The organism is Streptomyces sp. NPDC046859 (assembly GCF_040645135.1).
GTDB lineage: Bacteria > Actinomycetota > Actinomycetes > Streptomycetales > Streptomycetaceae > Streptomyces.
In genome coordinates, this window is sequence record NZ_JBEYXR010000015.1 from 1 (window position 1) to 56,526 (window position 56,526).

The 56,526-nt window shown below is 73.3% G+C and carries 49 protein-coding genes and 1 pseudogene (1 of these 50 only partly in view); 32 read left to right on the plus strand and 18 right to left on the minus strand.

What is annotated here, in order from left to right; translation table 11 throughout:
* Positions 1 to 247: 247 nt before the first annotated feature.
* Positions 248 to 1,546: an aldolase/citrate lyase family protein gene (locus tag ABZ899_RS22230; protein WP_361349236.1), complete on the plus strand. Its 1,299-nt coding sequence runs from the start codon at positions 248 to 250 to the stop codon at positions 1,544 to 1,546.
* Between the two features lie 147 nt (positions 1,547 to 1,693).
* Positions 1,694 to 3,499: a protein kinase gene (locus ABZ899_RS22235; protein ID WP_361348750.1), complete on the plus strand. Its 1,806-nt coding sequence runs from the start codon at positions 1,694 to 1,696 to the stop codon at positions 3,497 to 3,499.
* Positions 3,500 to 3,501: 2 nt separating this feature from the next.
* On the opposite strand, the gene ABZ899_RS22240 is transcribed toward ABZ899_RS22235, so the two are convergent.
* Positions 3,502 to 4,281 (minus strand): hypothetical protein, encoded by a 780-nt coding sequence (locus ABZ899_RS22240; protein ID WP_361348752.1) that lies wholly within the window; start codon positions 4,279 to 4,281, stop codon positions 3,502 to 3,504.
* A gap of 6 nt (positions 4,282 to 4,287) precedes the next feature.
* Positions 4,288 to 5,385, minus strand: coding sequence for a LacI family DNA-binding transcriptional regulator (locus ABZ899_RS22245; protein ID WP_361348755.1), 1,098 nt, complete (start codon positions 5,383 to 5,385; stop codon positions 4,288 to 4,290).
* Positions 5,386 to 5,553: 168 nt separating this feature from the next.
* Between ABZ899_RS22245 and ABZ899_RS22250 the strand changes: the two genes are divergently transcribed.
* Complete coding sequence (locus tag ABZ899_RS22250; protein WP_361348758.1) at positions 5,554 to 6,507, plus strand: ROK family protein; 954 nt, start codon at positions 5,554 to 5,556, stop codon at positions 6,505 to 6,507.
* A gap of 23 nt (positions 6,508 to 6,530) precedes the next feature.
* On the opposite strand, the gene ABZ899_RS22255 is transcribed toward ABZ899_RS22250, so the two are convergent.
* Positions 6,531 to 8,543, minus strand: coding sequence for an NPCBM/NEW2 domain-containing protein (locus ABZ899_RS22255; RefSeq protein WP_361348761.1), 2,013 nt, complete (start codon positions 8,541 to 8,543; stop codon positions 6,531 to 6,533).
* 185 nt (positions 8,544 to 8,728) lie between these two features.
* Here ABZ899_RS22255 and ABZ899_RS22260 point away from each other — a divergent pair, with 185 nt between their 5' ends.
* The 3 genes from ABZ899_RS22260 to ABZ899_RS22270 all read left to right on the plus strand — a co-directional run bounded on the left by ABZ899_RS22260 (position 8,729) and on the right by ABZ899_RS22270 (position 11,272).
* The gene (locus tag ABZ899_RS22260; RefSeq protein WP_361348764.1) at positions 8,729 to 9,721 is read left to right on the plus strand and encodes a DUF1731 domain-containing protein; all 993 of its coding nucleotides are present in this window, start codon (positions 8,729 to 8,731) and stop codon (positions 9,719 to 9,721) included.
* A 10-nt stretch (positions 9,722 to 9,731) separates the two neighbouring features.
* The gene (locus tag ABZ899_RS22265; RefSeq protein WP_361349252.1) at positions 9,732 to 10,082 is read left to right on the plus strand and encodes a hypothetical protein; all 351 of its coding nucleotides are present in this window, start codon (positions 9,732 to 9,734) and stop codon (positions 10,080 to 10,082) included.
* 146 nt (positions 10,083 to 10,228) lie between these two features.
* Positions 10,229 to 11,272, plus strand: a complete 1,044-nt coding sequence (locus ABZ899_RS22270; RefSeq protein WP_361348767.1) for an NUDIX domain-containing protein — start codon at positions 10,229 to 10,231, stop codon at positions 11,270 to 11,272.
* Between the two features lie 47 nt (positions 11,273 to 11,319).
* Here ABZ899_RS22270 and ABZ899_RS22275 read toward each other — a convergent pair whose 3' ends face one another.
* Positions 11,320 to 12,675: a dipeptidase gene (locus tag ABZ899_RS22275; protein ID WP_361348770.1), complete on the minus strand. Its 1,356-nt coding sequence runs from the start codon at positions 12,673 to 12,675 to the stop codon at positions 11,320 to 11,322.
* 133 nt (positions 12,676 to 12,808) lie between these two features.
* Between ABZ899_RS22275 and ABZ899_RS22280 the strand changes: the two genes are divergently transcribed.
* Positions 12,809 to 14,047 (plus strand): geranylgeranyl reductase family protein, encoded by a 1,239-nt coding sequence (locus ABZ899_RS22280; protein WP_361348773.1) that lies wholly within the window; start codon positions 12,809 to 12,811, stop codon positions 14,045 to 14,047.
* 21 nt (positions 14,048 to 14,068) lie between these two features.
* Here ABZ899_RS22280 and ABZ899_RS22285 read toward each other — a convergent pair whose 3' ends face one another.
* Positions 14,069 to 14,518 (minus strand): nitroreductase family deazaflavin-dependent oxidoreductase, encoded by a 450-nt coding sequence (locus tag ABZ899_RS22285; RefSeq protein WP_361348775.1) that lies wholly within the window; start codon positions 14,516 to 14,518, stop codon positions 14,069 to 14,071.
* A 145-nt stretch (positions 14,519 to 14,663) separates the two neighbouring features.
* Here ABZ899_RS22285 and ABZ899_RS22290 point away from each other — a divergent pair, with 145 nt between their 5' ends.
* From ABZ899_RS22290 to ABZ899_RS22300, 3 genes are all read left to right on the plus strand, one after another.
* A complete protein-coding gene (locus ABZ899_RS22290; protein WP_361348777.1) occupies positions 14,664 to 15,356 on the plus strand; it encodes a TetR/AcrR family transcriptional regulator in 693 nt (230 codons plus the stop codon).
* A 92-nt stretch (positions 15,357 to 15,448) separates the two neighbouring features.
* The gene (locus tag ABZ899_RS22295) at positions 15,449 to 16,714 is read left to right on the plus strand and encodes a sensor histidine kinase (RefSeq protein ID WP_361348780.1); all 1,266 of its coding nucleotides are present in this window, start codon (positions 15,449 to 15,451) and stop codon (positions 16,712 to 16,714) included.
* Positions 16,711 to 17,376: a response regulator transcription factor gene (locus ABZ899_RS22300; protein ID WP_361348783.1), complete on the plus strand. Its 666-nt coding sequence runs from the start codon at positions 16,711 to 16,713 to the stop codon at positions 17,374 to 17,376. The genes ABZ899_RS22295 and ABZ899_RS22300 overlap by 4 nt, the downstream gene beginning before the upstream one ends.
* Here the strand turns inward: ABZ899_RS22300 and ABZ899_RS22305 are convergent.
* Entirely contained in the window at positions 17,337 to 17,621 is a 285-nt protein-coding gene (locus tag ABZ899_RS22305) for a DUF6332 family protein (RefSeq protein ID WP_361348785.1), read from the minus strand. The genes ABZ899_RS22300 and ABZ899_RS22305 overlap by 40 nt on opposite strands.
* Before the next feature lie 48 nt (positions 17,622 to 17,669).
* On the minus strand, positions 17,670 to 18,887 hold the full coding sequence (locus tag ABZ899_RS22310) for an MFS transporter (RefSeq protein ID WP_361348787.1): 1,218 nt from the start codon (positions 18,885 to 18,887) through the stop codon (positions 17,670 to 17,672).
* A 397-nt stretch (positions 18,888 to 19,284) separates the two neighbouring features.
* On the opposite strand from ABZ899_RS22310, the gene ABZ899_RS22315 reads away from it, so the two are divergent.
* From ABZ899_RS22315 to lpdA, 3 genes are all read left to right on the plus strand, one after another.
* On the plus strand, positions 19,285 to 20,763 hold the full coding sequence (locus ABZ899_RS22315) for a glutamate--cysteine ligase (protein ID WP_361348789.1): 1,479 nt from the start codon (positions 19,285 to 19,287) through the stop codon (positions 20,761 to 20,763).
* A gap of 180 nt (positions 20,764 to 20,943) precedes the next feature.
* Positions 20,944 to 21,831, plus strand: coding sequence for a hypothetical protein (locus tag ABZ899_RS22320; RefSeq protein WP_361348792.1), 888 nt, complete (start codon positions 20,944 to 20,946; stop codon positions 21,829 to 21,831).
* 146 nt (positions 21,832 to 21,977) lie between these two features.
* Complete coding sequence (gene lpdA / locus ABZ899_RS22325; protein WP_361349238.1) at positions 21,978 to 23,390, plus strand: dihydrolipoyl dehydrogenase; 1,413 nt, start codon at positions 21,978 to 21,980, stop codon at positions 23,388 to 23,390.
* On the opposite strand, the gene ABZ899_RS22330 is transcribed toward lpdA, so the two are convergent.
* On the minus strand, positions 23,380 to 25,335 hold the full coding sequence (locus tag ABZ899_RS22330) for a cellulase family glycosylhydrolase (protein ID WP_361348795.1): 1,956 nt from the start codon (positions 25,333 to 25,335) through the stop codon (positions 23,380 to 23,382). The genes lpdA and ABZ899_RS22330 overlap by 11 nt on opposite strands.
* A gap of 185 nt (positions 25,336 to 25,520) precedes the next feature.
* On the opposite strand from ABZ899_RS22330, the gene ABZ899_RS22335 reads away from it, so the two are divergent.
* The 3 genes from ABZ899_RS22335 (at position 25,521) to ABZ899_RS22345 (ending at position 29,121) form a co-directional block, all read left to right on the plus strand.
* Entirely contained in the window at positions 25,521 to 26,297 is a 777-nt protein-coding gene (locus ABZ899_RS22335; RefSeq protein WP_361348797.1) for a class I SAM-dependent methyltransferase, read from the plus strand.
* Between the two features lie 144 nt (positions 26,298 to 26,441).
* Positions 26,442 to 28,505 (plus strand): discoidin domain-containing protein, encoded by a 2,064-nt coding sequence (locus ABZ899_RS22340; RefSeq protein ID WP_361348800.1) that lies wholly within the window; start codon positions 26,442 to 26,444, stop codon positions 28,503 to 28,505.
* 19 nt (positions 28,506 to 28,524) lie between these two features.
* Positions 28,525 to 29,121 carry a TetR/AcrR family transcriptional regulator gene (locus tag ABZ899_RS22345; protein WP_361348803.1) on the plus strand — a complete coding sequence of 199 codons (597 nt, stop codon included), beginning with the start codon at positions 28,525 to 28,527 and terminating at the stop codon, positions 29,119 to 29,121.
* Positions 29,122 to 29,133: 12 nt separating this feature from the next.
* Here ABZ899_RS22345 and ABZ899_RS22350 read toward each other — a convergent pair.
* Positions 29,134 to 29,933 (minus strand): annotated as a pseudogene (locus tag ABZ899_RS22350) (acyltransferase family protein).
* Between the two features lie 315 nt (positions 29,934 to 30,248).
* Between ABZ899_RS22350 and ABZ899_RS22355 the strand changes: the two are divergent.
* The 7 genes from ABZ899_RS22355 (at position 30,249) to ABZ899_RS22385 (ending at position 37,857) form a co-directional block, all read left to right on the plus strand.
* Positions 30,249 to 30,887, plus strand: coding sequence for a hypothetical protein (locus ABZ899_RS22355; protein WP_361348806.1), 639 nt, complete (start codon positions 30,249 to 30,251; stop codon positions 30,885 to 30,887).
* Positions 30,888 to 31,001: 114 nt separating this feature from the next.
* Entirely contained in the window at positions 31,002 to 31,715 is a 714-nt protein-coding gene (locus tag ABZ899_RS22360) for a class F sortase (RefSeq protein WP_361348808.1), read from the plus strand.
* Positions 31,716 to 31,818: 103 nt separating this feature from the next.
* Positions 31,819 to 33,717, plus strand: coding sequence for a molecular chaperone HtpG (gene htpG / locus ABZ899_RS22365; protein WP_361348811.1), 1,899 nt, complete (start codon positions 31,819 to 31,821; stop codon positions 33,715 to 33,717).
* Between the two features lie 94 nt (positions 33,718 to 33,811).
* Positions 33,812 to 34,222, plus strand: coding sequence for a VOC family protein (locus ABZ899_RS22370; RefSeq protein ID WP_361348814.1), 411 nt, complete (start codon positions 33,812 to 33,814; stop codon positions 34,220 to 34,222).
* Between the two features lie 192 nt (positions 34,223 to 34,414).
* On the plus strand, positions 34,415 to 35,542 hold the full coding sequence (locus ABZ899_RS22375) for a GNAT family N-acetyltransferase (protein ID WP_361348817.1): 1,128 nt from the start codon (positions 34,415 to 34,417) through the stop codon (positions 35,540 to 35,542).
* A gap of 170 nt (positions 35,543 to 35,712) precedes the next feature.
* Positions 35,713 to 36,954: a DegT/DnrJ/EryC1/StrS family aminotransferase gene (locus tag ABZ899_RS22380; protein ID WP_361348819.1), complete on the plus strand. Its 1,242-nt coding sequence runs from the start codon at positions 35,713 to 35,715 to the stop codon at positions 36,952 to 36,954.
* 450 nt (positions 36,955 to 37,404) lie between these two features.
* Positions 37,405 to 37,857, plus strand: a complete 453-nt coding sequence (locus ABZ899_RS22385) for a phospholipase (protein WP_361348822.1) — start codon at positions 37,405 to 37,407, stop codon at positions 37,855 to 37,857.
* A gap of 63 nt (positions 37,858 to 37,920) precedes the next feature.
* On the opposite strand, the gene ABZ899_RS22390 is transcribed toward ABZ899_RS22385, so the two are convergent.
* Together ABZ899_RS22390 and ABZ899_RS22395 are read right to left on the minus strand one after the other, a co-directional pair.
* Positions 37,921 to 40,182 carry a heavy metal translocating P-type ATPase gene (locus ABZ899_RS22390; protein WP_361348825.1) on the minus strand — a complete coding sequence of 754 codons (2,262 nt, stop codon included), beginning with the start codon at positions 40,180 to 40,182 and terminating at the stop codon, positions 37,921 to 37,923.
* A 63-nt stretch (positions 40,183 to 40,245) separates the two neighbouring features.
* On the minus strand, positions 40,246 to 40,461 hold the full coding sequence (locus tag ABZ899_RS22395) for a cation transporter (RefSeq protein ID WP_361348828.1): 216 nt from the start codon (positions 40,459 to 40,461) through the stop codon (positions 40,246 to 40,248).
* A gap of 196 nt (positions 40,462 to 40,657) precedes the next feature.
* On the opposite strand from ABZ899_RS22395, the gene ABZ899_RS22400 reads away from it, so the two are divergent.
* A complete protein-coding gene (locus ABZ899_RS22400) occupies positions 40,658 to 41,623 on the plus strand; it encodes a hypothetical protein (RefSeq protein ID WP_361348831.1) in 966 nt (321 codons plus the stop codon).
* A gap of 3 nt (positions 41,624 to 41,626) precedes the next feature.
* Here ABZ899_RS22400 and ABZ899_RS22405 read toward each other — a convergent pair whose 3' ends face one another.
* Complete coding sequence (locus tag ABZ899_RS22405) at positions 41,627 to 43,462, minus strand: glycoside hydrolase family 15 protein (RefSeq protein WP_361348834.1); 1,836 nt, start codon at positions 43,460 to 43,462, stop codon at positions 41,627 to 41,629.
* 82 nt (positions 43,463 to 43,544) lie between these two features.
* The gene (locus tag ABZ899_RS22410; RefSeq protein WP_361348837.1) at positions 43,545 to 44,324 is read right to left on the minus strand and encodes a DeoR/GlpR family DNA-binding transcription regulator; all 780 of its coding nucleotides are present in this window, start codon (positions 44,322 to 44,324) and stop codon (positions 43,545 to 43,547) included.
* 132 nt (positions 44,325 to 44,456) lie between these two features.
* Here ABZ899_RS22410 and ABZ899_RS22415 point away from each other — a divergent pair, with 132 nt between their 5' ends.
* Positions 44,457 to 45,338 carry an SIS domain-containing protein gene (locus tag ABZ899_RS22415; protein WP_361348840.1) on the plus strand — a complete coding sequence of 294 codons (882 nt, stop codon included), beginning with the start codon at positions 44,457 to 44,459 and terminating at the stop codon, positions 45,336 to 45,338.
* A gap of 49 nt (positions 45,339 to 45,387) precedes the next feature.
* Entirely contained in the window at positions 45,388 to 46,257 is an 870-nt protein-coding gene (locus ABZ899_RS22420; protein WP_361348843.1) for a class II fructose-bisphosphate aldolase, read from the plus strand.
* 6 nt (positions 46,258 to 46,263) lie between these two features.
* On the opposite strand, the gene ABZ899_RS22425 is transcribed toward ABZ899_RS22420, so the two are convergent.
* Complete coding sequence (locus tag ABZ899_RS22425; protein ID WP_361348846.1) at positions 46,264 to 47,397, minus strand: methyltransferase; 1,134 nt, start codon at positions 47,395 to 47,397, stop codon at positions 46,264 to 46,266.
* A gap of 89 nt (positions 47,398 to 47,486) precedes the next feature.
* On the opposite strand from ABZ899_RS22425, the gene ABZ899_RS22430 reads away from it, so the two are divergent.
* From ABZ899_RS22430 to ABZ899_RS22445, 4 genes are all read left to right on the plus strand, one after another.
* Positions 47,487 to 48,128 (plus strand): alpha-ketoglutarate-dependent dioxygenase AlkB, encoded by a 642-nt coding sequence (locus ABZ899_RS22430; RefSeq protein WP_361348848.1) that lies wholly within the window; start codon positions 47,487 to 47,489, stop codon positions 48,126 to 48,128.
* Positions 48,129 to 48,165: 37 nt separating this feature from the next.
* A complete protein-coding gene (locus ABZ899_RS22435) occupies positions 48,166 to 49,410 on the plus strand; it encodes an ROK family protein (RefSeq protein WP_361348851.1) in 1,245 nt (414 codons plus the stop codon).
* A 10-nt stretch (positions 49,411 to 49,420) separates the two neighbouring features.
* Positions 49,421 to 49,864: an RpiB/LacA/LacB family sugar-phosphate isomerase gene (locus ABZ899_RS22440; RefSeq protein WP_361348854.1), complete on the plus strand. Its 444-nt coding sequence runs from the start codon at positions 49,421 to 49,423 to the stop codon at positions 49,862 to 49,864.
* A 122-nt stretch (positions 49,865 to 49,986) separates the two neighbouring features.
* Positions 49,987 to 50,268, plus strand: coding sequence for an SHOCT domain-containing protein (locus ABZ899_RS22445; protein ID WP_361348857.1), 282 nt, complete (start codon positions 49,987 to 49,989; stop codon positions 50,266 to 50,268).
* A 50-nt stretch (positions 50,269 to 50,318) separates the two neighbouring features.
* Here ABZ899_RS22445 and ABZ899_RS22450 read toward each other — a convergent pair whose 3' ends face one another.
* Both ABZ899_RS22450 and ABZ899_RS22455 read right to left on the minus strand, forming a co-directional pair.
* Complete coding sequence (locus ABZ899_RS22450; RefSeq protein WP_361348860.1) at positions 50,319 to 50,861, minus strand: ATP-binding protein; 543 nt, start codon at positions 50,859 to 50,861, stop codon at positions 50,319 to 50,321.
* Between the two features lie 184 nt (positions 50,862 to 51,045).
* Positions 51,046 to 51,369 (minus strand): hypothetical protein, encoded by a 324-nt coding sequence (locus tag ABZ899_RS22455; protein ID WP_361348863.1) that lies wholly within the window; start codon positions 51,367 to 51,369, stop codon positions 51,046 to 51,048.
* A gap of 325 nt (positions 51,370 to 51,694) precedes the next feature.
* Between ABZ899_RS22455 and ABZ899_RS22460 the strand changes: the two genes are divergently transcribed.
* The gene (locus ABZ899_RS22460; RefSeq protein WP_361348866.1) at positions 51,695 to 52,819 is read left to right on the plus strand and encodes a PLP-dependent cysteine synthase family protein; all 1,125 of its coding nucleotides are present in this window, start codon (positions 51,695 to 51,697) and stop codon (positions 52,817 to 52,819) included.
* Positions 52,820 to 52,838: 19 nt separating this feature from the next.
* Here the strand turns inward: ABZ899_RS22460 and ABZ899_RS22465 are convergent, their stop codons facing one another.
* Positions 52,839 to 53,318: an SRPBCC family protein gene (locus ABZ899_RS22465; protein WP_361348869.1), complete on the minus strand. Its 480-nt coding sequence runs from the start codon at positions 53,316 to 53,318 to the stop codon at positions 52,839 to 52,841.
* A gap of 61 nt (positions 53,319 to 53,379) precedes the next feature.
* Positions 53,380 to 54,207: a DeoR/GlpR family DNA-binding transcription regulator gene (locus tag ABZ899_RS22470; RefSeq protein WP_361348872.1), complete on the minus strand. Its 828-nt coding sequence runs from the start codon at positions 54,205 to 54,207 to the stop codon at positions 53,380 to 53,382.
* Positions 54,208 to 54,496: 289 nt separating this feature from the next.
* Here ABZ899_RS22470 and ABZ899_RS22475 point away from each other — a divergent pair, with 289 nt between their 5' ends.
* On the plus strand, positions 54,497 to 56,526 hold the 5' portion of the coding sequence (locus tag ABZ899_RS22475; protein WP_361348875.1) for a hypothetical protein. Its footprint extends 310 nt past the window's final position; 2,030 of the gene's 2,340 nt are visible here — the first part of the coding sequence; it begins with the start codon at positions 54,497 to 54,499; the stop codon falls past the right edge of the window.

The window sequence follows — 56,526 nt, forward strand, 5'->3', positions numbered from 1 at the left end:
GGTCTTGCCGAGTGTCGACAGGGCGGTGAGCATCTTCGTCAGGTCCTTGCGCTGGTCGGCGAGGATCTTCAGGGCGGGCGGCAGGGTGACCGTTTTCCGACGGTCACGGGGGCCTCGGTGTGCCGGATGATGGACAGGAGCGTGCGATCCTGCCGCCGTGGACACGGTGTTGACCAGGGCGAAGCACTCCGGATACCGTCATTCAACAGATTGTTGAATGCGTAGGGCGGAGGCGGAGGGCGTGGGAATGGGCCGGCAGGAGAAGGTGACGACGAGCCTCGCGGGTGCCGTCGGCGAGGAGATCGACGCCTCCCTCGCCCCCGTCGACGCCGAACTGGAGCGCCGGTATCCCGGAGACCCCGGCACCCGTCAGCCCGTCCACACCGTCTACGTCCCCGGCGACGTCTTCGCCGCCGGCACCGTGCGCTCCTGGGGCGACCGGGCCCTCGCCGCCCTCGACGAACACGCCCCCGACGCCGCGTCCTTCGCCACCGTGCTCGGCCTCCCCGACGCACTCGCCGAGCCGGTGTACACACGGGTCCGCGCCAAGCTGGAGCGCGAGCCCGTCGAGGACCTGCGGGTCGACTTCGAGGACGGCTACGGCTCCCGCCCCGACGCCGAGGAGGACGAGGCCGCCGCCCGCGCGGCCCGGCTGATCGCCCAGGCGTACCGGGACGGGACGGCCGCCCCGTACATGGGCATCCGCATGAAGTGCATGGAGGCGCCCGTCCGCGCCCGGGGCATCCGCACCCTCGACATCTTCCTCACCGGCCTCATGGAGGCCGGCGGGCTGCCCGGCGGACTGGTTCTCACCCTGCCCAAGGTCACCTACCCCGAGCAGGTCACCGCCATGGTGCGGCTCCTGGAGGAGTTCGAGAAGGCACACGGCCTGGACGCCGGCCGGATCGGCTTCGAGATCCAGATCGAGACCAGCCAGGCCATCCTCGCCGCCGACGGCACCGCCACCGTCGCCCGCATGATCCAGGCCGCAGGGGGCCGCGCCACCGGACTGCACTACGGCACCTTCGACTACAGCGCCTGCCTCGGCGTCTCGGCGGCCCACCAGGCCAGTGACCACCCGGCCGCCGACCACGCCAAGGCGGTCATGCAGGTCGCCGCGGCCGGCACCGGCGTGCGCGTCTGCGACGGATCGACGAACGTCCTGCCCGTCGGTCCGACCGAGCAGGTGCACGCGGCATGGCGGCTCCACTACGGCCTCGCCCGCCGCGCCCTCGCCCGCGCCTACTACCAGGGCTGGGACATGCATCCCGGCCACATCCCCACCCGCTACGCGGCCGTCTTCGCCTTCTACCGCGAGGGGTTCGAGCAGGCCGCCGCCCGGCTCGCCCGGTACGCCAACCGGGCCGGCGGCGACGTCATGGACGAGCCGGCCACCGCCAAGGCACTCAGCGGCTATCTGCTGCGCGGCCTGGACTGCGGCGCCCTCGACATCGGCGAGGTGGCCCGGCTCACCGGTCTGACCCGCGCCGACCTGGAGGGCTACGCCTCCCCCCGACGCGGCGACCTGACGGCGTCCGGGAGCTGAGGCCCGCGCCCTGTCGTCCGCGGTCGCGTCGGCGCACGCACGCCGAACGCCGGGCCCCCGGGCGCCCGCCCACGGTGACCCCGCCGTCGCAGGCGCCCCGTAGGCTGTACGGCACGCGCAAGGACGGGCCACAGGAACGGGGTTGCGGTGTCTTCGGGGGAGAGCGGACAGACGGAGGGGCCCGGCCGGATGCTGGCCGGACGCTACCGGGTGGTGGCACAGCTCGGACGCGGCGGCATGGGCGTCGTCTGGCGGGCGGTCGACGAGGTCCTCGGCCGCGAGGTGGCCGTCAAGGAACTGCGCACCTATTCCGACGCCGCGGGTCCCGAACTCGCCGACCTCCGGCTGCGGATGCGGCGCGAGGCGCGCGCGGCCGCCCGGATCCGGCACTCCGGCGTCGTCGCCGTGCACGACATCGCCGAGGTCGACGGTCGGCCCCTCATCGTCATGGAACTGGTCGACGGCCCCTCCCTGGAGGCGGTGCTGCGGGAGCGCGGCACCCTCGACCCGTACGAGGCGGCGGGGATCGGCGCGAAAGTCATGGACGCGCTGGCCGCCGCCCACCGGGCCGGCGTCCTGCACCGGGACGTCAAGCCCGGCAACATCCTGCTGGAGACCTCCGGCCGCGTCGTCCTCACCGACTTCGGCATCGCGACGATGGACGACCCCGGCGACGGCTCCGCGACCCAGCTGACCCGCACCGGCCAACTCGTGGGCTCCCTCGACTACCTGGCGCCCGAGCGGGCCCAGGGCGCCGCACCGGGCCCCTCCTCCGACGTGTGGGCGCTCGGCGCCACGCTCTACGCCGCCGTCGAGGGCTCCGCGCCCTTCCGCCGCACCTCGACCTTCTCCACGCTCACCGCGATCGTCGGCGAGCCCCTGCCCGCACCCCGCCGGGCCGGGCCCCTCACCCCCGTCCTGGAGCGGCTGCTGGACAAACGGTCCGAGTCCCGTCCCGAGGCCGAGGAGGCACGCGACCTCCTCCGGGCGGTGGCGGACTCCGGTACGGACAGCCCGACGACCGCCCTGCGCGGCCCGTCCCCGTCCGGCACAGGGCCGGCGCGCGAGCGGACGGTGGCGGACGTGTCGGGGGCCGGCCCCGGCGTCCCCGCCTCGAATCCGCCCGGCGCCCCGGGCTTCGGGCCGGCCGCCCGGGGCCCCGACGGTCCCACGACCCCGGGAACTCCGGTGGCACAGGCGTTCGCCCCGGCCGGACAGCCGTACCCCGGACCGCCGCCGCACGACCCGGGCGCCACCGGCCCCGTGGCCGGCTCCTCCGGCACCCGGCCCCGGCGCCGGGGCCGCGCGCTGCTCGCCGCCGCGGCCGTCGCCGTCGTCCTCGCCGCGAGCGGCATCACCGCCGCCCTGCTGAACCACCACGACGACAGGGCCCCGGCCGCGGCGGGCGGCACGGCGTCCCCGACGGCGACCGGCCCGGCCGTCCGGGCGAACGGCAGCCCGGAGGCCGACCGCGCGGGCGACTCCGGGCTGACCGAACGGGACGCCTCCACGTCCCCCGCCACGACCGGCGACCCGAGCCGGCCGGCGGACCGGGACCCCGCCGAGCGGCCCGGCAGCGCGTCGCCGACCGGGACGGCGGGCGGCGGTGCCCCCGGCACGGGCGGCGGCGACGGCGGCTCGAAGCCGGGGGACACCCCCACCACGCCCGCCGCGGCCTGCCGGCCCATCGGTGGCGGCCGGTACAACTGCGAGGTCTGGAAGACGGCGGACTCCTACACCGCCTCCGGCGCCAGGGCCGGGGTCCTCAACGCGGGCACCAACTACTTCTACTGCCAGCAGAACCTCGGCCGCCGCGAGACGTCCGGCCGGTGGACCAACGTCTGGTGGGCGAAGACCGACGACGACAGCGGCAACACGGGGGTCTTCGTCAGCGACGTCTACATCAAGGGCGGCGACAACGACGCACCGGTCCCGGGCCTCCCCGTCTGCTGACCTCAGACCCCGACGTACGGCTCGAGCCCGGACGCCGTCACCAGCTTCTCCCGTGCGAACACCGCGGTGCCCAGCGCGCACAGGCGCACGTCCTCGCGGACCCGCGCGCTGAACTCCTCGGGGGTGGCGCCGAACAGCTCCCGCAACCGGGCCGACCCCGACAGCAGTTCGGTGAGGAGCGGTCGCTGGCCGGGGTGGGTGCGCGGGGCGCCGGTGCCGTCGTGCAGGACGCCGTGGCGGTTGACGTAGACGAAGGCGCCCGGCAGCGTCGTGCCGTCCGCCAGGCCGATCCGTACGTCCGGTGCGGGCAGCCACGCGCGGGCGTAGTTGCCGTCGGACCGGGGCACGCCCTCGCTGGCGTCCATCACCGCGAGCTGCTCCTCGTCCAGCCAGATCACGAACAGCTCGGCCACATGGCCGTGCGCGAGGAACGGCGCGGCGGACACGTACCCGGGGCGGCTCACATGGGCGGAGACGCCGACGGCGAGACCCGTCACCCGTGTCCTCACCAGGGGGACGGGGGAGTCGATCCCGAACGCCTCCATCTTGCGCCGCAGCTGGGCGGGGCAGGCGTTGGAGCCCACGGCGAGGACCGGGACCCGGTCGTCGTGCACCAGGCGCTCCAGCGGCAGCAGCCGATCGCCGTCGAGGAGCGCGGTGTCGCTCGGCCAGGCGCCCGGGTAGAGCAGCGGATGGTCGTGGGGCACCTCGGCCAGGCCCAGCGCCTCCAGCGAGCGGTCGTCCACCGCCTCCTGCGGACCTGCCCCGGACGTGCCGTCCATGCCCGGTCAGTCCTCGGGCGGCAGCTCGCCCGAGCCGCGGGTGACGAGCCTGGTCGGCAGCTCGATGCGCTCGGGGGCGACCAGCGTGCCGTCCAGCTGGCTGAACAGCCGCTCGGCGGCCGTACGGCCGAGGGCCGCCGCGTCCTGGGCGACCACGGTGACCCCGGGCTGCAGCAGGTCGGCGAGCTCGATGTCGTCGAAGCCCACGAGGGCGACCCGGCGGCTCTGCGCGGCGAGCACCCGGATCACGGTGACGGTCACCCGGTTGTTGCCCGTGAAGATCGCGGTGACGGGGGAGGGGCCCTTGAGCATGTCCTCGGCGGCCCGGCGCACCCGCTCCGGGTCGGTCACCCCGAGGGACATCCAGGCGTCCTCCACCGGTATCCCGGCGGCCTCCATGGCGGCCCGGTAACCGCGCAGCCGCTCGGCGGCCGTGTGGATGCGCGGCATGTCGCCGATGAAGCCGATGCGGCGGTGCCCGTGGGCGATCAGGTGGGCCACGCCGTCGCGGGCCCCGCCGAAGTTGTCCGACAGGACGCAGTCGGCGTCGATCTGCCCGGCCGGGCGGTCCACGAACACGGTGGCGACGCCGGCCTTCAGCTCGGGCTCCAGATAGCGGTGGTCGTCACCGGCCGGGATGACCACCAGCCCGTCCACGCGCCGTGCGCACAGGGCGAGCGCCAGCTCCTGCTCACGGTCGGGGTCCTCGGCGCTGGAGCCGTTGATGAGCAGGGCGCCGTGCGCCCGCGCCACCTCCTCCACCGCGCGGCTCAGCGGGCCGTAGAAGGGGTCCGCGAGGTCTTCCAGGACCAGGCCGATGCTCGCCGTGCGGCCCTTGCGCAGCACACGGGCGCTGTCGTTGCGGCGGAAGCCCAGGGCGTCGATGGCCTCCTGGACGCGGCGCTCCGTCTCCGGTGTGACCCCGGGCTCCCCGTTGACCACGCGCGAGACGGTCTTCAGACCGACTCCGGCACGCGCGGCGACGTCCTTCATGGTCGGACGGTTGCCGTAGCGGCTCTCGGGAAGTCGGTCGGAACGGCGGATGGTCTCGGGCACGATGCGGTGTCCTGTCCTGTTCTCGTCCACGGGGATGCGTCGGTCCATGGGCTTGTATGAGGATGTGGCGTCGAGCATAGAGCCTGGACAACGTTGTCAGATCCGGGAGACACTGTCCACCGCAATCTCCGGCCTGCGTCCCCACCGCCAGACCGGCGCGTCCGATTCCCGCCCTCGGCGGGAGTTCCGAATGGTTGACGGGGAGAACTGAATCAGATGCACAACGACCTCGTGGCTGCGCTCGACATCGGCGGCACCAAGATCGCCGGAGCGCTGGTGGACGGTCACGGCACGATCGCCGTACGGGCGCAGCGCCCGACTCCGGCGCGGGAGGACGGCGAGACCGTGATGCGGGCCGTCGAGGAGGTCGTCCGGGAACTCGCGGCCTCTCCACTGTGGGGGCGGGTCTCGGCGCTCGGGATCGGCAGCGCGGGACCGGTGGACGCCTCGGAGGGCACCGTGAGCCCCGTGAACGTCCCCGGCTGGCGCGGCTACCCACTGGTCCGGCGGGTCAGGGAGGCGACCGGTGGGCTGCCCGTCGAGCTGATCGGCGACGGCGTGGCCATCACCGCGGCCGAGCACTGGCAGGGGGCCGCCCAGGGGCACGACAACGCGCTGTGCATGGTCGTCTCCACCGGCGTCGGCGGCGGTCTGGTGCTGGGCGGGCGGCTGCACCCCGGGCCCACGGGCAACGCCGGCCACATCGGCCACATCAGCGTGGACCTCGACGGCGACCTGTGCCCGTGCGGCTCGCGCGGCTGCGTGGAGCGCATCGCGAGCGGTCCGAACATCGCCCGCCGGGCCCTGGACGCCGGCTGGCGGCCCGGACCGGACGGCGACACCTCCGCCGCCGCGGTCGCCGCCGCCGCGCGTGAGGGCGACCCGGTCGCCGTGGCCTCCTTCGAGCGGGCCGCACGGGCCCTGGCCGCCGGGATCGCGGCCACCGCGACCCTCGTGGAGATCGACGTGGCGGTGATCGGCGGCGGCGTCGGCAAGGCGGGCGACGTCCTGTTCACGCCGCTGCGCAAGGCGCTCGCCGACTACGCCACCCTGTCCTTCGTGCGGCGCCTGACCGTCACGCCCGCCCGGATGGGCACCGACGCCGGCCTGGTCGGTGCCGCCGCGGCCGCGCTCGCCGGTCGGACGGGCGTGACCGCGGCGGGGGTCTGAGTCCGCCTCGGGGGCGGGGCGCCTCAGCAGCTCAGCCGCGCCTGCGCCCAGTCCCCGTGGTCCGAGGTGATGCCGTCCCCGCCGTCGGTGACGACGAGCCGGACCACCTGCGCCCCGGTCACGTCGGCGGTGAGCGGCTGGGCCGGCATGGCATTGGTGAGGACGCCGGTCGAGGCGGCCTTCGTGCCGTCGGCCCAGACCTCGAAGGCGACGGTGCCGTCCGCGCCCTCCTCGTCGTCGACGCCGACGTGCGCCGTCACCGTCTCGCAGGCGCCGCCCGTGTAGTAGCCGACGGCGCTCTCGGCGTGGACCCCGAGGCCGGTGCCGTACACGACCCCGCCGATCGTGATCGGGTTCCCGTCGCCCGCGCCGCTCTCCCCGTTGCTGGTGTCGCGCTCGACCGGCCCCCATCCGTTGGTGGCCGACAGCCACGGCAGAGCGCCGAGTTCCGACGTCCCCGGAGGCGGCGCGCTCACCACGGTCGCGGTGAGCGGCAGCGCGGTCTCGACCCGGTCGCCGGCCGGTGAGCGGTACCGCACCGTGAGGGTGAGCGCGTACGGCCCCGTGGGCGTCCCCCGGGGCACGGTGACCTCCCATCCGGTGCGCAGGGCGCGGCCCGTGGACAGCGCGGGCGAGGTGGCCGGCGACGTCGGCCGGAGGGACCAGCCCTCGGGCCCGGACAGGGCCACGGACACGCGCCGGGCGGCCGTACGCCCGAGATCGGTGACCGTGGAGGTCAGCGCAGCGGTCCGGCCCGGCTCGAACAGCAGGCGGCCGTCCACGCCCAGTTCGACCGCGGGCGGGTGCTGGGCCCACCGGCCGTCGGCGGCGACGCGGACCAGGACGGTGCCGTGCGCGGGCACCGTCGCGGAGATCGTGCCCGCCGTGTTGAGGGTGCGGTGCCGCCACAGGTCGCGCAGGGTGTAGGCGCCCGCGGCGGGCAGCCCGACCTCCTCGGCGGTCGTCATGACGCGCTGGGCGGTGTCGGACTCGTTGAACAGCGCCACCGCGCGGCTGCCGTCCCGCATCTCCTTGGCGACGACCCAGCGCCCGCCCTCGGAGGAGACGACGGTTCCCTGCCGGCCCAGGGGGTCCTGGTCGACGGCGACGACCTCCCGGTTGCCGAGGATCTCGAAGGTCTCCGCGGAGGCGGTGCGCAGGTCGGAGCCGATGAGCAGCGGCGCGGCCATGATCGCCCACAGGGAGAAGTGCGAGCGGTACTCGGTGCCGGTCATGCCGCCGTTGCCCACCTCCAGCATGTCGGGGTCGTTCCAGCGGCCGGGGCCCGCGTGGGCCGCGAGCGGCAGGTTCTGCTTGAGGATCGACAGCATCGAGCCCCACGAGTCGCTGATGTCGCCGGTCGTGCGCCACAGGTGGCCCACGTCGGAGGCCCACTCCCAGGGCTTGTTCTCGCCCCATTCGCAGATGCTGTACACGATGGGGCGGCCGGTGGCCCGCAGCGCGTCGCGCATGGTCGTGTAGCGCTGCCGGGCGTCCACGCCCTGGTTGTTGCAGTTGTCGTACTTCAGGTAGTCGACGCCCCAGTCGGCGAACTGCCGCGCGTCGCTGTACTCGTGGCCCAGCGCGCCCGGGAACCCCGCGCTGTTGCAGGTCTTGGTGCCGGCGCTCGTGTAGATCCCGAACTTCAGCCCCTTGGCGTGGACGTAGTCGGCGACCGCCTTGATGCCGTGCGGGAAGCGGGCCGGGTCGGGCACCAGCTTGCCGTCGGCGTCCCGGGAGGGGAGCGCCCAGCAGTCGTCGAGGTTGACGTACTGGTAGCCGGCGTCCTTGAGCCCCTTCTCGACCAGGAGGTCGGCGATGCCCTTCACCATGGCCTCGTCGAACTCGGCACGGCAGTGGGTGGAGTTCCAGTTGTTGAAGCCCATGGGCGGGGTCAGGGCGAGACCGTCGTCCACGGCGGGCGCCGGGGGGGCGGCGGCCGCGGCGGGGGCGGCGAGCCCTGCGGCGCAGAGCAGTGCCGCGGTGAGCGCCCCGATCAGTCTCGTGCGGGTGGTGCGGCTGTGAAGGTGACGCATGGTCACGTTCCTCCGTCCCTGCAAAGGAAGACGTCATGTACGCGTCATGGTCTGCTCACGTTAGAACGTGTCGGACTGTGTTGGAAAGTGGTCGGACTTGAAGTCGCATCAAGAGGAGTCCGCCGAGGGAGTTTTGAACGTGTTCAAATGTGGGCTAGGGTCATCCCCTACGAGAGGGGAACCCCATGAAGATCGTGATCCCGGGCGGCGCCGGGCAGGTCGGCACGATCCTGAACCGTGCGCTCGGCGCGGCCGGCCACGAGGTCGTCGTCCTGACCAGGCGTCCGGTCCGGGCGGGTGAGGTCGGCTGGGACGGCTCGACCCTGGGGCCGTGGACGGCGGAGATCGACGGCAGCGACGTCGTCGTCAACCTGGCCGGACGCAGCGTCAGCTGCCGTTACACCGGGGCCAACCTCAAGGCCATGATGGACTCGCGGGTGCGCTCGACCGAGATCGTCGGCGAGGCGATCGCGGGCGCCGCCAGGCCGCCGCGCGTCTGGCTCCAGATGAGCACGGCCACCGTCTACGCCCACCGCTTCGACGCGCCCCACGACGAGGCGACCGGCGTCATCGGCGGCCACGAACCCGATGTGCCGGGCTACTGGTCCTACAGCGTCGACATCGCCAGGGCGTGGGAGCGGGCCCTGCACGAGGCCGACACCCCGCACACACGCAAGGTGGCCCTGCGCTCCGCGATGGTCATGAGCCCGGACCGGGGCGGCGTGTTCGACGTCCTGCTGCGGCTGGCGCGCCTGGGGCTCGGCGGCCCCGTCGCGGGCGGCCGGCAGTACGTCTCCTGGATCCACGAGCACGACTTCGTCCGCGCCGCCGAGTACCTGATCGCCCGGGACGACCTGGCCGGGCCGGTCAACCTCGCCGCCCCGGAGCCGCTGCCGCAGCGCGCCTTCATGAGCGCCCTGCGCTCCGCCGCGCGCGTCCCCGTCGGCCTGCCCGCGACGAAGGCGATGGCCGAGATCGGCGCGTTCGTGCTGCGCTCCGACACCGAACTGCTGCTCAAGAGCCGTCGGGTGGTCCCCGGCCGGCTGCTGGACGCCGGCTTCGGCTTCACCCACCCGAACTGGCCGGACGCGGCCCGCGAACTCGTCCGGCGGCGCCGGGAGGAACGGCGCGCGGCCGGGGTCCGGCCGTCGTCCGATCCGTCCCGGACCGGGGCGTGACCGTCCGGCCGTGTTCGCAGTTGAACCGGTCATGAAGAAGCGCAGCATGCTCGCCATCGCCTCCCTGGCCACCGGATTCGTCGTCGCCGCCGTCACGCCGTCGCACTCGGCCGAGCCGGCCGGCCCTCCCGGGGCCGGCGCCCCCGACACCGGGCTGCCCGGTCTCGCCGGCGGACAGATCAAGGCCGCCGGGGTGGACGTGAGCGGCAAGAAGATCGACGGCCTCGGCACGACCGGTGCGACCAAGCTCGCGGGGGTCAACGTGGACCAGGCCCTGAACACCTTCGGCAAGGCCGTCAACCGGGAAGCGGACCGGGCCGTCAACGACGCCCCGCACCACACCTCCGGGAAGAAGGGCTGACGGGCCCCGCCCGCCCGCCCGTACGGCGCCGCACCCCCGCTCCCGAGCGGAGGGCGGCGCCGTCGCCATGCGCCCTCTCCTGGGAGTGGTTTCCGTGGCAGTGTGGAGCGGGCAAGCCACAGGGGGCCAACAGAAGAGGGGGAAACGTGATCGTCTGGATCAACGGCGCGTTCGGTGCGGGGAAGACCACCACCGCACGGGAGCTGATCGAGCTGATCCCGAACAGCACGCTCTTCGACCCCGAGGTCATCGGCGCTGCACTCACCCACCTGCTGCCGCCCAAACACCTGGCCGAGGTCGGCGACTTCCAGGACCTGCCGATCTGGCGGCGGCTGGTGATCGACACCGCGGCGGCGCTGCACGCCGAGCTCGGCGGCACGCTCGTGGTCCCCATGACCCTGCTGCGCCAGGAGTACCGCGACGAGATCTTCGGCGGTCTCGCCGCCCGCCGCATCACCGTCCAGCATGTCCTCCTCGCCCCGGCGGAAACGATCCTGCGCGCCCGGATAGCGGGGCGGGAGATCCCGCCCGACCCGCCCGACGGCGAGATACGCGTCCGGCAGTGGTCCTACGACCACATCGAGCCGTACCGCGCCGCGCTCGCCGCGTGGCTGGTGGCCGACGCCCACCCGGTCGACAACAGCGGCCTGACGCCCTACGAGACCGCCGTGCGGATCGCCGGGGCGGTCGGCAACGGCGAGGTGCCGGTGTGCGACATCGTGCAGACGCCGGAGCCCACCGCCGAGACCCTCGCCGCCGGTGTGCTCCTCTTCGACGAGCGGGACCGCGTCCTGCTGGTCGACCCCACGTACAAGGCCGGCTGGGAGTTCCCCGGCGGTGTCGTCGAACCCGGCGAGGCACCGGCGCGCGGCGGCATGCGCGAGGTCACGGAGGAGACCGGGATACGGCTCCAGGACGTGCCGCGGCTCCTGGTGGTCGACTGGGAGCGGCCCGAACCGCCGCGCTACGGCGGTCTGCGGCTGCTGTTCGACGGCGGCAGGCTGGACTCCACCGACGCCGAACGGCTGGTACTGCCCGGACCCGAGCTGCGGGACTGGCGCTTCGTCACCGAGGCCGAGGCCGCCGACCTGCTGCCACCGGTGCGCTACGAACGGCTGCGCTGGGCGCTGCGGGCCCGGGAGCGCGGGACGGCGCTGTATCTCGAGGCGGGCACCCCGGCACCGTCCTGAACGGCCCGCGGTGGGCACCACCCGAGGCGGGCGGTGCCCACCCGGGGTCAGCTCCCGGCGTAGTTGCGCAGGAACAGCGCCTCGGCGACCGACAGCCGCTCCAGCTCCTGCGGCGACACGCTCTCGTTCACGGCGTGGATCTGCGCCTCGGGCTCGCTCAGGCCGATCAGGAGGATCTCCGCCTCCGGGTAGAGCGAGGCGAGCGTGTTGCACAGCGGGATCGAGCCGCCCTGCCCGGCGTACTGCATCTCCTCGCCCGGGTACGCCACGGCCATCGCGTCCGCCATGGCCTGGTACGCCGGGCTGGTGGGGTCGGCGCGGAACGGCTGGCCCTGCCCGATCTGCTCGGTGCTCACCCGCGCGCCCCACGGCGTGTGCGACTCCAGGTGGGCCCGGAGCAGCTTGGTCGCGTGGGCCGCGTCCACGCCCGGCGGCACCCGCAGGCTCACCAGGGCGCGGGCGCTCGCCTGCACGGACGGGGTGGCGCCGACCACCGGCGGGCAGTCGATGCCGAGGACCGTCACGGCCGGGCGGGCCCAGATCCGGTCGGCGACCGTGCCGGAGCCGATCAGCTCCACGCCGTCGAGCACCTTGGCGTCGGTGCGGAACTGCGCCTCGTCGTACTGCAGTCCCTCCCAGGAGGACTCGCCGGTCAGCCCGTCGACGGTCGTCGAGCCGTCCTCGGCGCGCAGCGAGTCCAGCACGCGGATCAGCGCGCCGAGCGCGTCGGGCGCGGCCCCGCCGAACTGGCCGGAGTGCAGGTTCCCGGCCAGCGTGTCGACCTGCACGCGGACCATGGTCATGCCGCGCAGCGTCGTGGTGACCGTCGGCAGGCCGACCCGGAAGTTGCCCGCGTCGCCGATCACGACGGTGTCGGCCTTCAGCAGCTCCGGGTGCGCCTCGGCGTACCGTTCGAGACCGCCGGTGCCCATCTCCTCGGAGCCCTCGGCGATCACCTTCACGTGCACCGGGACGCCGCCGTTCGCCTTGAGCGCGCGCAGCGCCAGCAGGTGCATGATGACGCCGCCCTTGCAGTCGGCCGCCCCGCGCCCGTACCACCGGCCGTCGCGCTCGGTCAGCTCGAAGGGCGGGGTGCTCCACCCTGCTTCGTCCAGCGGGGGCTGCACGTCGTAGTGGGCGTACAGCAGCACGGTCTTCGCGCCCTCGGGGCCCGGCAGGAAGCCGTACACGGACTGGGTGCCGTCGGGGGTGTCGAGCAGCGCGACGTCCTCGAAGCCCTCCGCGCGCAGCGCGTCGGCGACCCAGCGGGCCGCCCCCTCGCTCTCGCTCCTCGGGAACTGGTCGAAGTCCGCCACCGACCTGAAGGCCACCAGCTCGGTGAGCTCGGCCTTCGCCCGCGGCATCAGCGAGGCGACGGTCTCGGCGACCGGAATCGACGACATGGGCACGCTCCTTGTGGGTGCGACGTTCTACGCGTGAGTGCTGTGATCCTCCCACAGCGGCCTGCGACGACGTCCGCCGTAGGATGCGGGGGACAGCATCGGGCGGCGAACAGAGCGGGAGCAGTAGGCCATCGTGAGCAGCGAGAACTCTTCGGCGGACGACGTGCGGCAGGTCTGGGACGTCGTCGTGGTGGGTGCGGGTCCGGCCGGTGCCTCGGCCGCCTACGCGGCGGCGGTCGCCGGGAGGCGCGTACTGCTGCTGGAGAAGGCGGAGCTGCCCCGGTACAAGACGTGCGGCGGCGGCGTCATCGGCCCCTCGCGCGACTCCCTTCCGCCCGGCTTCGACCTCCCGCTGCGGGACCGGGTGCACGCGGTGACCTTCTCCCACAACGGCCGCTTCGCGCGCACCCGCCGCTCCCGCCAGACGCTGTTCGGGCTCATCAACCGCCCCGAGTTCGACCAGCAGCTCGTCGAGCACGCGCAGAAGGCCGGTGCCGAGCTGCGCACGGGCGTCACCGTGCAGCGCGTCGAGCAGCACGGCTCGGCCGTGCCGGACCGGCGCAGCGTCGCCCTCGTCCTGCAGAGTGGGGAGACCGTCCTCGCCCGGGCCGTGGTGGGCGCGGACGGCAGCGCCAGCCGGATAGGGGCGCACGTCGGGGTGAAGGTCGACCAGGTCGACCTCGGCCTGGAGGCGGAGATCCCGGTGCCGGAGACGGTCGCCGAGGACTGGAAGGGCCGGGTGCTCATCGACTGGGGCCCGATGCCCGGCAGTTACGGCTGGGTCTTCCCCAAGGGCGACACCCTCACGGTCGGCGTCATCTCGGCCCGCGGCGAAGGCGCCGCGACCAAGCGGTACCTGGAGGAGTTCATCGGGCGGCTCGGCCTCGCCGGGTTCGAACCGAGCATCTCCTCCGGCCATCTGACGCGCTGCCGCGCGGAGGACTCGCCGCTCTCGCGCGGGCGGGTGCTGGTGTGCGGTGACGCGGCGGGCCTGCTGGAGCCGTGGACCCGCGAGGGCATCTCCTTCGCGCTGCGGTCGGGCCGGCTCGCGGGGGAGTGGGCGGTGCGCATCGCCGAGGCGCACGACGCCGTGGACACCCGGCGCCAGGCGCTGAACTACGCGTTCGCCGTCAAGGCGGGCCTCGGCGTGGAGATGAGCGTCGGGAAGCGGCTGCTGACGGTGTTCGAGCGCCGGCCCGGCCTCTTCCACGCGGTGCTGACCGGGTTCCGGCCGGCCTGGAAGGCGTTCACGGACATCACCCGCGGCTCGACGACGCTGGCCGAGATCGTGCGCACCCACCCGATGGCCCACCGCGCCCTGAGCGCGCTGGACCGCCGCCAGGCGTCCGCGGGCGGGCAGCCGGCCTCCTGACGGCGATCGCGCCCAGGGACCTCAGCCATCGACCGTGAATCGGAAGACGGGGTGGTCCGGGGCGCAGGCGACGATCTCCTCGTCGGTGGACTTCGCGGTCACCCCCTGGAAGTACTGGTTGACCTCCCAGCCCCACTTCTCCAGGTAGGTGCGCAGGATCGGGAGCTTCTCCTCGTCGGGCAGCTCCACCGCGGTGAACGCGCGCACCTTGCGCCCGACCCGCAGCTCACCGCCGCCGGCGACGCGCATGTTGCGCACCCACTGGGAGTGCCCGCGGGCCGAGACGAGGTACTGCACGCCGTCGTGGACGTGCGGGTTGACCGGGACGCGCTGCATCTTTCCGCTCTTGCGGCCCCGCACGGACAGCTCCGCCGTGCCGGCGATGCTCAGGCCGTGCCGGGCGAGCCAGCCGACGACGTTGTTGAAGCGGACGTTGAGCGGGCTGCCCTTGAGGTAGTACGGCGACGACATGGTGACCCCTTCGGACGGTCGGGAGACCGGAATTCGAGAGCACTGCTCTCGCTTGAGAGCAGTCTGCACGAGAGCGCCGATCCAGAGCAAGAGCACTGCTCTCGAATGTGTGCACCGCTCTGAAATGCGTGGGAGACTGCGCGGTATGAGCAGCACCGCACAGGGCGCACGAGCCCGCGCCAGGATGGAAGTCACCGCCGCCATCAAGGAGGAGGCGCGCAGACAGCTCGCGCAGGAGGGCGCCGCCCGGCTCTCGCTGCGCGCCGTCGCCCGTTCCCTCGGCATGGTCTCCTCCGCGCTCTACCGCTACTTCCCGAGCCGCGACGACCTGCTGACCGCTCTCATCATCGACGCCTACGACTCCCTCGGCGCGTCCGCCGAGGCGGCGAACGAACGAGTGCTGGACGGCGCGCCACTGGAGCGCTGGACGGCGGTGGCGGAGGCCGTCCGCGCCTGGGCGCTGGAGCACCCGCACGAGTACGCGCTGATCTACGGGTCGCCGGTGCCCGGCTACACCGCTCCCGTCACCACGGTCCCGGCCGCCTCACGGGTGGGGCTGCTGTTCATCGGCATCGTGCGCGACGCCCACCACGAGGGCGTCCTCGCCGAGGCGCCGGAACTGCCGGACGACCTGGCCGCCGAGGCCCGGCGCATGGCCGCCGACCTCGCCCCCGACCTGCCCCCGGCGACGGTCGTGGCCCTGGTCGCCGCCTGGGCCGAGCTGTTCGGGCTGGTCGGCTTCGAGCTCTTCGGCCAGTTCAACCGGGTCGTGGAGGACCGGCCGCCGTTCTTCCGGCACGCGGCGGTCCGGATCGCCCACGAGGCCGGCCTGCGCTGAGCGGCGAGCCGGGGCGTACTTCACCGGGAGTACGCGTGATCACCACGCGCGGGTGACGCCGCCGCGTGGCCCGCGCGTCTAGCGTGGCCACCATGGACGAGCAGCAGGCACACCGGCCCGGCGGTCCACCGGCGTGGTGGCGGCACGGGCCGCCGTGGTGGAACCGCCGGGACGACGACGGGGAGCGCGCTCCCCGGTGGCCCTGGCGCTCCACCGCGCTGGTCGCCTTCGTCGTGCTGGTCGGCTCCTCGTTCGCGGCCCGCGGGCAGCAGGACGGGCGTCAGGACCTCGACCCGTTCGCCCGGGCACTGCTGTTCGTGGCGTCGGCCCCGCTGCTGTGGCGCGGGCGGTACCCCGTGCCGGTCGCCCTCGGCACCTCGGCGGCCGCCCTGGTCTACCTGGCCGCCGGCTACCCCTACGGCCCGGTCTTCCTGCCCGTCGCCGTGGCCTGCTTCAACGCCGTCGTCACCGGGCACCGGTGGGCCGCCTGGACGGCCGTCGGAACACTGTGGGCCGGGCACGTCCTCGTCGGCCACTGGCTGTACCGCCGGCTGCCGCCCGCCGGGGACGGGGCCGCCCCCTGGGGGCAGGAGGCGGTCGTCGCCGCCTGGGTCGTCGCCGTCGTGGCGGTGTCGGAGCTGGCGCGGGCCCGCCGTGAACAGTGGGCGAGGGAACGGGCCGAACGGGCCCAGGCGGCCCGGCGGCGCGCCGACGAGGAGCGGTTGCGGATCGCCCGCGAACTGCACGACGTCCTCGCCCACAGCATCTCGGTGATCAACGTCCAGGCGGGTGCCGGCCTCGCCCTCCTGGACACCGACCCCGAGCAGGCGCGCACCGCGCTCACCACCATCAAGGCCCAGAGCAAGGAGGCGCTCGGCGAGGTCCGCCAGGTCCTCGACACCCTCCGCGCGCCCGGCGCCGCCCCGCGCGCCCCCGCCCCCGGCCTGGCCCGGCTGCCCGAACTGGTGGCCCAGGCGGCCGGCGCCGGGCTCACCGTCGAGGTCGAGGGCGAGCCGCCACCGCTTCCCCCGGGCACGGACCTCGCGGCCTTCCGGATCGTCCAGGAGGCCCTCACCAACGTCGTACGCCACTCGGGATCGCGGCGCGCGCGCGTGCGGTTCGAGCAGGCGGACGGGCCGACGCTCCGGCTGCGCGTCGACGACGACGGCCCGGCGACCGGCGCCGACGCGGGCGGCAGCGGCAACGGCCTGGCCGGGATGCGGGAGCGTGCCGCCGCGCTCGGCGGCACGATCGAGGCGGGCCCGCGCGGCGACGGCGGCTTCCGGGTCCTGGCCGTCCTGCCGCTCACGACGTCGAAGCGCGCGAAGAACGTGACCCCCCAGGAGGAGGACCGGTGATCCGCGTAGTGCTCGCCGACGACCAGTCACTCGTGCGGGCCGGTTTCCGGGCCCTGCTCGACGCGCAGCCGGACATCGAGGTGGCCGGGGAGGCCGCGGACGGCGAGGAGGCGGTGCGCTCGGTGCGCGAACTGCGGCCGGACGTGGTGCTCATGGACATCCGGATGCCCGTGCTCGACGGGCTCGCGGCGACGCGCGGGATCACCGGTGACAGCGCGCTGGAGGACGTGAAGGTGGTCATGCTCACCACCTTCGAGCTGGACGAGTACGTCTTCGAGGCGATCCGCTCGGGCGCTTCGGGGTTCCTGGTGAAGGACACCGAGCCGGACGAACTCCTGCGCGCGGTCCGGGCGGTGGTCGACGGGGACGCGCTGCTCTCGCCGGGCGTGACCCGGCGCCTGATCGCCGAGTTCGCCGCCCGTTCCAAGGAGCCCGCGGCCGCCGACGCCCTGGCCCGTCTGACCGAACGGGAACGCGAGGTGATGGCGCTGGTCGGCATCGGCCTGTCCAACGAGGAGATCGCCCGCCGCCTGGTGGTCAGCCCGCTCACCGCGAAGACCCACGTCAGCCGGACGATGGTGAAGCTGGGCGCCCGTGACCGGGCCCAACTGGTGGTGCTGGCCTACGAGTCCGGTCTGGTCCGGCCGGGCTGGCTGGGCTGAGCGCCCGGCCGGAACCGGGTCAGCACGCTCACGACCCGGGCGACGAACAGCAGAACGGCGACGGTGGCGCCCACGGCGAGGAGCGCGCGGCGCACGCCGGGCGGCACGTCGAGGACGAACACCGGTCCCACGACGGCGCCGGACACCACGGCCGCCGCGAACGTCGCGCTGCACAGCGCGTAGCCGATCTCGACGGTGATCGCGTCCCGCTCGGCCTGCCCGCGCCGTCCCCCGTGATCGCCCATGGCGCGAGTCTCGCAGCGGACGCGAGCCGGAACAAGCCGGCCGGAGGCTCAGGCCGTACCCGGCCGGTCCGGTGCCGCGCTCCGCGTCGCGGCCCCGATGAGCGTGGCGACCGCCGCCAGCAGGGCGACGCTGGTGAGCGCGACGGGCAGGGAGAACCAGTCCGCCATGAAGCCGATGGCCGGGGGACCCAGGAGCATGCCGCTGTAGCCGAACGTGGAGGCCAGGGCCACTCCGCTCGGCCCGGCGACCGTGCCGGCGCGTTCGACGGCCACCGGGAAGAGGTTGGCCAGCCCGAGCCCGGTGACCGCGAAGCCCAGGAGGGCCGCCCACAGGGACGGGGCGAGAGAGCCGAGCAGCATCCCGGCCGCCGCGGTCGCGCCGCCCGCGACGACGGTCCGGCCGTGGCCGAGCCGTTCGAGCAGGGTCGTGCCCGTGAGCCGGCCCACCGTCATGGAGAGCGCGAAACAGGAGTAGCCGAGGGCGGCGACGCCGGGCGCGGCCCCCAGATCCTCCTCCAGATGCAGCGCGCCCCAGTCGGCCATGGCCCCCTCGCCGTAGGCCGTGCACCCGGCGATCAGCCCGAAGACGATCACCAGCCGGCGGGTGCGGGGGTCCCGGCGGCCGGGCGTCGCGCTCGGCCGGTCCGGTGCCGCGGTGGCCGGCGGGCCGTACCGCAGCAGGGTGCGGCCCGCCACGGCGGTGACCACCAGTCCGACGACGGTGAGGCCCGCCAGGTGCCATGTGGGGGAGAGGGCCCCGGCGACCAGCCCGCCGAGCAGGGCGCCGGCCATCCCGCCGAGGCTGAACGCCGCGTGGAAGCTGGGCATGACCGGCCGGCGCAGCGCGGTCACCAGGTCGACGGCGGCGCTGTTGAAGGCGACGTTGATGCTGCCGTACGCGGCGCCGAACAGCACGAGCACGACGCCGAGGGCGAGCGCCGAGTGGGTCAGCGGGGGCAGGGCGACACTGAGGCTGAGCAGCACGGCGCAGACGACGGTGACCCGGTGGCTGCCGTAGCGGCGGCACAGGCGCCCGGTGAACACCATCGTGACCACGGCCCCGGCCGAGACGCCGAGGAGGGCCAGGCCGAGCGCGCTGGCCGAGGCGCCGGTCTGCTGCTTGATGGCGGGGATACGGACCACCCAGCCGGCGAAGAGGAAGCCGTCGAGGGCGAAGAAGACGGTGATGACGACGCGAAGACGGCTGAGCGGGCTGAGGGGGCGGCGCACGACGCTGTGCGACCGTGATTTGTTTATTTGCGGCACAAATGCAGGCTAGGCGGGTACCTCGCACGGGGCAATCCCCGCCGGCCTGTGCTTCTGCCCTCAGGCGGCGGCGGTGAGGTGGCCGCCCATCGAGGTCAAGCCCTCGGTCGCGGGCAGTTCGCGGCGGGTCCTTACGTCCAGATGCCCGGCGGTGGACGGTCGCTTTCGGGGAGGGCTCCCGGCAGGCGCGCCTGGGCCACGTCGACACCCACTGGACCGATCCGCGGCCCCGTCCCTCTCGCGGACCCGGGGCGCCGTCTAATTTGTTCGTATTTGACACAAAAGCCCGCTCCGGGCCCGTACCGGACGGCTCTCACGCCGCCGGCTGTCCGAGGGGCGGCCGAGGTGGGACTCTGGGACACGACAAGCGACCGCCGAGGGAACTCGGGAGGGTCCCATGGGACGCGATGTGCCGGCCCTGGTGTTCACGCGGGAGGACCGCCGCCGCTACCGGGAGAAGATGCACACCTGCCTCGACGTGCTGGCGCAGATGCTGCGCGAGTCGACGTTCGAGAGCGAGCGCCCGCGGGTCGGGCTCGAGATCGAACTGAACCTCGTCGACGACGACGGGCTGCCGGCGATGCGGAACACCGAGGTGCTCGGGGCCATCGCCGACCCCGCCTGGGCCAGCGAGCTGGGCCGTTTCAACCTGGAGATCAACATCCCGCCCCGGGAGCTGACGACCGGCGGCCCGGGCGACTGGGAGCAGGAGATCCGTGACGCCCTCAATCACGCCGAGGACCGCGCCTCGGCGGTCGGCGCCCACCTGATCATGATCGGGATCCTGCCGACCCTCGGTGAGGACGACGTCAGCGAGGCCGCGCTGTCCGGCGACCCGCGCTACCGGCTGCTCAACGAGCAGATCTTCGCGGCTCGCGGCGAGGACCTGTGCATCGCCGTGGACGGCGAGGAGCGCCTGTCCACCTATGCGGACACGATCACGCCCGAGGCCGCCTGCACGAGCACCCAGTTCCACCTCCAGGTCGCGCCGAAGGACTTCGCGGCCTACTGGAACGCCGCCCAGGCCATCGCCGGCGTGCAGGTCGCCCTGGCCGCGAACTCCCCGTACCTCTTCGGCCGCGAACTGTGGCGCGAGACCCGGATCCCGCTGTTCGAGCAGGCCACGGACACCCGCCCGGTGGAGATCAAGGCCCAGGGCGTCCGGCCTCGGGTGTGGTTCGGCGAGCGGTGGATCACCAGCGTCTTCGACCTGTTCGAGGAGAACGTGCGCTACTTCCCGGCCCTGCTGCCGCTGTGCGACGACGAGGACCCGCGCGCGCTGCACAAGCAGGGCGAGGTCCCCGAACTGAGCGAGCTCACCCTGCACAACGGCACCATCTACCGCTGGAACCGGCCCGTCTACGCCGTCACCGACAGCGGACCGCACCTGCGGATCGAGAACCGCGTCCTGCCCGCCGGCCCCACCGTCTCCGACACCATCGCCAACGGCGCCTTCTACTACGGCCTCACACGCGCCCTGATCGACGAGGACCGGCCCATCTGGTCGCGGATGTCGTTCGCGGCGGCGGAGGAGAATCTGCACACCGCCGCCCGCGACGGCATCGACGCCCGTCTGTACTGGCCCGGCATGGGCGAAGTGCCCGCCGCCGAAATGGTGTTGCGGCGGCTGCTGCCGCTCGCCCACCGGGGCCTGGAGCTGGCCGGGATGGACACCGGGTGGCGCGAGCCGCTGCTGGGCATCATCGAGCAGCGCTGCGTCACCGGGCGCAACGGCGCGCTCTGGCAGGCCGAGACCGTGCACCGGCTGGAGAAGGGATCGTCCTGCGACCGGCGGGAGGCGCTGCGCCGGATGACCAGGTCGTACATGGACTACATGCATCTCAACGCGGCCGCGCACACCTGGCCGGTGGACTGACCGGCACCGCCGCGGACACCGGTGCCCGCACACTTCCCGCCGGATCTGCGCAGGAGTATCACTCGGGCTGCACACAGCCCGTCCATGGCCTCGTTAGCGTTCTCCCAGTTCGGCCCCCGGCGCGAACACGACCAGGCCGCGGCTGAACCCGATGGCGCAGGCAACCCAGGAAGACCACCGATGGACTACTGCTCCTCGTGCCGCCGGCACCTCAACGGGGCTCTCGTGTGCCCCGGGTGCGGCGCCTACGCCCCGGACATCGCCCCCACCGCCGCGGGTCCCGCCCGGCCGGCCACGCCGGGCCCGGCCGCGTCCGGCGGGCAGGCGTCCGGCGGGCAGGCGTCCGGCGGGCCGGTGGACACCGGGCCATGGTTCGACGCCTCCTTCCACGACGGCACCGCGCGTGCGGGGGACCCGGCCGAGGACGACCCGGACCTGCTCGAGGGCGTCGAGGGCGCCGAGGCCGTGACCGCCGCGCCCCAGGGCCGGGCGGCCCGGCGGCGCCAGCGGGCCCGCTGGAAGAAGAACCAGCGCCGGGCCGTGGTCGCCACCGCCGTGGCCCTGGTCGGCGGCGGACTCACCCTCACCTCCCTGGACCGCCAGTCCGGCGACCGGGCCCAGGCGGCCACCGCACCCGAACAGCCGCACATCGGCCTGTCCGGAGAGCCGCACACCGAGCCCGAGGACCCGGCGACGACCGCCCCCTCCGACGACCCCGGGGACCCGCGCGGCAGCACCCCGGCCGCACGGCCGTCGACCACCGACGTGGCGCGGGAACCCCTGTCCTCCTCGCACACCACCACCCGCCGCATCACCCGCCCGGACGCCGCCTCCACCCCGCGTCCGGCCACCCCCGAGGCGCCCCGCACACAGCCGTCCTCCCCGCCCGCCACCACGGCACCCGGCACCGGCGGCGGCAACCCGTCCGGCGGGCAGCAGCAGGCGCCGGACCCCGCCCCCACGGACGACACCGGCACCGGCGCCGCCCCGGCGCCTAACAACCCCCAGGCACCGCAGGACACCTCGCCCGCGCAGCTCTGCGTGCTCGACCTGCTCTGCCTCGGCTGACGCGTGGACCCCGCCTGAGATCACCGTCACGTGACGGTGACGCCGCGAAACCGCGCGCCTGAGGTCATGCTGGTAGGAGCCGGCCGCCGTCCCGGCGCGCCCGGCACCGGCAGGAGCAGTTGGTGGCACTCAGGAGGGAACTCCCCATGGTCGAGCAGGACGATCGCTTCGACGTCGTGGTCCTCGGCGCCGGACCCGGCGGCTACGTCGCCGCGGTCCGTGCCGCGCAGCTGGGCAAGCGGGTCGCGGTCGTGGAGGAGAAGTACTGGGGAGGCGTCTGCCTCAACGTGGGCTGCATCCCCACCAAGGCGCTGCTGCGCAACGCCGAACTGGCGCACATCGTCACCCGCGAGGCGAAGACCTTCGGCATCAGGAGCGACGGGGAGATCAGCTTCGACTACGGCGAGGCGTTCCGGCGCAGTCGCAAGGTGGCCGACGGCCGGGTCAAGGGCGTCCACTACCTGATGAAGAAGAACAAGATCACGGAGCTCGACGGCCGCGGCACGTTCCTCGACCCGCACACCCTCCAGGTGGCCGGCTCCGACGGCTCCACCCGGACCATCGGCTTCGACCACTGCGTCATCGCCACCGGCGCCACGACCAGGCTGCTGCCCGGCACCCGGCGCAGCGACCGCGTGGTGACCTACGAGGAGCAGATCCTCACCGACGAGCTGCCCCGGTCGATCCTCATCGCCGGCGCCGGAGCGATCGGCGTGGAGTTCGCCTACGTGCTGCACAACTACGGCGTGAAGGTCACCATCGTCGAGTTCCTGGACCGGATGGTCCCGCTGGAGGACGCCGAGGTCTCCGCCGAGCTCGCCAAGCAGTACCGCCGGCTCGGCATCGACGTGCTCACCTCCACCCGGGTCGACGCCGTCGACGAGTCCGGTGAGCAGGTGCGTGTGACCGTCACCGGCAAGGACGGCGCGCAGCAGGTGCTGGAGGCCGACAAGGTGCTCCAGGCGATCGGCTTCGCCCCCAACGTCTCCGGCTACGGCCTGGAGAACACCGGTGTGCGGGTCACGGACCGCGGCGCCATCGACATCGACGGCCGCTGCCGTACGTCCGTCCCGCACATCTTCGCCATCGGGGACGTGACGGCGAAGCTGATGCTCGCGCACGCCGCCGAGGCGATGGGTGTCGTCGCCGCCGAGACCATCGCGGACGCCGAGACGATGGAGCTCGACTACACGATGATCCCGCGCGCCACCTACTGCCGGCCGCAGATCGCCAGCTTCGGCTGGACCGAGGCACAGGCCCGCGAGCGGGGATTCGACGTGAAGGTGGCGAAGTTCCCGTTCACGGCGAACGCCAAGGCGCACGGCCTCGGCGACGCCACCGGCTTCGTCAAGCTGATCAGCGACGCGAAGTACGGCGAACTCCTCGGCGGGCACCTCATCGGCCCGGACGTCACCGAGCTGCTGCCCGAACTGACCCTGGCCCAGCAGTGGGACCTCACCGTCCACGAGGTCGCCCGCAACGTCCACGCCCACCCGACCCTCGGCGAGGCCCTGCAGGAGGCGGTGCACGGCCTGTCCGGGCACATGATCAACCTCTAGCCAGGGGACGGCAGTACAGCGCGTCCGGGGTCCGGGCCGAGCCGATCCGGCCGGTGTACGCGATCCCGGCCGCGTACTCGCCGTCGGCGCACTGCCCCTTGTAGCGGCCGTACGCGAAGTCGCCCCCCTCGGGCGCCGCCCCGCGCGCGTCCCCCCGGTCGAACCAGACCGTACGGCCGCCCGCGCCGAGCGTCCCGGCCGGGGCGGTCGCGCACAGGGCGGCCGAGACCGCCGCCCCGCGCACGCTGTACCCGGCGAGGAACTGCCCCTCGGCGCACTGCAGTTTGGTGTACCCGGACGCCCAGTCGCCGCCGGGCCGGACGTGCCGTTCGTCGCGCACCACCTCGTGCCCGAGGGCGGGACCGCCCAGGGCGCCCGTGGTCACGTCCGAGCACAGTCCGCGGTTCCCGGTGTGGGCGAGGCCGAGCAGCCGCTGCCCGTCGGGGCAGACGGCCTTGCGGGCTCCCGGGTCGAAGTCGGGCAGCGCGCGCATCCGCCGGGACTGGACGAAGTCGCCGTGGTCGGGGCTGAGCTGGGACCACTCGGCGGTCCTGGCCACCGGTCCGGTACGCCCGCGGGCCCCGACGAGCCGCCGCCACGCCGGGGCGCGCCAGTCGTCGCCGTCGTACACCCCCATCCGGTGCCCCGCGGCGTCCCAGTGCAGCAGGGCCCAGCCGTTGCCGCCGCGGTTCTCGTGCCAGCCGACGAGCGGCCAGAACGCGAAGTCGGCGTCGGCGCGGATGAGCTGGTCCACGAAGTTCTCGAACCAGGCGCGCGGCTTCGCGGCCGTCTCCGCCCGGCCCCCGACCCCGAACTCGCTGATCCACAGGGGAGCGGTGAAGTGCTGGTCCTGCTCGGCGGAGACGAAGAAGGCCTGGCGGTTCAGCACGGCGACGAGGTCGTCGGGGCTCAGGTCGCGGTAGCGGGGGTCGCTGGTCTCGCCGATGCCGGTGGCGCCGCTGTGCCGGGGGCCCGTGTAGTCGTAGAAGTGGGCCGAGTAGACGAGCTTGCCGGAGTCGACGAGTGTGTGCGAGAGCTGCCGGGCGGGTTCCAGGGTGGGGCGCTCGTGCGGCAGGCCGTCGACGGGGACGCCGGTCCAGTTGATGCCCTCGACCACGATGAGCAGGTCCGGGTTCGCCTCCAGGAGGATGCGGTCGCCGACGCGCTGGGAGGCGGCGAACCAGTCGTGGTCGTCGCCGAGACCCCAGTTGGGGTCGTCCCACACCGAGCGGCGCACCTCGTTGTACAGGTCGGCGCCGACCACCCGGGGGTTGTCCCGGTACCGGCGGGCCATGAACAGCCAGTCCTCCTCCCAGTCGGCGGTCGAACGGCTCGCGTTCCAGCGTTCGTTGCCGTCGACCCCGCAGCACCACCGGGTGGTGTTGGTGTGGTTGTTCAGGATCACCGCGAGCCGTGCGTCGGTGAGCGCGCGCACCACCGCGTCGTACACCTGCAGCGGGGTCCTCCCGCGCAGGCCGGGGTTGGCGGCGACGGCGTCGTCCGTCACGGGACGGGTGTCGTGGACCATCTCGTTGGAGAAGGGCAGCCGCACGCTGTTGATGCCGATCTCCTGGAAACCCGCGATGATCTCGGCCATCGGCGCGCGGTCGAGACCGAGGGGGATCCGGCCGGAGTTCTCGCCGGCGTGGTGGTTCGCGTCGTCCGCCACGTCGCCCGAGCCGTTCCACGTGCCGCTCGCGCCGTGCCAGTTGCCGGACCGCAGCCTGAACCGGTCGCCGTCCGCGTCGACGATCCAGCGGCCCCGGGTGCTCAGCGGCGGCGTCCAGTCCTCCGCCACGGGCGCGGGGGAGACGGACGCCTCGACGGCGGGCTCCACCGCGGCCCGGGCCCCGGGCACGACCGCGACCGGAGCCACGAGGATCACCGCGGCGAACGCCGCCCTCACCAAGGAACCGCGCACGGCCACCCTCCGCCTTCTTGACATGGCTATGTCATATTCGCGACGGAACCACGGTAATGCAGGAACAGCCCTACGGCACAGGGGCGTTCGAGCCGCCGACGGGCTCTCGCCGCGCGTGGGGCGCCCGTGCCAGGAGTCGCCCCTGTGGCGCACCGCCGCCACAGTGCGCATCCTCGGTGGTAACGCGAACCCAGGGAGGCACGAACCCCATGCCGGCCAAGAACCTCACCGCCAACCGCGCCGCTCTCGGCCATCGCCTCCGCTACGCCCTGCACCACCCCGAACGCGTGCCCCGCCATCTGGTCCGCTCGGCCCGCGACCTGTGGCTGCGGCGCCGCCACCGGGACCACGTCTCCTACTACCGGGCCGTGATGCGCTCCGACACCCGTGCCGACCCGGACGCGGCCGTCGGCAGCGCGAACCGGGAGCGGTGGCTGGCGCTCGGCGCGATGCAGTTCGACTACCTGGTCGGCCACGGTCTGCGCCCCGAGCACCGGATGCTGGAGATCGGCTGCGGCAACCTGCGCGGCGGCTGGCGGTTCATCCGCCATCTGGAGCCGGGCCACTACTACGGCATCGACATCTCACCCGACATCCTGTTCGCCGCCCAGGACACCGTCGTGGAGATGGGCCTGCAGGCGCGGCTGCCGACCCTCACCCCCGTGCGCGACCTCAGTTTGGCGTTCCTGCCCGACGCCCACTTCGACGTGGTGCACGCCCACAGCGTCTTCTCGCACTCGCCGCTGCCCGTCATCGACCAGTGCCTCGCCCACATCGGACGGGTGCTGGCGCCGGGAGGCTGGTTCGACTTCACCTTCGACCGCACCGAGGGCCAGGAGCACCAGGTCCTGCGGGAGGACTTCTACTACCGCACCGAGACCCTGCTGGCACTGGCCGAGAAGCACGGGCTGCGGGCCCGCTTCATGACGGACTGGGAACGGCTCCCGCACGGGCAGTCCAAGATCCGCGTCAGCCACTCGGGGTGAAGCGCCGAGTCCCCGTCGGCGACGCGAGCAGGTCATCCGTCCCGGACTCTTGACTCGTTCGGCGGTACTCGCGATCCTCGTCGCACATTGAGCGAGGTCATGACAACGCGGCCTCGCGCCGTCGCCGACCGAGGGACGTGGGCCGTGACCAGTGCCGGACGCCCGTACCGCAGACGCAAGAACGTCACCGTGGTGTCGCTCCTCCTGCTCGTGCTGTCCCTCGCGCTCGGTCCCACCCCGAGCGCCTCGGCCGGCACCGACTGGTGGAACCCCACGGCCAGGCCCGCGCCGGACTCCGGCATCGGGGTGACCGGCGAGCCCTTCACCGGCACCGACGCCCGCGGCGACGTGCGCGGCTTCGTCGACGCCCACGACCACATCTTCGCCAACGAGGCCTTCGGCGGGCGCCTGATCTGCGGCAAGCCCTTCTCCGACAAGGGCGTGGCGGACGCCCTCAAGGACTGCCCGGAGCACTACCCCGACGGCTCGCTCGCCGTCTTCGACTTCATCACCAAGGGCGGCGACGGCCGGCACGACCCGGTCGGCTGGCCCACCTTCAAGGACTGGCCGGCCCACGACTCGCTGACCCACCAGCAGAACTACTACGCCTGGATCGAACGGGCCTGGCGGGGCGGGCAGCGCGTCCTCGTCAACGACCTCGTCACCAACGGCGTGATCTGCTCCGTGTACTTCTTCAAGGACCGCTCCTGCGACGAGATGACGTCCATCCGGCTCCAGGCGAAGCTGACGTACGACCTCCAGGCGTACATCGACCGGATGTACGGCGGTCCCGGAAAGGGCTGGTTCCGGATCGTCACCGACAGCGGACAGGCCCGCCAGGTCATCCAGCAGGGCAAGCTAGCGGTCGTCCTCGGCGTCGAGACGTCCGAGCCGTTCGGCTGCAAACAGATCCTCGACATCGCGCAGTGCGACCAGGAGGACATCGACAAGGGCCTGGACGAACTCCACGCACTGGGCGTGCGCAGCATGTTCCTGTGCCACAAGTTCGACAACGCGCTCTGCGGGGTCCGCTTCGACTCGGGCACGCTCGGCACCGCCATCAACGTGGGTCAGTTCCTGTCCACCGGCACCTTCTGGAAGACCGAGAAGTGCGCCGGCCCGCAGCACGACAACCCGATCGGCAACGCGACGGCGGCCGAGGCCGAGAAGAAGCTCCCGGCCGGCACCAATGTCCCCTCGTACAGCGCCGACGCCCAGTGCAACGTCCGCGGGCTCACCGCCCTCGGCGAATACGCCGTCCGGGGCATGATGAAACGCAAGATGATGCTCGAGGTCGACCACATGAGCGTCAAGTCCGCCGGCCGCGTCCTCGACATCTTCGAGTCCGCCTCCTACCCCGGCATCCTGTCCTCGCACAGCTGGATGGACCGGGAGTGGACCGAACGCGTCTACGGTCTCGGCGGCTTCACCGCCCAGTACATGAACGGTTCCGAGCAGTTCGTCGCGGAGGCGAGGCGCACCGAGGCGCTGCGCGACAAGTACGGCGTCGGCTACGGCTACGGGACCGACATGAACGGCGTCGGCGGCTGGCCGGCCCCGCGCGGCGCGGACGCACCCGACAAGGTGACCTACCCCTTCCGCAGCGTCGACGGCGGCTCCGTCATCGACCGTCAGAGCACCGGCGAGCGCACCTGGGACATCAACACCGACGGGGCCTCCCACTACGGACTCGTCCCGGACTGGATCGAGGACATCCGGCGCGTCGGCGGCCAGGACACCGTGGACGACCTGTTCCGCGGTGCCGAGTCCTACCTCGGCACCTGGGCCGCCTCCGAACGGCACGCGGCCGGGACGAACCTCGCGCGCGGAGCGACGACGACGGCCAGCTCGTCGGAGTGGAGCCTGTTCACCAGCTACCAGCCCGGCCGGGCCGTCGACGGCGACGGGAGCACCCGCTGGGCCAGCGACTGGAGCGACGACCAGTGGCTCACGGTCGACCTCGGCTCCACCCAGCTGGTCGGACGGGTCACCCTCGACTGGGAGCGGGCGTACGGCAAGGCGTACCGCGTCGACCTGTCCACCGACGGCTCCACCTGGCGCACCGCCTGGTCCACGACGTCCGGCGACGGCGGCCTCGACACCGCGAGATTCGCCGGGACACCGGCCCGGTACGTCCGCGTCCAGGGCCTGGACCGGGGCACCGACTGGGGGTACTCCCTCTACGAGGTGGGCGTCCACAGCGGCTGACACCCACGAGAGGGTCTCCATGGCACGACTGCCGTCCGCGGAGCGGCGGCGACAGCTCACCGAGGCGGCGATCAGAGCGATGGCCCGGGACGGCGTCCCCCGGACGACGACCCGGTCCATCGCCGCCGAGGCGGGTGTCTCGCTGAGCGTGTTCCACTACTGCTTCGACTCCAAGCAGGAGCTGATCGAGTCCGTCATCACCACCATCACCGGCCACTACGTACGGCTGGTGAAGGAGGCCCTGCGCCCCCGCGCGACCCTCGAGGACACCGTCCGCGCGGGCTTCCAGGCGTACTGGGACCACGTCCGCGCACACCCGGACGAGCACATGCTCACCTACGAGCTCACCCAGTACGCCCTGCGCCGGCCCGGCTTCGAGCGCCTGGCCCGGCGCCAGTACGAGCTGTACGCCGCCACCTACACCGAGCTGATCGACCAGCTGCACGACACGATGGGCCTGCGCCTGCGGGTGCCCGTCCCGGTCCTCGCCCGCTATCTGGCGGCCATGACCGACGGACTGACCCTGAACTACCTGGTGCTCGGTGACGACGCCGCCTGGACCGGAATCCTCGACACGGTCACCGCCCACGTCGCGTCACTGGTGCGCGAGCCCTGACCCCCGCACGGCTCAGCCACGTGCGGGCGCGCCCCGGCCCCCGCCCCGCTCCGCCGCCTCCCGCCGGAACAGCCATGCCGTCCGCGGCTCGACCAGCGGGCGCAGGGCACGCCGCACAGGCGGCGTGCCCTGCAGCGTCACCACGGCCGCCGCCAAGCGGTCACGACCAGCGCCCTGAGCGGCCCGTGGACCCACGCCGGGTCGTACCAGCCGAAGTGCCCGGCCGCCCGGGCGACGAAGCCGTGCAGCAGATGGCCGAACAGGGGGCCCGTGCCCAGCACCGTGCACCACGTCCGCCGCCCCGGCCCCCAGGCCCGGAAAGCGCGTGGCCGGCATCGCCACGACGAGCGCCACCGGAACGGCGTACCGAAGCCGTCGCCACAGCGGCGCCGTGAGCCGCCACACGGACAGCGCCACCAGGAACCACGTCGGATACCGGGGGTCCAGCAGGCTGAGCGGCCGGTCGGGCTCCCCGTCCGTCCACCGGGTGAAGAGGGGGTAGGCCGGCTCGAAGACCACGTACGGCACGAGCAGACCCCTGACCAGCCGTTTCAGCTGCTCCGGACGGGCTTCAAAGGTCCGCGACAAGTAGCCCTAACGGTGATGAAGGCCGGCATGTGAAAGGCGTACAAGAGCATGCACAGCGCGTCGACGGTCCGGCCGCCGTACCGCTGCGGTTCCCAGGCGTGCCCCACCGCCACCAGCACGATCGCCGCGTACTCGGCATGGTCGAAGAAGGCGTCACGCTGTCGGGAAACCGCAGGTCGAGGCGGTGCGGAGCGCTCTGGAACGGCCTCGGCCGCCCGGCTCACCACACCGCCTCCCGGGCGGCGCGCGCGGCCCCCGCCCGGGAGCCGCCGGCTCCCGGAGGCAGAACGGTACGGTCACTGGACGTCGGCATCCCCCGCCTCTCACCACTTCCGGGTGATCCGAACACCCACGGTGGGATGCCCCTGGTCACAGGGGCGCGGGCGCCCGCTCATTCGGCCGTCAGGGTGTGCGGGTAACCCATGTGATCGCTTCGAATGGTGCCGCCGGTGGACATGGCTGACGGTGGATCACGTCAAGGCCTGGCTCCAGTGGTGATGAAGCGTCAGCCGCCCAGGCCGTGACGGGAGGACTCACTTATGCGCCCTGTTCGCATGCTGCTCGCCACCGCGACGGCCACGGCCGCGCTGGCGATCGCACCCGCCGCTCACGCCGTCACCACCGGTGACTGGGACAACAACGACGACACGGCCCACAGCAAGGAGCACAAGTCCGAGGACCACGGCAAGTCCGAAGAGCACGGCAAGTCCGAGGACCACGGCAAGTCCGAGGACCACGGCAAGTCCGAGGAGCACGACCAGTCTCACAGCAAGGAGCACGACAAGGAGGGCAAGCACGACGGTCCGCGCGGCGGGGTCCACACGGGTGGCGGAGCGCTCGCCTCCGTCATGAACGGCGACGACTGGGGCGGCGACAACCCCAAGCACGACCCGGACAGCTACCGGAACAAGGAAGACCACGGCAAGGACTGGAAGTCCGAGGAGAAGGGCGACTCGTGGGGCGGCGGTGACCACGGCGAGGACTCCTGGGGCGGCGACCACGAGGAGGAGTCGTGGGGCGGCGGCGGTGACCACGGCAAGCCGCGCGGCGGGATGCACACCGGCGGCGGCGGCCTCGCCACGCCCGGTGTGACGACCGCCGGCCTGGCCGTCCTCGGGGTCGCGGGCGCCGGCATGTACGCGATGCGCCGCAAGAAGGTCGCCGGGTCCGTGGCCTGAGCCGCACCCGATCCGACCCGGTCCGTCGAGGCCGCCGCACGCGCCCTGCGCGTCGCGGCGGCCCCGCCCGCCCCCCAGCCAGTCCGCTGCCCGTCCCAGTGAGGTGGTTCCCCGATGGACGCCGGCCGTCCCTCCGTCCCCCAGCCCGACCCGGCCGGTCCCGACGCCCCGTCCGCGCACTCGCGGCGGACGCGACGTGTGGCCGTGGTGTTCTGGACCGCCATCGCCGCCACCGTCCTCGTCACGGTGTTCTCCGGCGGCCGGAACGAGGGGAGCCGGGGTGTCGGCGCTCCCCACGCCCCGCCCGCCGCCGCCTCCTCCGCGCCCGCGACGGCCGAGCCCGACGGACCCGACGCGCGCCCCGGGGGCAAGCACCTGCCCAGGTCCCGCCCGGTGCGCCTGCGCATCCCGAAGATCTCGGTCGACGCCCCCTTCACCGACCTCGCCATCGGTGCCGGCGGACGCCTCGAACCCCCGCCCGCCCACGACACCAACCTCGTCGGCTGGTACGCGAAGGGGGCCTCGCCCGGCGAGACGGGGACGTCGATCATCGCCGGACACGTCGACACGGCCACGTCCGCCGCCGTCTTCGCCAACCTGTACCAGCTGGCGAAGGGGGACCGCTTCGAGGTGCGGCGCGCCGACGGGCGCAAGGCCGTCTTCGAGGTCGACGAGACACAGACCTACGACAAGGACAGCTTCCCGAGCGAGCGCGTGTACGAGGACACCCCCGGCGCCCAGGTCCGGCTCATCACCTGCGCGGGCGACTACGACCGCCAGGTCAGGGACTACACCGCCAACCTCGTCGTCTTCGCCCACCTCGTCTGAGCGGCCCGGGGACGTCCCACGGTCCTGCTCTCCGCGCCGGCCTCGTGTCCTACAGTGACTGCTACCAGTTCCGGTGAACGAACCTGTGAGGTAGTCGCGAACCATGCCGACCGAGACGTTTGAGTTCCAGGTAGAGGCCCGTCAGCTGCTGCAGCTGATGATCCACTCGGTCTACTCGAACAAGGATGTCTTCCTCCGCGAACTCGTCTCCAACGCCTCCGACGCGCTCGACAAGCTGCGCCTGGACAAGCTGCGGGACGACACGCTCGACGCCGATGTGTCCGACCTGCACATCGCGATCGACGTCGACAAGGAGGCCCGCACCCTCACCGTGCGGGACAACGGCGTCGGGATGTCGTACGACGAGGTCGGACGGCTCATCGGCACCATCGCCAACTCCGGCACCGCCACCTTCCTCAAGGAGCTGCGGGAGGCCGAGGACGAGAAGGGCGCCGAAGGCCTGATCGGCCAGTTCGGCATCGGCTTCTACTCCGGCTTCATGGTGGCCGACGAGATGACCCTGGTGACCCGGCGGGCCGGCGAGGCCCACGGCACCCGCTGGTCGTCGCGAGGCGAGGCCACGTACACGCTGGAGAGGGTCGAGGACGCCCCCCAGGGCACCTCCGTCACCCTGCACCTGAAGCCCGCCGACCCGGAGAACCAGCTCCACGACTACACCTCGCCGTGGAAGATCCGGGAGATCGTCAAGCGGTACTCGGACTTCATCACCTGGCCGATCCGCATGGCCCCGGAGACCGCCGACGGCGACGGCACGCCCGAGCCGGAGACGCTGAACTCGATGAAGGCCCTGTGGGCGCGCTCGCGCGACCAGGTCACCGACGACGAGTACCACGAGCTGTACAAGCACATCAGCCACGACTGGCGCGAACCGCTGGAGACCATCCGCCTCCAGGCCGAGGGCACCTTCGAGTACCAGTCCCTGCTGTTCCTGCCCTCGCACGCCCCGTACGACCTGTTCTCCCGCGACTACAAGCGCGGTGTCCAGCTGTACGTGAAGCGCGTGTTCATCATGGACGACTGCGAGGCACTGCTCCCGCCCTACCTGCGGTTCGTCAAGGGCGTCGTGGACGCGGCCGACCTCTCCCTGAACGTCTCCCGCGAGATCCTCCAGCAGGACCGGCACATCCGGATGATGCAGCGCCGGCTCACCAAGAAGGTGCTCTCCACGGTCAAGGAGATCATGACCAAGGACGGCGAGCGCTACGCCACGTTCTGGCGGGAGTTCGGCACCGTCCTCAAGGAGGGCCTGGTCACCGACTCCGAGAACAGCGCGGCCATCCTCGCCGTGGCCTCCTTCGCCACCACCCGCTCCGAGGACGAGCCGACCACTCTGGCGCAGTACGTCGAACGGATGGGCGACGACCAGAAGGACATCTACTACATCACCGGCGAGTCCCGGCAGAGCATCGAGAACTCCCCGCACATGGAGGCGTTCCGGGACAAAGGCATCGAGGTGCTGCTGCTCACCGACCCCGTCGACGAGGTGTGGGTCGACGCCGTCGGCGAGTACCAGGGCAAGAAGCTGCGGTCCGTCACCAAGGGCGAGATCGACCTGGACGCCAAGGGCGACGAGAAGGCCGACGAGGAGCGGGAGAAGCAGGCCGAGGACTACGCCGGACTGCTCGGCTGGATGCGGGAGCGGCTGGAGGAGGACATCAAGGAGGTCCGGCTGTCGACCCGGCTGACGGTCTCGCCCGCCTGCGTCGTGTCGGACGCGAAGGACCTGACCCCGGCCCTGGAGCAGATGTACCGCGCCATGGGCCAGGAGGTGCCGCGCACCAAGCGCATCCTGGAGCTCAACGCCGACCACCCGCTGGTCAAGGGCATGAACCAGGCGTTCAAGAACGACGACGACCGTACGCGCCTCGCCGAGTCCGCCGAACTCCTGCACACCTTGGCGGTACTCGCCGAGGGCGGCCAGGCCAAGGACCCCGCGCGGTTCGTGAAGCTGGTCGCGGAGCGCATGGAGCGCACCCTGTAGCCGGTCGCGTGCCCCGTACGGCCGTGAGCGCGGGCCGCTGTCAGTGGCCCGCGCTACGTTCCTCGGAGTGTGCTCCCTCACTCCAGGAGGAATCATGGCCTCGCGACTCAACCCGTACATCATGTTCGCCGGCGACGCCCGCCAGGCGCTGGAGTTCTACCAGCAGGTCTTCGGCGGCACCCTCGACGTCAACACCTACGCGGCGTTCGGCCAGAAGGACTCCCCCCTGGCGGACAAGATCATGCACGGCAGGCTGGAGACCCCGAGCGGCTTCACCCTCATGGGCGCCGACACCCCCACGGACGACTACCGCCCCGGCAACAACATCGCGGTGAGCCTGAGCGGCGACGACGAGGCTGAGCTGCGCGGGTACTGGGAGAAGCTGTCCGACGGCGCCACGGTGGGCGTGCCGCTGGAGAAGCAGATGTGGGGCGACGTCTTCGGCATGTGCACGGACCGGTTCGGCACCACCTGGATGGTGAACATCGCCGGTCAGGCCGGCTGAACGCACACCGCCGGGACGTACGGGCCCGGCGGCGGCCGACCCCAAGCGCTGCTAAAGGATTCTTCACCTACCTTGACAGTGTGCGTACTGCTTCGCCACGTTTGATCCTCGCCACGAAGTTCGACATCGGGGGAGACGGTGGCGACGCGCCCGCAAGCGCGTCCGGGGGGACATCTGGGGGGAGCGGTCGCCATGCGATCCACGAACGCCATCACCATTCACAGACCCGAGGACCTGAGCGGCCCGCTGCGCGAGGCGTGGCACCGGGCCATGGACGAGTCGCCGGAGTACGCCAACCCGTTCCTGTCACCGGAGTTCGCGCTCGGTGTGGGCCGGTACCGCGCGGGCGCGCGGGTGGCCGTCCTGCACCGGCGGGGGGAGGCCGTCGGCTTCCTCCCGTACGAACGCAACGCCCTGGGCGTGGGCCGGGCCATCGGCCTCGGGCTGTCCGACTGCCAGGCACTGGTGCACCGGCCCGGCGTCACCTGGGACACCCGTCAACTGCTGCGGGCGTGCGGCCTGTCCGTCTTCGAGTTCGACCACCTCGTCGAGGAGCAGCGGCCGTTCGCGCCGTACGTCACCGGCACCTTCGCCTCGCCCGTGCTGGACCTGAAGCCCGCCGAGGGCGACTATCCGGCCTGGCTGCGGGCCACCTATCCGGGGCAGGCCAGGACGACGCTGAAGAAGGAGCGCCGGCTCGGCCGGGACGCGGGCGAGGTCCGGTTCGTGTACGACGAACGCGACCCGCGCGTACTGCGCACCCTCATGCGCTGGAAGTCCGCCCAGTACCGCAGGACAGGGCGGATGGACCGGTTCTCCCGACCGTGGATCGTCGGCCTCGTCGACCACCTCTTCCACGTCCGCGAGGACCACTTCACCGGCATCCTGTCCGTGGTGTACGCCGGGGACCGGCCCGTCGCCGCACACTTCGGGCCCCGTTCGCGCACGGTGCTCGCCGCCTGGTTCACCGCGTACGACCCCGAGTTCGCGTACTACTCGCCCGGCCTGATGATGCACCTGCGGATGGCCTACGCCGCGGGCCGGGACGGCGTCACCCTCATGGACATGGGGCGCGGCGAGAAGGAGTACAAGGACTGGCTCAAGACCCGTGAGCTGCGCGTGGCCGAAGGGTTCGCGACGCGCCCCCACCCGGTCGCGGCGGCCCAGCGGATGTGGCGCAGACCCGTGCGCGGCCTGCGCAACACCGTCCTCGCCCACCCCGCCCTGCGCGACCCCGCCGACCGGCTGCTGAAGACCGCCGGCGGCCTGCGCACCTCCGTCACGTCCCGCGCACGCGGGACCGGCGCCCGCACCCGCTGAGCACCGCCCCCTCCCGCCCCACCGCCGTCGTCCGCACCCCGCCGGGGTCAGGGGCCTGGCCGGACACGCCCTGGACCGCCCCCGCGAGACGGTCGCGCACGACATCCGACAGCCCGCACCGGCCAGCCCCGGGACGGACCTTCGCCGAAGCTCTCACGGAAGAGGTGACCATGCCGTACGGATCGCGGCTCGCCGCGATGATGACGCGGCGCATCGGACGCGAATGCGTCTACACGCCCTCGGCCCGACTCGCCCTCTACCTGGCGCTGCGGCGCTGGTGCCGGCCGGGTGGACGCGTCCTGATGTCCCCGGTGAACGACGACGTGATCCTCTTCGTCGTCCTCGCCGCCGGACTGCGCCCCGTGCAGGCGCCCGTCTCCCGCTGGGACGGCAACATCGACCCGGACGCCGTGCCGGAGTCGACCTGGCGCGAGATCGACGCCGTCCTGACCACCAACCTGTACGGCCTGCCCGACCGCGTCGTCGAGCTGCGGCGCCGCTGCGAGGCGCTCGGCATCCCGCTGATCGAGGACGCCGCGCACGCCATCGGCACCCATGTCGACGGACAGCCCATCGGAACCTTCGGCACGGCCGCCGCGTTCAGCCTCTCCAAGCACGTCGCGGCGACGGCCGGCGGCTTCCTCGCCGTCGAGGACGCGGGCGCCCGGCGCGAACTGGAACGGCTGCGCGACGACCTGCTCACCCCGCGCAGGCTGCGGGCCGACCTGACCGTCACCCTGCGCCCCCTGGCCCGGTCCGCGGTCCGCTCCCTCCATCTGGTGCGGCCGGTGTGGCGCACCATGCAGCGGCTCGGCCTGCTGGAGCGCGACGACTTCCGGATGGCCCTGCACGCCCCCCGCCTCACCGCCAGCGCCCCGCGCGCCCCCAGCCTCGCCGCGTACGAGCCGTGGGTCCGGGTCGACCTGCACGGCTTCCGCGCCCGGCACGGCGCGCTGGTGCGCGGGCAACTGGGGCTGCGCATGGCCCTGCTCGACGGCGACCTCGCCCGCCGCAGGGACGGCGTCTCCCGGCTCGCGGGCACCACCTGGGCCAGCCCGGCGCTGCGTGAGCGGACCGCGCACGACGGCCCGCCCGCCCTCTTCCGGGTCCCGCTGCTGGTCCACGACCGCGACGCGCTGGTGGACCGCCTCGTCGACCGCGGTGTGGTGACCGGGTACATCTACGACCCGCCGCTCGACGACTACGCGGGCGCCGAGTTCGTGGAACCGTCCCCGGACCCCTCGGCGGCCCGCTGGTTCGCTGGGCACGTCCTGCCGGCCGACCCCCTCCTGGCCCGCGGGATCGCCGCCTCCCTGACCAAGGAGCGGGTCACGCCCGCGCACCCGCCGCTCACGCCCCGCGCGGGCGAGCCGGACGCCGCGGCCACACCGCCCGCCCCACTGGGCCAGTGACGGCAGGCCGCCGGGTGGCGGGCCCGTCGAGCACTTCTCCACCGGCACGACGGCGGCTCTGGAGGAACCGCGGGCACGCCCCCCGGCCGGGGTCCGGCGGCTGACCGCCATCCTGCGCTCGGCCGCAGGAAGGCCCTCGTCCGCACCCGGTCGACGGGGCGCGGGCACGTGACGCTCGACCGGTCCCTCCGCCCGGCCAACGTCCTTGACGTGCCACGTCCTTCGCGTCCGCCGGCACCGCCTCGTCGTCGCCGACGGGGCCTGGATCCACACGCGGGTGCCCCGGCCTCGCACGCCTCCTGTGGTGACGCCGGGGCGCCACGGCCTTGTCAAGACCGCGAGTTGACGGGCTGTCGGGCGCTCACGGAGTAAACGACCGTTCAGGTGTCAATCATGTTGTCATGAACCTGCGGTCCGACGGGCGGGCCGCAGCCTCATGGAGGTGTGGAAATGCGCCGCCCACTCACCACCGCTCTCGCCGCCTCGGCCGTGTCCGTCGCGACTCTCGTCGTCCTCGCACCGGCCGCCCAGGCCGCTCCCGCGGACAAGCCCCAGGTGCTGTCGAGCTGGACGCAGACGTCCGCGTCCAGCTACAACACCTGGGTCGCCGCCCGCTCCAACCAGTCCGCCTGGGCCGCCTACGGCTTCGACTGGTCCACCGACTACTGCTCCACGTCCCCGGACAACCCCTTCGGCTTCCCGTTCTCCACGTCCTGTGCGCGGCATGACTTCGGCTACCGCAACTACAAGGCCCTGGGCACGTTCAACGCGAACAAGTCCCGTCTGGACAGCGCCTTCTACGAAGACCTCAAGCGCGTGTGCGCCGGCTACAGCGGCGCCTCCAAGAGCGCCTGCGACAGCACGGCGTGGACCTACTACCAGGCCGTGAAAGCCTTCGGCTGAGCCACCGGCACACGGCGGAGGGGCGCCGCACACGCGGCGCCCCTCCGTTCGCTCCCGGCCCCCTCAGTCCGCGGCCCGGAAGGACCGCAGCCGCAGGGAGTTGCCGACCACGAAGACCGAGGAGAAGGCCATCGCCGCCCCCGCGATCATCGGGTTGAGCAGACCGGCCGCGGCCAGCGGCAGCGCGGCGACGTTGTAGGCGAACGCCCAGAACAGGTTGGACCGGATCGTGCCGAGCGTACGGCGGGCGAGCCGGATGGCGTCGGCGGCGGCGCGCAGGTCGCCGCGCACCAGGGTGAGGTCGCCCGCCTCGATGGCCGCGTCCGTGCCGGTGCCCATCGCGAGCCCCAGGTCGGCCTGGGCCAGCGCGGCCGCGTCGTTGACGCCGTCGCCCACCATGGCGACCGAACGCCCCTCGATCTGGAGGCGCTTGACGATGTCGGCCTTGTCCTGCGGCAGCACCTCGGCGATCACGTCCTCGGCCGCGATACCGACCTCACGGGCGACCGCCTGGGCGGCGCGGCGGTTGTCACCGGTCAGCAGCATCGGCGTCAGACCGAGGCTCCGCAGCCGCGCGACGGCCTCCCGGCTGGTCTCCTTCACCGCGTCGGCGACCTCCAGCACCGCCCGTGCCGCCCCGTCCCAGGCCACCACGATCGCGGTACGGCCGGCCGCCTCGGCGCCCTCCCGGGCCTGCCGCAGCTTCTCCGGCAGCTCCGACTCATGCTCCGCCAGCAGGCTTTCGCGGCCCACGAGCACCGCGCGTCCCTCGACCACGCCCCGCACGCCGAGCCCCGGCACGTTCGCGAAGTCCTCGGGCGCGGGAAGCGATCCGAGCCGCGCCCGGGCCCCCTCGGCCACCGCGCGGGCGACCGGGTGCTCGGAGGAGTGCTCCAGCGCCCCCGCCAGCCGCAGGACGTCCTCCTCCGCGGTGCCGGCGGCGGTGTGCACGGCGAGCAGTGTCATCCTGCCGGTCGTGACGGTGCCCGTCTTGTCCAGGAGCACGGTGTCGACCCGGCGCGTGGACTCCAGCACCTCGGGCCCCTTGATCAGGATGCCGAGCTGGGCGCCGCGCCCGGTGCCCACCAGGAGCGCGGTCGGCGTGGCCAGGCCCAGGGCGCAGGGGCAGGCGATGATGAGCACGGCCACGGCGGCGGTGAAGGCGGCCGCAGGGCCGGCGCCGTTGCCCAGCCAGAAGCCGAGGGTGCCCAGCGCGAGGACGATGACGACGGGCACGAACACGGCGGAGATCCGGTCCGCCAGCCGCTGGGCGGCGGCTTTGCCGTTCTGCGCGTCCTCCACCACCCGGGCCATCCGCGCGAGCTGGGTGTCCGCCCCGACACGCGTCGCCTCGACGACGAGCCGGCCGCCCGCGTTCAGCGTCGCACCCGTGACCGGGTCGCCCGCGGTCACCTCCACCGGCACGGACTCGCCGGTCAGCATCGAGGCGTCCACCGCGGACGACCCCTCGACCACCGTGCCGTCGGTGGCGATCTTCTCCCCGGGACGGACCAGGAAACGGTCGCCCACGGCCAACTGCGCGATGGGGCGGGTGGTCTCGGTGCCGTCCGGGTCCAGCACGGTGACGTCCTTGGCGCCCAGCTCCAGCAGGGCCTTCAGGGCCGCGCCCGCCTTGCGCCGGGAGCGGGCCTCGAAGTAGCGGCCAGCCAGGAGGAAGGCGGTGACACCGGCGGCCGCCTCCAGATAGATGTTCCCCGAGCCGTCGCCGCGGGCGATCGTCAGCTCGAAGGGGTGCGTCATACCCGGCTCGCCGGCCGAGCCGAGGAACAGAGCCCACAGCGACCACAGGAACGCGGCCGACGTACCGACCGAGATCAGGGTGTCCATGGTGGCGGCGCCGTGCCGCAGATTGGTGAACGCGGCCCGGTGGAAGGGCCAGGCGGCGTAGGTCACGACGGGCGCCGCCAGAGTGAGCGACAGCCACTGCCAGTACTCGAACTGGAGCGCCGGGACCATCGCCATCGCGACCACGGGCACCGCCAGGACCACTGCGGTCACCAGCCGCTGCCTGAGCGGCCGCAGTCCGTCGTCCTCGGTCCGGTCCCGGTCCGCCGGCTCCTCGGGGGCGGGCGGCGCGGGTTCCCGGGCGGTGTACCCGGTGGCCTCCACCGTCGCGATCAGATCCGGGACGGTGACCCCGGCGGCGAAGCTGACCCTGGCCTTCTCGGTCGCGTAGTTGACGGTGGCGCTCACGCCCTCCATGCGGTTCAGCTTCTTCTCGACGCGCGCCGCGCACGACGCGCACGTCATGCCGCCGATGACGAGCTCCACGTCGCTCGTCCGGCCGGTCGCGGTGGTGGTCATCGCTGCTCCTGGTGCGGGATACGGGTGGAGCCCGGCGCGGCCGGGCCCCGGGGGAGGGGCCGATCAGGCGGCGCGGCCGGTGAGTTCGTAGCCGGCGTCGTCCACGGCCGCGGCGATGCGGGCGTCGTCCGGCTCGGCGACGCTGGTGACGGTGACATGGCCCGCCGCGAGATCGACGTCGACGCCGGTGACGCCGTCCAGTGCGCCGACGGCCTCGGTCAGCGCGGCCCGGCAGTGGGCGCAGCTCATCCCGGAGACGGCGTACGTGGTGGTGGACATGCGTTCCTCCTGTGCTCGGTGATCGGGGCCCCGAGTCGCCCCCGATACGGGGCGGGGGTACCCTTGCGGGAGTCCATGTATACCCCCGGGGGGTAGCTGAGGCAAGTTTCTCCCCGCCTTGACTCGATACCCCGTGGGGGTATGGTGAAGTGCATCCGACGGCCACGACGCCGTACCTGACCCGCAGGAGACCGCCATGCATGCCGGACTGAGGATCACCGCGTTCGCCGCCGCGCTGGCCGCGACTTTCGGCACCGCCTACGGCCTGGGCGAGGGATTCGACCCCGTCGTCGAGAACCCGGCGCCCGCCCGCCACGACAGCCACCCGCGGGCCTCGTCGGAGCCGGAGGAGGAGGGCGGCGGCCACGGCGGGCACGAGGCGGAGCCCGCCGGGGGACTGCAGATCTCCGAGGGCGGCTACACCCTGGACCTCGCCACCGCCCGGGTCGCCGCCGGAAAGCGCTCCGAGCTGAGCTTCGTCATCCGCGACAGCGCGGGCCGCGCCGTGACCGCCTACCAGCGGGAGCACGACAAGGAGCTGCACCTCATCGTGGCCTCACGCGACCTGGGGACCTACCGTCATCTGCACCCCACCCGCGCCGCCGACGGCACCTGGAGCATCCCGGTGGACCTGCCCCGCGCCGGCGGCTACCGGGTCTTCGCCGACTTCACCCCGGCGAAGAAGGGCGCCGGGAACCTCACCCTGGGTGCGGACCTGGCGGCCTCCGGCCCGTACGAACCGCAGCGGCTGCCCGAGCCGCGGAGCACCGCGACGGTCCACGGCTACGAGGTCCGGCTCGACGGTGCCCTGCGGCCGGGCGCGGCGGGCGAGCTCAAGCTGAAGGTCTTCCGCGACGGCCGCCCGGTGACCGATCTCCAGCCCTACCTCGGCGCCTACGGCCACCTGGTCGCCCTGCGCTCCGGCGACCTCGCCTACCTGCACGTCCACCCCGACGGCGAGCCCGGCGACGGCAGCACGAAGCCTGGCCCGGACGTCTCCTTCACGGCCACGGCACCGAGCGGCGGCACCTACCGGCTGTTCCTGGACTTCAAGCACGAGGGCAGGGTCCACACGGCGGCCTTCACGGTCCGCGCCGGAGCCACGGCAACCGGCCAGGAGCCGTCCGCACCGCACGAGGACGGGTCGGGGCACGGGCACTGACGCTCAGCCCAGCGCCCGGTCCAGGTTGAAGGCGGCGCTGATCAGCGCCAGATGCGTGAACGCCTGCGGGAAGTTGCCCTGCTGCTCGCCGGTGTGGCTGATCTCCTCGGCGTACAGGCCCAGATGGTTGGCGTACGTCAGCATCTTCTCGAAGGCCAGCCGGGCCTCGTCCAGCCGTCCCGCGTGCACCAGCGCCTCCACGTACCAGAAGGAGCAGATGGAGAAGGTGCCCTCGACGCCGTGCAGCCCGTCCGGGCTGATCCGCGGGTCGTACCGGTAGACCAGCGAGTCGGACACCAGTTCGTCGGTGAGGGCGTCGAGCGTGGACAGCCACTTGGGGTCGGTCGGCGCGATGAACTTCGTCAGCGGCATCATCAGGACGGCCGCGTCCAGGACGTCGGCGTCCTCGTGCTGGACGAAGGCCTCACGGGACGGGGACCAGCCGTGGCTCATGATCCGCCGGTAGATGGTGTCCCGGCTCCCCTGCCAGCGGGCCAGGTCGGCGGGCAGACCGCGCCGGTTCGCCATCCGGATGGCCCGCTCGATCGCCACCCAGCACATCAGCCGGGAGTACAGGAACTTCCTGCGTCCGCCGCGCGTCTCCCAGATCCCCTCGTCGGGCTGGTCCCAGTGCTCGCACACCCAGTCGACCAGTGCGCACACGTCATCCCACTGGTCGCTGGAGATCGGCTGCGCCCACTTGTCGTACAGATAGACCGAGTCGATCAGCGCGCCGTAGATGTCGAGCTGGAGCTGGTCGACGGCGGCGTTGCCGACCCGGACCGGGGACGACCCCAAGTGCCCCTCCAGATGCCCGAGTTCCCGCTCGGGCAGGTCCGCCCGGCCGTCGATGCCGTACATGATCTGCAACGGCCCCGAGCTCCGGCCGTCGCCCGGGGTGATGTGCCGGCTCAGGAACCGCATGAACGCCGCGGCCTCGTCGGTGAACCCCAGCCGCAGCATCGCGTACACGGCGAAGGCGGCGTCGCGTACCCAGGTGTACCGGTAGTCCCAGTTGCGCTCGCCGCCCACCTGTTCGGGCAGGCTCGTGGTCGGCGCGGCCACGATGGCGCCGGTCGGGGCGTAGGTGAGCAGCTTCAGGGTGAGGGCCGAGCGGTGCACCATCTCCCGCCAGCGGCCCCGGTAGCGGGAGGAGGCCAGCCAGCGCCGCCAGTACTCCACCGTGCCGCGCAGATCCTCCTCCGCCTCGGCCCACGCGCAGCGCCGCGGGGTCACCTCGCCGCCGACCTGGTCCAGTGCGAACACCGCCCCCTCACCCTCGGCGATCTTGAACTCGGCGTACACGTCGGGTCCGTCGATCTCCAGCGGCACGGTCGAGGTCAGCCCCAGCGACAGCTTGGCGGACTCGAAGACCACCACTCCGTCGATCATGCGCACGGTGTGCGGGTCTGCGCCGTAGCCGAAGCGCGGCGCGATTCGGGTGCGGAACGGGAGCGACCCGCGGACGCACACCACACGCCGGATCAGCCGGTGCCGGTCGGCCTCGGCGGGCTTGACCCCGACCGGCATGAAGTCCTGGATCTCCCCGACGCCGTCCTCGGTGAAGAACCGGGTGATCAGTACGTTCGTGTCCGGGAAGTAGAACTGCTTGGTCCGCGCGGGGACCGCCGCCGCCAGCTCGAAGCACCCGCCGCGCTCGGTGTCCAGGATGGAGGCGAAGACGCTCGGGGAGTCGAAGGCGCCGCAGCAGTACCAGTCGACCGTGCCGTCCGTGCCCACCAGGGCCACGCTGCGCAGATCGCCGATCAGCCCGTGGTCGGCGATCGGGACATACCCCTTCGCCCCGGGTGCGTGCGCCTCGACGGGAGTCGTGCTCATCGCAGCCTCCTAGGCCCGCTCGCTCCCAGCGTAGAGGGAATCGGGCGGACGGGCCTCGCCGGACGAGCGGAGGCGTCGGCGCTCAGACGGTGACGACCCGCAGGCCCGCCTCCTCGAAGCCGCGCACCAGGTCCGGGTCGGCCGCCGTGTCGGTGACCAGGGTGTCCACGGCGTCCACCGCGCAGATCCTGGCGAAGGCCCGCCGGCCGAGCTTGCTGGAGTCCGCCGCCACGATCACGCGTTCGGCGCGCTCGCACAGCAGCCGGTTGATCGCCGCCTCCGCCTCGTCGTGTGCGGCGGCCCCGTGCACGACGTCGAGGGCCACCACGCCGAGCACCGCCGCATCGAGGGTGATCTGGGACAGCACGCCGTCCGCGAGCGGCCCGACCAGCTCGTACGACTGCGGACGCGCGACCCCGCCGGTCAGCACGATCTTGAACTGGGGCCGCACGGCGAGCTCGTTGGCGATGTTGAGCGCGTTGGTGACCACGGTCAGCGCGGGGGTGCCCGAGGCGAGGTCGCCGCGTACGGCGAGGGCGCGGGCCACCTCGGTCGTCGTCGTGCCGCCGGTCAGCCCGACCGCCTCGCCCGGTGCGAGGAGATCGGCCACCGCGCCGGCGATGCGCTGCTTCTCCGAGGCGTTGCGAGCGGTCTTGTAGCGCAGCGGCAGCTCGTACGACACCCCGTGCACCACCGCGCCGCCACGGGTGCGGACCAGCATCTGCTGCGCGGCGAGCTGGTCGAAGTCGCGCCGGATCGTGGCAGCGGAGACCTCCAGCTCGGCGGCCGCCTCGTCGACGTCCAGCCGGCCACGCTCCACGAGCAGGTGCAGCAGCGCCTTCCAGCGGGCGTCGCGCGACATCCGCCCTCCATTCCCTCGATCTCCCGTGACCTTAACGCACGCTCGCTCCGCCATTTTGCTTGATTCTGCTCGAAAGCTCGCTCTATCTTGCAGGAACAATCATTCAGGCCGCATGGCCGGGAGGGTGACGGCATGACGCATGTCGAGGACGAGCTCAACAGCCAGCCGGAGTGCTGGACCCGTGCCGCGGCGGACGCGTCCGCCGCCGTCGGGAGGCTGCCGCGGGCCGGGGAGCGGGTCGCGGTCGTCGGCTGCGGCACCTCGTACTTCATGGCGCAGGCGTACGCCGCTCTGCGCGAAGGGGCCGGCCAGGGGGAGACGGACGCCTTCCCCGCCTCGGAGTTCCCGTCCCGGCGCGCCTACGACCGGATCCTCGCCCTCACCCGCTCCGGCACCACCACCGAGGTCCTGGACCTGCTGGAACGGGTGAAGGGGCGGACCCGCACCACGGCGATCACCGCCGACCCGGACACCCCCGTGACGACGGCCGCCGACGAGCTCGTGGTCCTCGACTACGCGGACGAACGCTCCGTCGTGCAGACCCGCTTCGCCACCACCGCGCTGACCCTGCTCCGCGCCCACCTCGGCCTCCACCCGGAGGAGGCCGTCCCCGACGCCCGCACCGCGCTCATCGACGCCCTCCCGGACGACCTCGTCGCACGCACGCAGTTCACGTTCCTGGGCCGCGGCTGGACCGTCGGCCTCGCCAACGAGGCCGCCCTGAAGATGCGCGAGGCGTCCCTGTCCTGGACCGAGGCGTACCCGGCGATGGAGTACCGGCACGGCCCCATCAGCGTCACCACCGCCACCACCGCCACCTGGATGATCGGCGAGGCCCCCGAGGGACTGGCCGCACAGGTCGGCGCCACCGGCGCCCGGTGGATCGAGGGACGGCTCGATCCGCTCGCCGAACTGGTCCGCGTCCAGCGGCTCGCGGTCGCCGTCGCCGCCGCCCGCGGCCTCGACCCCGACCGGCCGCGCCACCTCACCCGCTCGGTGATCCTCGCCCCCTGACGCGTCCGCACCCGGCTGTCGTCCGCCGCCCGCCCAGAAAGGACAGGCTGTGCCCCTCGTGACCACCGGCGAACTCGTCACCCGCGCCGCCGCCGACCGTTCCGCCGTCGCCGCGTTCAACGTCATCACCCTGGAGCACGTGGAGGCGGTCGTCGCCGGCGCGGAGAGCGCCGGTTGCCCCGTCGTCCTCCAGGTCAGCGAGAACGCCGTCAAGTTCCGCTACGGACGGCTCATACCGCTCGCCCGCGCGGCCGTCGCCGCCGCCGAACGCGCCGGCGTCCCCGTCGCCCTGCACCTCGACCACGTCCAGAGCGACGACCTGCTGCGCCAGGCCCCCGCCGTCGGGTTCAGCTCCGTGATGTACGACGCGGCCCGGCTGCCCTACCTCGACAACCTCGCCGCGACCAAGGCCGCCGCGGCCTGGGCGCACGCCCAGGGCCTGTGGATCGAGGCCGAACTGGGGCGCGTCGGCGGCAAGAACGGCGCGCCACCGCTCGACGCGCACGCCCCCGGCGCCCGTACCGACCCGGCCCAGGCGAGCGCGTTCGTCGCCGACTCCGGTGTGGACGCCCTCGCCGTCGCCATCGGCAGCTCGCACGCCATGACGACCCGCACCGCCGCCCTCGACCACGCTCTGCTCAAGCGCCTGTCCGCCGCCGTGGACGTCCCCCTCGTCCTGCACGGCTCCTCCGGCGTCCCCGACGGCGAACTGACCGAGGCGGTCGCCGGCGGCATCGCCAAGGTGAACGTCGGCACCGCCCTCAACATCGCGATGACCACCGCGATCCGCGACTTCCTCGCGGCCCACCCGGACGCCGTCGACTCGCGCACCTACCTCAGCGTGGGGCGGGAGGCGATGGTGCGCACGGTCGCGGGGATCATCACGGTGCTGGCCGGCGCGCGCGGCGACGCCCCCTGACGCCACCTACCGGCGGACCGCCCGCAGCACCACGAACTTCGGATCCGAGGCGACCACCTCGCTGTTCCCGAACAGCCGCCGCAGCTTCACGTGGTAGCCGAGGTGCCGGTTGCCGATCACCCACAGCTCACCGCCCGGCCGCAGCGCCCGCCGCGCTCCCGTGAACATCCGCCAGGCCGTCGCGTCGGTGGTGGCCTGGTGGGAGTGGAACGGCGGATTGTTCAGCACCAGGTCGACGCTGCCGTCCGGCACGCCCGCCATCCCGTCGCCCACGCGGAACTCGGCGTGCCCGGGCACCCCGTTCGCCTTGAACGTCGCCTCCGCCGACGCCACCGCCTGGAAGGACTCGTCGACGAACAGCACCTCGGCCTCAGGGTTCGCCAGCGCCGCCGCCGTCCCCACGACGCCGTTGCCGCAGCCGAGGTCCACCACCCGCCGCGGGCCCCGCCCGCCCGGCAGATGGGCCAGGAAGAACCGGGTGCCGATGTCGAGCCGGTCGGCGCAGAACACCCCCGCGTGATTCACGACCGTGCTCCCGGAGGCCGCCCCGACCCCGCCGGGCAGCGTGTAGGTGTACGGCCACCGGTTCGCGGGCCGCTGCCGCGCCGGCTCGGGAGTGCAGAAGATCAGCCGGGCCTTCCGCTTCGCCGGCGAGGTCCGCGTCGGCCCGAGGATCCGCTCGAACAGCTCCAGCGTGGACGTGTGGATCTCCCGCACCATGCCGGTGCCCACGACGACCGTGCCCCCGTGCACGGAGGGCGCCAGCCGCAGCAGCTGGTCCTCCAGCAGGGCCAGGCTCTTCGGCACCCGCACCAGGAGCACGTCGACCCGGTCCGGCGGCGGGTCCTGCGTGGTGAGCAGCCGGACCGCGCCGGGCTCGACGCCGTGCCGGGCGAGGTTGACCCGGGTGGCCTCCTGGGCCAGCCAGGAGTCCGTGATCTGGGTGGGCCGGTGCGCCGCCAGCGCCGTGACCAGGGCGCCCCAGCGGTCGCCGACGACGACGACCGTGCCGGACAGCGGGACGTCCCGCTCGGCGAGGTGCGCGAGGAGGTACTCGTCGGACGCGTCCCAGGCGCGCAGCCTGTCGCGGGGGTCCACGGGGAAGCGGGTGAGTGCGAGATCGCCCCAGGGCGTCGTCATCCGGTCGTTCATCGTGCGTCAAGGCTAAGCGACCACGGCCGCCCGCCCGGACCCGAGCCGCGGCCGCGGACGGTGGGAGGATGGGGCACATGGACGCCGAGCTGTTCCCGCGGGAGCGCGCCGTCGTCGCGCCGGGCGCGGTGCACATGCCGGACTGGCTGGACGCCGCGGCCCAGCGCGAGCTGCTGGACGCCTGCCGCACATGGGCCCGCCCCCCGGCCGGACTGCGCACCGTCCGCACCCCCGGCGGCGGCACCATGACGGCCCGGCAGGTGAGCCTCGGCTGGCACTGGTACCCGTACGCCTACGCCCGTACCGTCGTCGACGGCGACGGCGCCCCGGTCAAGCCGTTCCCCCAGTGGCTCGGCGCCCTGGCCCGGCGCGCGGTGCGCGACGCCCTCGGCGAGGAGGCCGGGCCGTACGACATCGCGCTGATCAACTTCTACGACTCCGACGCCCGCATGGGCATGCACCGCGACGCCGACGAGCGGTCCACGGCACCCGTGGTGTCCCTGAGCCTCGGCGACACCTGCGTCTTCCGCTTCGGCAACAGCGAGACCCGGACCCGGCCGTACACGGACGTCGAACTGCGCAGCGGCGACCTGTTCGTGTTCGGCGGACCCTCGCGGCTCGCCTACCACGGGGTGCCCAAGGTGTACCCGGGCACGGCGCCCCCGGACCTGGGGCTCACGGGCCGCCTGAACGTCACGCTGAGAGTGAGCGGGCTCTAAGGTCACCGCGCTGCGGGATCATGGGAGACTCGCCCTCATGAGCGGCAAGGCGGACCCCCGGCCGGCGGGGGAAGGGACCACCACCCCGAGAACCCGACTGGAGCGGGGGCGCGGTGCGCTCGGACCCGCGTTGGAGCTCGTGCACACCGGACGCGCCCCCACGCGCGCCGTCCTCACCGCCGAACTCGGTGTCACCCGCGCGACGGCCGGGGTCGTCGCCGCCGAGCTGGAGGCGCTCGGGCTGATCAGGGTCGACGCCCGGCCGGGCGCGGCGGCCGGCTCCCAGGGCCGGCCCTCGCACCGGCTGTCCGTCGCCGAGGACGGGCCGGTCGTCCTCGCCGCCCAGGTGCACGCCGACGGGTTCCGGGCGGCGCTGGTCGGCCTCGGCGGCCGTATCGTCGCCACCGCTCCGGGCTGCGAGACCGTGGACGCCGACCCGGCCAAGGTGCTCGGCTCCGTCGTCGAGGCCGGCGCGGACCTGCTGAGCGAGACCGGCCGGCGCTGTGTCGGAGCCGGGCTCGCCGTTCCGTCCGCCGTCGCCGAACCGGACGGCCTCGCCCTCAACCCGCTGCACCTGGCGTGGCCGGCGGGCGCCCCCGTCCGCCGTATCTTCACCGAGTGCGTGCGCGCGGCCGGGATCACCGGACCGGCGTTCGCCGGCAACGACGTCAACCTCGCCGCGCTCGCCGAACACCGGCACGGCGCCGGGCGGGGCGCCCGCGACCTGCTGTGCGTGGCCACCGGGCACCGGGGCGTCGGCGGCGCGCTCGTCCTGGACGGCCGTCTGCACACCGGCAGTTCGGGCCTGGCCCTGGAGGTCGGCCACCTCACCGTCAACCCCGAGGGCAGGCCCTGCCACTGCGGCAGCCGCGGCTGCCTGGACGTCGAGGCCGACCCGCTGGCATTCCTCACGGCGGCCGGCCGCGAGCCCGGCCCCGTGGTGTCACTGCTCCAGCAGGCCAACGACCTGATCCGCGGCCACTACGACGACCCGACGGTCCGCACCGCCACCCAGGCCCTCATCGACCGGCTCGGCCTCGGCCTCGCGGGCCTGGTCAACATCCTCAACCCCGACCGCATCATCCTCGGCGGCCTGCACCGCACCCTCTTCGACGCCGACCCCGGACGGCTGCGCGCGGTCGTCGCGGACCGCAGCCTGTGGGGCCAGAGCGGCGGCGTCCCGATCCTCGCGTGCAGCCTCGACCACAACAGCCTCGTCGGCGCCGCCGAGTTGGCGTGGCAGCCCGTGCTCGACGACCCGCTCGCCGCGTTGGCGCCGTAGGCTTCGTGACATGCGGATCGCCGTCTCCTCGGACATGGACGAACCCGTCGCCCGGCTCCTCGTCGCCGAGCTGCGCGAGCGGGGCCACGACGTGCTGGCGTACGGCGCGCTCAGCCCCGGCGACGACGCGCGCTGGGCCGTCTGCTCCCAGGCGGCGGCCCGTGAGGTCGCGGCCGGCTCGGCCGACCGGGCGGTGGTGTGCTGCTGGACCGGTACCGGCGCGTCCATCGCCGCGAACAAGGTGCCGGGCGTCCGCGCGGCCCTGTGCACCGACGCGTACACCGCGCGGGGCGCCCGCCGCTGGAACGACGCCAATGTGCTCGCCCTCAGCCTGCGCCTGACCTCGGAGCCGCTGCTCAGGGAGATCCTCGACGCCTGGTTCGCCACCGAGGCCGGCACCGACGCCGAGGACCGGGAGAACGTGGAGCACCTCGAACGGCAGGCCGGGACCTGACGGCGTACTCCCCGGGGGGTACGCGCGGTGCCGCCGGCCGGACGACGACGCTGACCCCCACGCGGGGCGACGCTCGAGTCATCACCTCAGAACGTCCGGACCGACCCGGGAGATGACTCGAGATGCAGACCCTCGCCCACTTCGCCGACGGCGGGCCCGGCCCGTGGATCCTCCTGTTCCCGCTGTTCTGGGCGGCCGTCGTGTTCGGCGGCGTCACGCTGCTGCGCCGCACGGGACGGCGCGGCCAAAGTGGCCCACGTCCGGCCCGCCCCGACGACAGCTCGCCGATCACCGTCCTCGGCCACCGGTTCGCCTCCGGCGAGATCGACGAGGACGAGTACTGGCGCCGGCTGTCCGTCCTCAACGAGGAGTTCGGCCGCACGGGCAGGGCAGGCCCGGTGTGAGAGCCGAGGGCCGACGGCGCGGCAGCCCTCAGGCCCCCCTCACCGCCCGGTCAGCCGGCAACGGCCGACCGGGCGGGAGCGCGTTCCGGTCGCCGCAGGTCGACCGGCGGACCGACCGCCGCGAGGCGGCGCAGGGGCTGCTCCACGGTGACGCGGCGCGGCGGCCGCGCGGTCGCGGACGGCGCCGCACCGGGCGTCGGCAGCGAGAACCACACGACCTTGCCGGACTCGCCCTCCGGCCGCACACCCCAGCTCTCGCTGAGGGCCGCGACCATCGCGAGCCCGCGCCCGCAGGTGGCGAGCGCCTCGGTGTCCCCGGGGTCGGCGGCGACCGGGAGCCGGGGGTCGTGGTCGTGCACGGACACCGTCAGGCGGTCGAGCAGCAGCTCGATCTCCACGGTGCACGTCTTGTCCGGCCGTGCGTGCTGATGGACGTTGGTCAACAGCTCGGTCACGCCGAGCGCGGCGCGGTCTATCAACGGGTCCAGATGCCAGTAGCGCAACTGCGCCGATACGATTCTGCGGACCTGGCCGATCCGCGACGGCAGGGCTTGGAGCTCCACCGCGCAGTGCCTGCTTGGGTAACTGATCACGGCTGCGACTCCCCGACTGAAGAGGTCCGGAAGAACACGGAGTACGGATCCAGCAGGGTGCTTGAAGGAAACGGCCGCCTGCTGTCGTGGCCGGCGGGCTGGTTCGCAGCGTTATCGCCGGTAAACCCAGAGTGACGTGAGACCAGCGTGGCGCAGGAGGCGTGGGAACGCAACTCGCGGTGACTCAGCCGTTACGCCCCGCAGCCCTGCGTACGGCCTCGATGAACCGGCGCGCGGCGGGTGGTCCGGGCTCGCCCGGGGCGGGGTCGTGATCCCCCAACGTCAGTGAGTAGCGCTTGCCGTTGAGGTCGGCGAGGGCCCGGTCGTCCGGCGCGAACCAGGGCTGGGACGCGCGGACCGCCTGCACCGGCGCGCTGTCGATCTCACTGCCGTAACTGGTGAGCAGTTGCAGCCGGCCCTCGCTTATCCGCACCTGTCCGGCCCGGGTCAGGGAGCGCAGCCGCTTCCCGATCCGCACGCCCTTGGCCGTGAACTCCGCCTCCGCCATGCCCCGCCCCCTCGTGCGTCTCGGTGGCCGGCCCGCTGGCGCGCGGGCACCGGCCCGGGTCCCGGTCGTGATCCAGTGTGCACCCCGTCGGGTGCAGTCTGCCCCCGTCCCGCGTCGCGCACCAGTGCGCGCGTGCCCCTCGCAGGGGGCGCTCGGAGCACTCGCGCGGACGCGCCCCCGCCGGGTGCGCCGCGAGCGCCCACCCACGGGTGCCTTTGAGGCTCTCAAAGGTGTGTTTATGCAGGTGAGAAGCGTACGGAAGATGTTTATGCTCGAAGGAACGGCAGCGCGAGTCGCCGCTGCCGAGAGCCCGAGGAGCAGCGCCGTGAGCACCGTCCAGCAGACCCCGTCCGGTGTGACCCTCGACGTCGACCGCAGCGACCCCGCCTATCGCGCCTGGCTGAAAGAGGCCGTGCGCAAGGTGCAGGCGGACGCGAACCGTTCGGCCGACACCCACCTGCTGCGCTTCCCGCTGCCCGAGCGGTGGGGCGTCGACCTGTACCTCAAGGACGAGTCCACGCACCCCACCGGCAGCCTCAAGCACCGGCTGGCCCGCTCGCTGTTCCTCTACGGCCTCTGCAATGGCTGGATCCGGCCGGACCGCCCGGTGATCGAGGCGTCCAGCGGCTCGACGGCCGTCTCCGAGGCGTACTTCGCCAAGCTGATCGGCGTGCCCTTCATCGCGGTCATGCCGCGCACGACGAGCGCCGAGAAGTGCCGTCTCATCGAATTCCACGGCGGCCGGTGCCACTTCGTGGACGACTCCCGCCGGATGTACGAGGAGTCGGCCCGCCTCGCGGTGGAGACCGGCGGCCACTACATGGACCAGTTCACCTACGCGGAACGGGCCACGGACTGGCGCGGCAACAACAACATCGCCGAGTCCATCTTCCGCCAGCTGCGTCTCGAGCGGTTCCCGGAGCCCGCCTGGATCGTCGCCACGGCCGGCACCGGCGGCACCTCCGCGACCCTCGCCCGCTACGTCCACTACATGCAGCACGACACCCGTATCTGTGTCGCCGACCCGGAGAACTCCTGCTTCTTCGAGGGCTGGACGACCGGTGACGCCCAGGTGACGTGCGACTGCGGCTCCCGGATCGAGGGCATCGGCCGGCCCCGGATGGAGCCGAGCTTCGTGCCCGGCGCCGTCGACCGCATGATGAAGGTGCCCGACGCCGCCAGCGTCGCCGCCGTGCGCGCCCTGGAGCGGACCATCGGCCGCAGGGCGGGCGGCTCCACCGGCACCGGCCTGTGGAGCGCGCTGAAGATCGTGGCCGAGATGGCGGCCGAGGGACGGCGGGGCAGCGTGGTGACACTGCTGTGCGACCCGGGGGACCGGTACCTCGACAAGTACTACTCGGACGCCTGGCTCGCCGAGCAGGGCCTCGACATCACCCCGTACACGGCGGCCCTCGAGCAGATGCTCGCCACGGGCGTCTGGCCCGAGTGAGCCCGCGCGGGGCGCCGGCTCAGGACGCCGAGGCGGCCAGCCGCCGGTCCAGGGAGGTCACCGCACCCCGGAACGCCCGGGCGAGACCGGCACGCGCCAGCCGCACCGAGGTCCGGAAGGGGGCCGTGCCGTCCACCGCGACGATCCACTGGACGCGGGTGCCCACACCGGACGGGGCCAGCCGCCACTCCTCGACCATCGCCCGCGCCCCCGGCGTGTTCGTCAGGTCGACGCGATAGGCGTACACCTCGGGGCGCTCTGCCGCGAGCACCGTCTCCTCGAAGCGGGCGCCGCCCTTGAGCCGGATCTCCCGCCGCGCCCCGCCGTCCAGCGGCCGGGCCAGGGTCACCGCCGAGAACCACTGCGTCCACCCGGCCACGTCCTCGGCGAGCGCCGTGTACACCGCCTCGGGAGGCGCGGCCGTCTCCCGCGCGAAGACGTGCCGTACGGGAGCGGCCCCGACGAAGTCGAGCCCCACTTCACGCAGCAGATGTGCCATGGACGACAACCCCCCTGTGGGTGACGCTGCACCGGGCAGCGTCACCCTAGCTGGCGCCTCGTCAGATGTCTGCACCCTCATCGGGCTCGCCCGCCACCACCAGGCGCAGATGCTCAGCGATCTCCGCGCGGGCGCCCGCGTCCAGCCCGGAGTCCGTGACCAGGGTGTCGACCTGCTCCAGAGCCGCGAACGAACTCAGCCCCACCACGCCCCACTTGGTGTGGTCGGCGATCACCACGACCCGTCGCGCCGACTGCACCAGACGCCGGTTGGTCTCGGCCTCCGCCAGATTCGGCGTGGACAGGCCCGCCTCGGCCGATATCCCGTGCACACCGAGGAACAGCATGTCGAAGTGGAGCGCCGCGATCGCCTGGTCGGCGACCGGGCCCACCAGCGAGTCGGACGGGGTGCGCACCCCGCCGGTGAGCACCACCGTGGCCGCGCCCTGCCGGGGGCCGGTCGTGCGCTGCGCGGCGTGGAAGACATCGGCCACCCGCACCGAGTTGGTGACCACCGTCAGATCGGGGACGTCCACCAGCCGATGCGCCAGCGCGTACGTCGTCGTGCCGCCCGACAGCGCGATCGCGCTGCCCGGCACGACCAACTCGGACGCCGCCCGCGCGATGTCCTCCTTCGCCGTCAGCTCCAGCCCCGACTTGGCCTCGAACCCCGGCTCGTGCGTGCTCGCCTCGACCACCGGGACGGCGCCGCCGTGCACCTTCTCCAGCACGCCCTGCCGGGCGAGCGCGTCGAGGTCCCGGCGCACCGTCATGTCCGACACGCCCAGCTTGCGGGTGAGCTCGTTGACACGCACCCCGCCTCGGCGCCGGACCTCGTCCAGGATCAGGGCGCGTCGCTGCTCCGCGAGGAGGTTCTGATTCTCGCTCACGTACGCTCCGGTCCTCTCGCCGCTGCCGTCCGACCTGCCCCGCCACCCTGTCCGACAAGGACATTCTCGCCCCTGCCGGGGCGCGGGACGACCCATCCTCGCACGGGCCGCCCCCACCCGCGTCACCGGTCGCCCCGACGCGTGCATGCCAGTTTTCGGGCGGGCCGTCCCGCCCGCCCGCACACGCTCCGGGGAGATTGCGTGACGGGAGGTGTACGACGGCCCGGGAATGGAGATCCTGTGCCCGCACGGACACGCGCGAGGGCTCGGAACGGGGGAGGTGCCGGAGATGGGACGTGCACGGCGACACGCCTCGACGAACAGCGAGGACACGGCACCGAGGCCGCCGGACCCCTGCGGTCCCGACGCCGGGGAGGCCAGGATCGCCCTGGAACTCCTGGTCCACGGCGTCGGCGGCACCACACCGCAGCAGATGCTCGACGACCCGCGGACCGAGCGGATCACCGGCGACGACACTGCCGCCGTCTTCCGCCGCGCCGACGACGTGGACGCCGAGAGCCGCCCCGGCGGCCACCGGGGCCGGCCGGTTCCCGAGGCGTACGTCTGGTGCAACCTCACCTCCGGCAACAGCGCACGCGCGTTATGGCTCCTCCTCCTGCCGTTCATGGTGGTCAACCTCGCCCACTGGATGCGCCCCGCCGCCCGTGACCGCGCCCGCACGGTCCGCCTGTACGGCCTGCTCGTCCGGCTCGCGGGGCTCAGCCTGACCGTGCTGCTCGTCGCCGCGGCCTGCGAGGTCGCCCTGGACCTCACGGCGTGGCAGTGCGCCGGCACCGGCGGCTGCGCCGGCCGGCACAGCTGGCTGGGCTTCCTGTCGGACGGCGGCTGGTGGAGCGGACCCGGCCGCAGACTCGCCCTCGCCGCCGTGGTGCCCACGGCCCTCACCGGACTGCTCTGGTACCTCTCCCGGCGCACCTGGAGCGCGTACGAGTCCCAGCAGCCCATGTCCCGGCGGCCCGAGCCCGACGAGGCGGCCGACGGCACCGCCCTGGGCCGCCCCGGCTTCTGGTACGGCCGCCGCCTGGTCGCCCGGCTGCGCGCCGCGCACACCGCCGCCGGACTGCTGACGGTGGCCGCCGCGGCCGGCTCCGCGGCGGCACGCTTCGACCGCCGCCCCGGCGGCCCCCCGCTCCTCGACGTGCTCGGCTGGACCCTCGACGCGGCCCTCGCCACCGGCGCGGCCGCCGTGGTGTGGGTGGTGTGCCGCCGGGGCCGCAGCGAGAACCGCCTCGACCACCACCTCGACACCCATCTGGTGCGCCGCCTGCCGCTCGCCGCCCTCGCCCTGCTCGTGCTCACCCTCGTCTACGCCGGCTGGGAGCGGCCCGGCTGGCAGTCGGCGGGCCGTCTCCCGGGCGACGCCACCTTCGGAGCCATCGCCCTCTTCCAGGGCCTGACCGCCGTCACCCTCGCCGTCGTCGCGCACCTCCTGCACCGCACCGCGCCCGACCCGCGCGCCGCGATGCGCGGCCTCGGCGGACCCGCCGTCGTGATGCTGGCCTGCGCCCTCGGCGGCGTGATGTCCGGCGGCGTCTCCCAGCGCGTCGCGGACTGGCTGGACGGGACCGGCGCGTCCATCCCCGGCCCGCCCGTCCTGCTGACCTGGCAGGCGTCCGTCATCCCCCCGCTGCTGGTCCTCCTGCTGCTGCTCCTCGGTCTGCTGGCGCGGCGCGCCTGGCTGCTGCGCCGCGCCGAACTCGCCGCCGTGGAGGCCGACTACGCCGACGAGCCGCACGACCTCGTACGCACCCGCCGCATCGCGAGCACCCGCGCGATGGCCACCCTCACCGACCGCGCGCCCCTCGTCGTCGCCGTCACCGCCGCCGCGACCCTGCTGCTCGGTGCCGGAGCCCTCGCCGGGGCGCTGACCACCGGGGAGACCCCGAGCGAGACCGCGGCGGGCACGTACGCCGTCGTCCACGGCGCCGCCCAGACCGCGCAGGCCCTCGGCTCCTGGCTCATCGGCTTCGGCTTCATACTGTTCGTCACCTGGGGCCGCCGCGCCTACAAGGACGCCTCCGCCCGCCGCACCATCGGCATCCTCTGGGACGTCGGCACCTTCTGGCCGCGCGCCGCCCACCCCTTCGCGCCGCCCTGCTACGCCGAACGCGCGGTGCCCGACCTGACCTGGCGGATCGCCACCTGGACCCGCGCCGAGGAGGGCCGCCGCCTGGTCCTCTCCGGGCACTCGCAGGGCAGCGTCCTCGCGGCGGCCGCGGCCTGGCAGCTGACCCCGGCCGACCGGAAGCGGGTCGCGCTGCTCACCTACGGCTCCCCGCTGGAACGCCTCTACGGCCG

Coding starts and splice junctions, on each gene's coding strand:
- ABZ899_RS22230 (WP_361349236.1), top strand. CDS start 248: ATGGGCCGGCAGGAGAAGGTGACGACGAGCCTCGCGGGTGCCGTCGGC.
- ABZ899_RS22240 (WP_361348752.1), bottom strand. CDS start 4,281: ATGGACGGCACGTCCGGGGCAGGTCCGCAGGAGGCGGTGGACGACCGC.
- ABZ899_RS22245 (WP_361348755.1), bottom strand. CDS start 5,385: ATGGACCGACGCATCCCCGTGGACGAGAACAGGACAGGACACCGCATC.
- ABZ899_RS22250 (WP_361348758.1), top strand. CDS start 5,554: ATGCACAACGACCTCGTGGCTGCGCTCGACATCGGCGGCACCAAGATC.
- ABZ899_RS22255 (WP_361348761.1), bottom strand. CDS start 8,543: ATGCGTCACCTTCACAGCCGCACCACCCGCACGAGACTGATCGGGGCG.
- ABZ899_RS22260 (WP_361348764.1), top strand. CDS start 8,729: ATGAAGATCGTGATCCCGGGCGGCGCCGGGCAGGTCGGCACGATCCTG.
- ABZ899_RS22275 (WP_361348770.1), bottom strand. CDS start 12,675: ATGTCGTCGATTCCGGTCGCCGAGACCGTCGCCTCGCTGATGCCGCGG.
- ABZ899_RS22285 (WP_361348775.1), bottom strand. CDS start 14,518: ATGTCGTCGCCGTACTACCTCAAGGGCAGCCCGCTCAACGTCCGCTTC.
- ABZ899_RS22290 (WP_361348777.1), top strand. CDS start 14,664: ATGAGCAGCACCGCACAGGGCGCACGAGCCCGCGCCAGGATGGAAGTC.
- ABZ899_RS22295 (WP_361348780.1), top strand. CDS start 15,449: ATGGACGAGCAGCAGGCACACCGGCCCGGCGGTCCACCGGCGTGGTGG.
- ABZ899_RS22305 (WP_361348785.1), bottom strand. CDS start 17,621: ATGGGCGATCACGGGGGACGGCGCGGGCAGGCCGAGCGGGACGCGATC.
- ABZ899_RS22315 (WP_361348789.1), top strand. CDS start 19,285: ATGGGACGCGATGTGCCGGCCCTGGTGTTCACGCGGGAGGACCGCCGC.
- ABZ899_RS22320 (WP_361348792.1), top strand. CDS start 20,944: ATGGACTACTGCTCCTCGTGCCGCCGGCACCTCAACGGGGCTCTCGTG.
- lpdA (WP_361349238.1), top strand. CDS start 21,978: ATGGTCGAGCAGGACGATCGCTTCGACGTCGTGGTCCTCGGCGCCGGA.
- ABZ899_RS22330 (WP_361348795.1), bottom strand. CDS start 25,335: ATGTCAAGAAGGCGGAGGGTGGCCGTGCGCGGTTCCTTGGTGAGGGCG.
- ABZ899_RS22335 (WP_361348797.1), top strand. CDS start 25,521: ATGCCGGCCAAGAACCTCACCGCCAACCGCGCCGCTCTCGGCCATCGC.
- ABZ899_RS22345 (WP_361348803.1), top strand. CDS start 28,525: ATGGCACGACTGCCGTCCGCGGAGCGGCGGCGACAGCTCACCGAGGCG.
- ABZ899_RS22355 (WP_361348806.1), top strand. CDS start 30,249: ATGCGCCCTGTTCGCATGCTGCTCGCCACCGCGACGGCCACGGCCGCG.
- ABZ899_RS22360 (WP_361348808.1), top strand. CDS start 31,002: ATGGACGCCGGCCGTCCCTCCGTCCCCCAGCCCGACCCGGCCGGTCCC.
- htpG (WP_361348811.1), top strand. CDS start 31,819: ATGCCGACCGAGACGTTTGAGTTCCAGGTAGAGGCCCGTCAGCTGCTG.
- ABZ899_RS22370 (WP_361348814.1), top strand. CDS start 33,812: ATGGCCTCGCGACTCAACCCGTACATCATGTTCGCCGGCGACGCCCGC.
- ABZ899_RS22375 (WP_361348817.1), top strand. CDS start 34,415: ATGCGATCCACGAACGCCATCACCATTCACAGACCCGAGGACCTGAGC.
- ABZ899_RS22380 (WP_361348819.1), top strand. CDS start 35,713: ATGCCGTACGGATCGCGGCTCGCCGCGATGATGACGCGGCGCATCGGA.
- ABZ899_RS22385 (WP_361348822.1), top strand. CDS start 37,405: ATGCGCCGCCCACTCACCACCGCTCTCGCCGCCTCGGCCGTGTCCGTC.
- ABZ899_RS22390 (WP_361348825.1), bottom strand. CDS start 40,182: ATGACCACCACCGCGACCGGCCGGACGAGCGACGTGGAGCTCGTCATC.
- ABZ899_RS22395 (WP_361348828.1), bottom strand. CDS start 40,461: ATGTCCACCACCACGTACGCCGTCTCCGGGATGAGCTGCGCCCACTGC.
- ABZ899_RS22400 (WP_361348831.1), top strand. CDS start 40,658: ATGCATGCCGGACTGAGGATCACCGCGTTCGCCGCCGCGCTGGCCGCG.
- ABZ899_RS22405 (WP_361348834.1), bottom strand. CDS start 43,462: ATGAGCACGACTCCCGTCGAGGCGCACGCACCCGGGGCGAAGGGGTAT.
- ABZ899_RS22410 (WP_361348837.1), bottom strand. CDS start 44,324: ATGTCGCGCGACGCCCGCTGGAAGGCGCTGCTGCACCTGCTCGTGGAG.
- ABZ899_RS22415 (WP_361348840.1), top strand. CDS start 44,457: ATGACGCATGTCGAGGACGAGCTCAACAGCCAGCCGGAGTGCTGGACC.
- ABZ899_RS22425 (WP_361348846.1), bottom strand. CDS start 47,397: ATGACGACGCCCTGGGGCGATCTCGCACTCACCCGCTTCCCCGTGGAC.
- ABZ899_RS22430 (WP_361348848.1), top strand. CDS start 47,487: ATGGACGCCGAGCTGTTCCCGCGGGAGCGCGCCGTCGTCGCGCCGGGC.
- ABZ899_RS22435 (WP_361348851.1), top strand. CDS start 48,166: ATGAGCGGCAAGGCGGACCCCCGGCCGGCGGGGGAAGGGACCACCACC.
- ABZ899_RS22440 (WP_361348854.1), top strand. CDS start 49,421: ATGCGGATCGCCGTCTCCTCGGACATGGACGAACCCGTCGCCCGGCTC.
- ABZ899_RS22445 (WP_361348857.1), top strand. CDS start 49,987: ATGCAGACCCTCGCCCACTTCGCCGACGGCGGGCCCGGCCCGTGGATC.
- ABZ899_RS22455 (WP_361348863.1), bottom strand. CDS start 51,369: ATGGCGGAGGCGGAGTTCACGGCCAAGGGCGTGCGGATCGGGAAGCGG.
- ABZ899_RS22465 (WP_361348869.1), bottom strand. CDS start 53,318: ATGGCACATCTGCTGCGTGAAGTGGGGCTCGACTTCGTCGGGGCCGCT.